Genomic DNA, 56,475 nt, shown 5'->3' on the forward strand with positions numbered 1-56,475 from the left:
GATTGAAGCATTCGATGAAGACACAGTGAATGAACTTCGTTCGCGCGCGCGAGCGGCGCTTCTCACTGAAGCGATTGCTAAAGAAGAAAAAGTTGAAGAAGCGGCAGAAGACCTTCTCACGATGGAAGGCATGGATGACGCTACGGCTAACCTTCTGGCTTCAAAAGGTATTTCGAAAATGGAAGATCTTGCAGATCTTGCTGTAGATGAATTGGTTGAAATGACTTCAATGGATGAAGAGCGTGCGAAACAGTTAATTATGACTGCTAGAGCGCCTTGGTTTGTTTAAAGGTACATTCACCCTACGATGAATATTATGAGGTACTAAATGGGACAATCAACTGTCACTAAATTTGCTGAAGAATTAGGTTTGCCTGTTGATTTATTAATCGAACAGCTTAAAAGTGCTGGCGTCAATAAATCAGTAGCAGAAGACTCATTAAGCGAAATAGATAAATCAGCGCTTCTCGAATATCTTCGTAAAGAGCATGGCCAAACTCAAGTGCCAAAAAATAAAATCACTTTAACGCACAAACAAAATAAAGAGATTAAAAAAACGGATAGCACAGGACGTGCTCGCACCATTCAAGTTGAAGTTCGCAAAAAACGTGTTCTCGTCAGACGAGAAGATGGACAACCTGTCGATACACCAACTATTGTGGAATCTGCACCCGTTGAGACAGTCGCTAAAGCTCCAACAAGAACACACGTGCTTGGTGAGGAACAGTTATCAATTAGAGAAGATGAAGCTAAGCGACATGCAGCACTTGCAGCAGCTCAAGCCGATGATATTAGAAAAAAACAAGAAGCAGTTGCGAAAGCGAATGAAGCCCCGGCAGCTAAATTAAGTGAAGGCACACTTCATCGCCCCGCTTCTAAAGCAGGGGTTAAAGTTGAGACCAAAGAAAAGCAAGTGGATAAGAGTGAAAAAGATTGGTCCGATCGTGAATTTAAAAAACGTACGCTTAAAGGCCGTGGTGACTCCAGCGCTTCCTCAGGATGGCGCTCACCTAAATCAAAATCAAAATCTCGCGAAGAGAATGAAGAATCAACTTTTGTAGCGCCTACTGAACCGATTATTCGAGACATTCATGTGCCGGAAACGATTTCGGTTGCTGACTTAGCACATAAGATGTCAGTGAAAGCCACTGAAGTCATTAAAGTACTTATGAATATGGGCATGATGGTGACCATTAATCAAATTTTAGATCAAGACACTGGAATGATTGTAGTAGGTGAAATGGGACACACTCCCGTTGCAGCCTTAGATAACGATCCTGACGCGCTGATCGAGCAAGATTCAAATATAGAAGCTATATTCGAAACACGTCCGCCAGTGGTCACTGTCATGGGTCACGTGGATCACGGTAAAACATCATTGCTTGATTATATTAGAACGACACGTGTGGCTTCTGGTGAAGCAGGCGGCATTACACAACATATAGGTGCGTACCATGTAGAAACACCCCGCGGTATGGTGACCTTTTTAGATACACCAGGCCATGAGGCTTTCACTGCAATGCGGGCTCGCGGCGCTAAGGCTACCGACATTGTGATTCTAGTGGTAGCAGCAGATGACGGCGTGATGCCACAAACCATTGAAGCAATTCATCATGCAAAAGCAGGTAATGTGCCTCTAGTGGTTGCAATCAATAAAATTGATAAACCTGAAGCTGCGCCTGAGCGCGTAAAAATGGAACTTGTAGCGCAAGAAGTGGTGCCCGAAGATTTTGGTGGTGACACTATGTTTGTGGAAGTTTCAGCAAAATCAGGACAAGGTATCGATAAACTTCTTGAATCAGTGCTTCTTCAAGCTGAAGTGCTTGAATTAAAAGCACCTAAAAATACGCCTGCCAAAGGTATTGTCATTGAAGGCCGTTTAGATAAAGGTCGAGGTCCTGTAGCAACGATTCTTATTCAGTCAGGTACATTAAAACGTGGCGATACATTGTTAGCGGGATCAGCTTTTGGCCGTATTCGTGCGATGCTTGATGAGACGGGTAAAGAAATTAAAGAAGCTGGACCTTCTATCCCTGTTGAAGTATTAGGTTTAGCAGATGTGCCGAATGCAGGTGAAGAAGTCGTTGTGCTAAATGATGAACGCAAAGCCCGTGAAATTGCTCTATTCCGTCAAGGTAAATTTAGAGATGTGAAGTTAGCAAAACAACAAGCTGCAAAACTTGCAAATATATTTGATCAAATGGCTGAGGGTAATGTAAAAGTTTTACCGCTCATTATTAAATCTGATGTTCAAGGTTCTTACGAAGCGTTATCTACATCATTACAAAAATTATCTACTGACGAAGTTAAAGTAAATGTCATTCACATGGGTGTGGGTGCAGTGACTGAATCTGACGTGAACTTAGCGAGTGCATCGAAAGCCATTCTCATTGCATTTAATGTAAGAGCGGAAGCAGGTGCCCGTAAATTAATAGATTCACTTGAAGTCGATGTGCACTATTACAGTATTATTTACGAAGCTGTCGATCAAGTGAAAGCGGCCCTTGGCGGATTGTTATCACCGGAGCAAAAAGAAAGCGTCATCGGCATGGTTGAAATTCGTGAAGTATTTAAAATTTCTAAACTGGGCTCTATTGCCGGTTGTTATGTTCAAGATGGTGTGATTCGAAGAAGCTCAATGGTGCGTGTCTTAAGAGATAATGTCGTGATTCATTCGGGCGAACTTGATTCATTAAAACGCTTCAAAGACGATGTCAAAGAAGTTAAAAATAATTTTGAGTGCGGACTCTCTATTAAAAACTTTAATGAAATTGAAGTGGGCGATATGCTCGAAGTATTTGAAGTTGTTGAGATCGCGCGTAAACTTTAATCATGGTGAATCGCTCTTATGCGAGAAGTGATCGCATTTCAGAACAAATCAAGCGCGAACTCGCAGAGCTTATTCAGTCAGAATTAAAAGATCCTGCAGTGGGAATGTTGACTATTACTGAAGTGCAAGTTACCCCTGATTTACTCCACGCTAAAATATATTTTACTTCCCCTACTAATGATCCTTTAATCATGCAAGGCCTCGATCGCTCGACAGGTTATTTACGTGCGCAATTATCAAAACGGATGGCAACACGCGGCATTCCACAACTTCATTTTGTGTATGATACGTCGATTGATGAGGGGATGAAGATTTCACAGCTCATCAAAGACGCACTGCCTCCTCAGTAATTTATTTCCATGCAAAAGAAGTCCACGAAGCGCGAGATTGATGGCGTTTTTTTACTTAATAAGCCACTTGGATTTTCATCCAATCAAGCCTTAAAAAAAATTCAATGGTTATTGAACGCAAAAAAAGCAGGACACACAGGCACGCTTGATCCTATGGCCTCAGGGCTGCTCCCTATTTGCATAGGTGAGGCCACAAAATTTTCACATCGCCTTCTTAATGCTAATAAAACTTATATCGCAACAGTTCAATTAGGTGTTACAACTACGACAGGCGACCAAGAAGGAGAAGTGATTTCAAAAAAAGAAGCTGTCTTCAATGAAGCTCAATTAAAAGAAACACTGCAAAAATTTATAGGTGATATTACACAAATACCCCCGATGTATTCTGCATTGAAATTCGAAGGCAGACCTCTCTACGAGTATGCAAGGCAAGGTATTGAAATTGAGCGCAAATCTCGACAAATTACCATTTATGACATCGGGCTTATGGAATTTCAAGGCAGCGTCATGACGATTGAGGTTTCTTGCAGCAAGGGCACTTACATTCGAACTTTGGCAGAAGATATAGGGCACGCACTTGGATGTGGTGCCCATTTAAAAGGTTTGGAACGCACCCAAACGGCCAATTTTCAATTGACAGAGGCTCTGACGATTGAAGCACTTGAAGCTATGGACTCGATATCTCGAGAAAAAGTACTTTTGCCCATAGACGCTCTATTAGAAGGCCTACCATCGATTGAACTAACTTCAGCTGAAACAGAATTGATTAAAAAAGGGCAAAGCATTGATTTTATAAGTAAAAATGAAGAAGAGTTACGTTTATACAGCGTTTCAGGCCAGTTTTTAGGAGTGGGCCAGCCCGACCTTCAAGGACGTCTTTTCCCTAAGCGCTTAATCGCAAATATATTATAAAAAACATATTGTTAAATCAAAAGAATACAATTAAAATACGCGGTTCTGAATGAGGAGAGAAGATTAAATGGCATCAACAGCAGCAGAAAGAGCCAAAGTTGTAAGTGAATATCAACAGGCAAAGAACGATACAGGATCCCCAGAAGTGCAAGTTGCACTTATCACAAGTCGTATTGGTTATTTAACAGACCATTTCAAAACCAATGCAAAAGACCATCACTCACGTCGTGGACTTTTAGCGCTTGTAAGTCAACGTAGAAAATTATTAGATTACCTTAAAGGTAAGAGTTTAGGCCGTTATCAATCATTGATTGAACGCCTTGGTTTACGTAAATAATTTTTTAACTATTTAAATTAATTAGTTTAAGAGATTTATTGATTCGTAAGTTTTGAAGCCGATTGCAATCCTTCTTTAAAGGAAGATGCGTCGGCTTTTTTATTGGATGTTAAATGTTAGTTAATGTATTCGTTATTAAGAAGTGAATAGCGGATGAAAAAAGAAAAGGGTAAATTATGTTTAAAGCAATTAAGAAAAGTATTCAATTTGGTGCACACACCTTAACACTGGAAACAGGTGAAATAGCAAGACAAGCTGATGGCGCAGTATTAGTAAGTTATGGCGATACAGCGGTATTAGTGACAGTTGTAGGAAGACACGATGTAAAAGAAGGCCAAGATTTTTTTCCACTTACAGTTGATTATCAAGAAAAAACATATGCTGCAGGTAAAATTCCTGGCGGTTTTTTCAAACGAGAAGCACGCCCAAGCGAAAAAGAGACACTAACCTCACGTCTAATTGATCGTCCATTACGTCCTTTATTTCCAGAAAGTTTTTACAACGAAATTCAAATCGTAGCGATGGTAGTGTCATCTGACAGTGAAATTGATTCTGATATTCCAGCAATTATTGGTGCTTCAGCTGCATTAGCTATTTCCGGCATTCCTTTCTATGGACCTATTGGTGCTGCGCGCGTCGGATATATTAACGAAGAGTATGTGACGAATCCAACAGCATCACAATTAAAAGAAAGTGAGCTCGATCTTGTGGTTGCGGCAACAGATTCGGCTGTATTGATGGTGGAATCAGAAGCAAAGGAATTACCTGAAAGCGTAATGTTAGGCGCTGTGCTTCATGGTCATAAAGAAATGCAAGCTGTGATTAAAATGATTAATGAACTAGCTAAAGAAGTTGGCAAAGAGCCATGGGATTGGGTTGCTCCTGAGCCTGATAAAGCTCTCATTAAAAAGATTCATGATTTAGCGGCAAAGGATGTGCATGCTGCATTTCAAATTAAATCAAAAGGCGAACGCTCAGCTAAGTTAGATGAAATTAAAAATAAAGTATTCGCAAAGCTTATTACTGAAGATACAGATACTGCTGAAACTAATAAAATTAAAAATGAATTTTTTAATTTAGAAGCAAAAACAGTGCGCACACAAATTTTAGATGGAGAGCCACGCATTGATGGACGCGATACTCGCACAGTCAGACCGATTGCAATTAGATCAAGCGTTCTTCCAAGAACTCATGGTTCAGCACTTTTCACGCGTGGTGAAACACAAGCGCTTGTAGTTGCTACATTAGGTACAGGTCGCGATGAGCAAACTATTGATGCACTTCAAGGTGAGTATTCAGATCGCTTCATGCTTCATTACAATATGCCTCCTTACGCAACGGGCGAAACAGGACGTGTAGGCACACCTAAGCGTCGTGAAATTGGTCATGGTCGATTAGCTAAGCGTGCATTGATTGCAGTACTGCCTTCTAAAGAAGATTTTAGTTATACGATGCGTGTCGTTTCTGAAATTACAGAATCAAATGGATCAAGCTCTATGGCATCTGTATGTGGCGGTTGTTTAGCATTGATGGATGCAGGTGTCCCAATCAAAGCCCACGTAGCAGGCATTGCGATGGGTCTTATCAAAGAAGGTAATCGTGTTGCTGTTCTTACAGATATCTTAGGTGACGAAGATCACTTGGGTGATATGGACTTTAAAGTAGCGGGTACTGAAGACGGTATTACAGCTCTTCAAATGGATATTAAAATTACAGGTATCACAACTGAAATTATGCAAGTTGCATTAAGCCAAGCAAAAGAAGGACGTGAGCATATTTTGGCGATCATGAAAAAAGAAATGAAAGGCAGCCGTCAAGAGCTATCTACATTTGCACCAAGAATTATTACTGTGAAAATTCATCCAGATAAAATTCGTGAAGTGATCGGTAAAGGTGGATCAGTGATTAAAGCCTTGACAGAAGAAACAGGTGCTACGATTGATATCGAAGATGATGGCACTATTAAGATTGCTTGTGTGGATGGTCTTCAAGGCGAAGAAGCAAAGCGCCGTATTTTAGAAATCACAGCAGAAATTGAAGTAGGTCAAATCTATGAAGGCACTGTGATTAAGATGTTAGATTTTGGCGCAATTGTATCTCTTCTTCCTGGTAAAGATGGTTTGCTTCACATTTCACAAATTGCACATCAACGTGTGAATGCAGTGACTGACTTCTTGTCTGAAGGACAAAAAGTTAAAGTGCAAGTGATTGAAGTGGATGATAAAGGCCGTGTTCGCGTAAGTGCTAAAGCACTGATTGAGCCGCCGCCTGCTGAAGAAAAAGCAGAAAGTAAGAAAGAAGACTAATTTGTTTTAGATAGATTTAAGACAATAAAAAACCCGGGAATCCCGGGTTTTTTATTTTAACAAATCATTATCCCGCCATTTGTTTTTCGCGGATTTCATCAAGCGTTTTGCAATCAATGCAAAGTGTTGCGGTAGGACGTGCTTCTAAACGTTTTAAACCGATTTCTTCACCACAGCCTGCGCAGTATCCATAATCTTGGCTTTCGATATTTCTTAAAGTCTCATCTATTTTTTTGATAAGTTTGCGTTCACGATCACGATTTCTAAGTTCAAGCGCCATATCAGATTCTTGGCTTGCGCGATCATTAGGATCTGCATGTGAAGTCAGTTCATCTTGCATCGTGTGCACAGTGCGATCGATATCCTGGCTTAATTCCGCTTTCCATTCATTAAGAATCGAGCGGAAATGATTAAGCTGACTTTTACTCATATAGCCTTCACCTTTTTTAGCTTCATAAGATCTAAATTGTTTTAGGCCTTTTTGAGGTGAGCCTTTAACTTTAAGCGGGACAATTTTTGCAGGGATAGGCTTCTTAGCTACAACCATTTTGGGCGCTGGTTTTTTATTCACTACGACTTTTTTAGCTATAACCTTTTTCGGTGCCGGCTTTTTATTAGCAACGACTTTTTTAGGCGCTGGTTTTTTCTTAGCCACTACTTTTTTAATTGGAGCTTTTTTCTTGGCTACAACTTTTTTAGCTATAACCTTTTTCGGTGCCGGCTTTTTCTTAGCAACGACTTTTTTAGGCGCTGGTTTTTTCTTAGCCACTACTTTTTTAATTGGAGCTTTTTTCTTAGCTACAACTTTTTTAGCTACTTTTTTAACTGCCATTTTTTAATCCTAAAGTAAAAACAAATGAAAATAATCGCGAAAGTTTACACTGATCGACTATGAAAGCAAGATGTAATTGACCTATTTTTACGACTATTTATTGGGTAGATAGCTTTTGTGCGAGAAGCGTATTTTCCATTAATGTTGCAACCGTCATAGGACCTACCCCCCCTGGTACAGGGGTGATAAAACCGGCCCTTGTTTTGGCGATATCAAATTCAATGTCACCTACAATCTTTCCACTCTCAAGCCTGTTAATGCCAATATCAATGACAATTGCCCCAGGTTTAATCCAACTTCCCTTAATCATGCCTGGAATACCAACCGCAGCTATAACGATGTCTGCCAATTCAATTTTTTGTTGGAGATGTTGGGTATAGCGATGACATATAGTGACAGTACAGCCTGCTAACAGAAGCTCTAAGCCCATAGGGCGACCTACATGATTGGATGCACCCACGACGATTGCATCAAGTCCTCGGGTTGAAAGCTGGGTGGCTTCAATAAGTTTCATGACACCGTATGGAGTACAAGATCTTAATTGGGGCTGCCTTATTGCTAAAAGACCAATATTCTTAGGATGAAATCCATCGACATCTTTATGTGGTGAAATAGTCTCAAAAATGACGTCATTATTAATATGAGCAGGCAAAGGCGACTGAACTAAGATGCCGTCGATATTGGCGTCATTATTTAATGTTTCAATAAGCGTTATAAGTTCTTTTTCAGATGTTTCATTAGGTAAATCATAAGCAATCGATTTCACACCTATTTTTTCACAGGCCAACCGTTTATTTTTGACATAGATGGACGACGCAGGATCAGAACCTACAAGAATGACCGCTAAGCTCGGATTTCGAATACCTTCTTTTGATCTCACGCCAATTTCTTTTTTGAGATCTTGAAGAAGATTTTCAGCAACCGATTTTCCATCAATTATCTTGGCTGTCATGGATTGATCAATGAATAAAAGACATCATTTTAACATATTGAATTTTTAACTATATCCATACTGGTTGAATCTTTTGTAAGAAGAGGTATCGAAGAGTATGATTAATATAAATTATTTTTTAAAGGAGCTTAAGGCTATGAAGAAAAGTGTCTGGTTAATTTCACTGGGATTAATTTTTGGTTTAAATACACCTATTTTTGCAGCACATGATGGTGCGGGCGAACATTGTAAAATGCATACAAAAAAATCATTTGAAGAAGCGGATATTGATCGTGATGGAACGCTTGATCGTGAAGAAGCAAAGGTTGTTTGCAAAGAAGATTTCGATCTTATGGATAAAGACCGTGATGGCACATTGTCCAAAGAAGAACTTAATGCATGTAAGGGTAAAAAAGGTAAATCAGGCCATAAAAAAGCCGCTAAACCAGCGTAAATAGAAGAAATCATGAGGGCTAAGATGGCCGCTTCATTTGACCTACGCCCTTAATTAGGCTATATTCTCGGCCTCGGGGTGTAGCGTAGCCTGGTAGCGCGCCTGCTTTGGGAGCAGGATGTCGGGAGTTCGAATCTCTCCACCCCGACCAGATTTAGCATCTTACTTTTTATAGAAAAAAAGGATTTTCTGTAACACGCTTTGTGTTGTTAAGCTGCCCGTAGCTCAACTGGATAGAGCACCAACCTTCTAAGTTGGGGGTTACAGGTTCAATTCCTGTCGGGCAGGCCAATTTTTAGTTCATTGGTGGCTGTAGCTCAGTTGGTAGAGTCCAGGATTGTGATTCCTGTTGTCGTGGGTTCGAGCCCCATCAGCCACCCCAGTTTTTTAAATGCATTGAATCAACAGTTAATAGACGATATAGTCATTTCAACTTTAATTAATGTTTAATGCATGCATGGACGATCAGCAACTTCTTCGATATAGCCGTCATATCTTATTGCCTGATATTGAGTATCAGGGGCAAGAAAAACTTCTTCATAGTCATATTCTTATTGTAGGTGCAGGTGGTTTAGGCGCACCTATTGCAATCTATTGCGCAGCTGCTGGCGTTGGAAAAATGACCATATGTGATTTTGACGATGTAGATTTAAGTAACTTACAAAGACAAATCATTCATGACACACAATCAGTCGGTGTGAATAAAGCCTCTTCCGCAAAACAGTTTATTCAATTACTTAATCCAGATGTAGAAGTTATTGCAGTGACAGAAAAACAAACTGAAGCAAGTATGAAAGTCATTGCAAAAGATGTGGATGTCATTATTGATGGCTCAGATAATTTTGCGACAAGGTATGCGCTTAATCGAATTGCAGTGGAGTTAAAAAAGCCTTTAGTTTCCGGTGCTGCTGTAGGATTTGAGGGCCAGATTAGCGTCTTTGATATGAGACATGATAAGAGCCCTTGTTATCACTGTTTATTTCCAGATACAGGCGATCGCAATGAAACACGCTGTGCTGACAATGGTGTTTTTTCGCCTACAGTAGGCATGATTGGAACTGCTCAAGCTGCTGAAGTAATGAAAATTATTTTAGGTATAGGCGAGTCTTTAGAAGGTCGCTTACTATTGCTTGATGTGAAATCCATGCAATGGAAAAATATCCAACTTAAAAAAGACCCATCCTGCACCGTATGTTCTAAGTGATTTTTTATGGCAGACATCTGCCATGAGGCCTGATATCACTTATCCCTATGTTAAAATGAATCTTTAACAAATCCTCTATGTGTTTTATTCATGGAAAATAATCTGTCTAAACCTTTTAGCCCAAAAGATATTGAAAGTCATTGGTATGATTTTTGGGAATCAAAAGGCTTCTATCAAGCAGGCTTAGATACTAAGCAAAAAAATTCATTTTGTATTTTATTGCCGCCACCCAACGTGACAGGAACGTTGCATATGGGGCATGGATTTAATCAAACTCTGATGGATGCATTAACTCGCTATCACCGCATGAAGGGCGAAAATACCTTATGGCAGCCCGGAACTGATCATGCAGGTATTGCGACACAAATTGTGGTTGAAAGACAGCTTGATAAAGAAGGCATTTCAAGACATGACCTTGGACGAGAAAAGTTTCTAGAAAAAGTATGGGAATGGAAAGCATATTCAGGCGGCACCATTACTGAACAGATGCGTCGCTTAGGGACTTCGCCAGATTGGTCACGCGAACGTTTTACAATGGATGAAGGCTTATCAAAAACGGTGACTGAAACATTTGTCAGTTTATATAAAGAGGGACTCATTTATCGCGGTAAACGTTTAGTGAATTGGGACATTCAATTACAGACAGCGGTATCTGATTTAGAAGTCGTTCAAGAAGAAGAAGATGGATTCTTATGGCATATTCAATACCCACTCGCATCTGGTGAAGGCCATTTAACGGTTGCAACTACCAGGCCGGAAACGATGTTGGGGGATGTAGCTATCATGGTTCATCCCGAGGATGCGCGCTATCAAAAGCTTGTTGGGCAGATGGTAAAGCTCCCTTTATGTGATCGTGATATCCCTATCATCTCAGATGATTATGTAGATCAAACCTTCGGGACAGGTGTTGTGAAAGTGACCCCTGCGCACGATTTCAATGACTACGCAGTGGGCATGCGCCATAAATTACCTATGATAAGTGTTTTGACACTTGACGGACATATTAATGAATCAGCACCAAAAGTTTATCAAGGCCTAGAACGTTTTGCTGCACGTAAAAAAATTGTAGAAGATTTAGAGGCTCAAGGTTTTCTTATAAAAACTGAGAAACATAAACTTAAAATTCCACGAGGTGACAGAACAGATGTGGTGATTGAGCCGATGCTTACCGACCAATGGTTTGTAGCGATGACAAAAAAAACGCATGACGGAAAAAGCATTACAGAAAAAGCACTCGATGTTGTAAAGACAGGTGAAATTAAATTCTACCCAGATAACTGGGTGAACACTTATAACCAGTGGTTAAACAATATTCAGGATTGGTGTATTTCAAGGCAGCTATGGTGGGGGCATCAAATTCCAGCTTGGTATGGTGATGAAGGTCAGATATGGGTTGCACATAACGAGGAAGAAGCAAAAGCTTTAGCAGCAAAAGATGGCTATCAGGGAAATTTAAAGCGTGATCCAGATGTCTTGGATACTTGGTACTCATCCGCACTTTGGCCTTTCTCAACGCTTGATTGGACGCCTGACTATCCAAAAGCATCCAACCCAGCGCTCGATCTTTATTTGCCTTCGACAGTATTGGTGACAGGTTTTGACATTATCTTTTTCTGGGTCGCTCGAATGGTCATGATGACTAAACACATTACTGGAAAAATTCCATTTAAGCATGTGTATGTACATGGACTCATTCGTGATGCAGAAGGTCAGAAGATGAGTAAGTCAAAAGGAAATGTTTTGGATCCTATCGATTTGATCGATGGCATTTCTCTTGAAGCGCTTATTGAAAAAAGAACAACTGGGCTTATGAACCCGAAACAAGCCGAATCCATTACTAAAAAAACACGCAAAGAATTTCCAGAAGGTATCGCTGCATTTGGCACAGACGCCTTACGTTTTACTTATGCGAGTTTAGCAAGTCCAGGACGCGACATTAAATTTGATCTTCAGCGTTGTGAAGGCTATCGAAATTTTTGTAATAAATTATGGAATGCGACACGCTTTGTTCTTATGAACTGCGAAGGCAAAGAAAATGGTTTTGGCGAATGCGTCGATGGTTATCTTGAATTTTCAAAAGCCGATCGTTGGATTGTGAGCGAATTGCAGCAGAGAGAAACTGCTATTGAAAAAGCATTTCTAGATTACCGATTTGATTTATTGTCACAAGAGCTTTACCAATTTGTATGGGATGAATTTTGTGATTGGTATCTTGAGGTTGCTAAAGTTCAATTACAAATGGGTAGCGAAGCAGAGCAAAGAGCAACACGACGAACACTTTTACGTGTACTCGAGATTATTCTGCGATTAATACATCCAGTGATGCCTTTTATTACTGAAGAAATTTGGCAAACGATCGGCCCTATGAATGGGAAAAAAGGCCCTTCGATTATGCTAGAACCTTATCCACAAAGTGACAGCAAAAAAATTGATCAAGAAAGTATTCAATGGATGTCGATTTTAAAAGAGATGGTAGATGTATGCCGAAAACTTCGTGGCGAAATGAATATTTCTCCAGCACAAAAAATTCCACTTGTGATTGCAGGTCATAAAAAATCACTTGAGATTTACGCGCGATATCTTAAAGCACTCGCTAAATTAACTGATGTTGAAATTGTGGAAGAACTTCCAGCCATCGATGCTCCAGTGATGTTAGTCAAGGACTTTAAATTAATGCTTAAGGTTGAGGTGAACGCCGCAGAAGAAAAGGAAAGAATTACAAAAGAGCTTAATCGGATTCAAATTGAAATCCAAAAAGCTAAAGGTAAGCTAGAAAATGCCAGCTTTATAGATAAAGCTCCTGAGGCAGTGGTAAGACAAGAAAAAAAACGTTTAGAAGAGTTCGAGGAAAGCTTTGAAAAGTTAAATGGGCAACTAAAAAAGTTAGCTTAAACGACGTTTCTTGATAAAGAAAGTAATAGCACCATCTTCATCTTGAAGAGATAAAAGCTCATGCCCGGTCTGGCGACAGAATGCATCAAAATCTTTTTTACTTCCAGGGTCTGTGGCAATAATTTTTAAGACCTGATCAGATTTAATTTCATTCAAACCTTTTTTGCATCGCAATATGGGAAGAGGACATTTAAGTCCAGTTGCGTCTACTTCATAATCATAATGCATATTATTTAAGTGCTGAGAAAGTGTAGCCGGCATTTGCCCAAGCAATAACACCGCCTGCTAAGTTATACACATCATGATAATCATGTTCAGCTAAATAAGATGCAGCGTGAGCAGAGCGAACGCCACTATGACAATAAAAAACAATACTCGATTTTTTGGAAAGTTTGTCGAAAGCCTGAGGAAGGCTTACAAGTGGAATATGCTGCGCGCCTTGAATAATACCCCTTGCAACTTCATCATCATTTCTTACATCAATTAAAACTAAATTATCTTGCTTGATCATGCCGTGTAAGGTTGCGGCATCAATAGTCATAAAAGAACTCATGAGGATAGAAGTTTAAATATTAAAGAATTATTTGAATGATCAGCGCAATGACATTTGTTGCAGCAAGCGCTTGAAGACCCCAGAGTGTGAATTTCATACCCTTCACTCTAAGATCGATATTGGGTGTTGCTTCCAGAAAAGCTTTTGCATAAAAAAGTCGGCCCGTAGTAAATACACCACCTAAAAGCAAAACAATCGTCCAATGAATATGGTTGGCTTCAAGGCATCCTAAGAGAATGAGACCTAAAGGAACATATTCCGCAAAGTTTCCGTGTGAACGAATCGCTTGCTGTAAGTCTTCTCGACCGCCATCACCCAAAGACACTTCATTTTGACGTCTTAAGTTAATGACGTTTAATGTTAATTTAACGTATACAAAGGTAAGAATAGCGGCGTAAATAGCAGTAAGTTTTAACATGATGTTTAAATTAAATAATCTAAGATGCCTTCATTATAACATCGAGACAAGTGCTGTATAAATGGGCAGTTAGTTAATTTTTAGTGCAATAGCTTCTTGAAGTTTGAGGGACAGATCTTTTCTTGATTGTGAGGGTTTGATGGGATGCCCAATATCTACCACGACCTCGATTCGATTAGATTTAGCAACTCGCTTAAATGATTGGAGCAGACTCGTAGCGCCATGAAAACTCGTACGATTTGTCAGTACGTTATTCTCTTTATACTTGATTGAGAGAGGCAAAAGTAATTTGTCAGCCTCAAAGGCCGATTGAAATAAGCTGCTCTTAAAAGGAAGCACTTGGTATCCGGTTGACGTAACGCCTTCAGGAAAGATACATATCGATTGTTTTTCATTTTTAAAATGGTGGTTCATCGCTTGAATGACTTCAGGCAAATTTGATTTGCGATTGCGGTCAATAAAAATAGCGCCTGAAATTTTAGCGAGCATTCCAATAATAGGCCATGCTTTGACATCGGTTGCTGACACGAATGTGACGGGCTTTAAAGAAAAGATTACAGGAATATCAAGCCATGAAATATGATTTGAAACGATAAGATAGCTATCTTTACCTAAAAACTTTAAGACTTCGCCAGTGAGTGTAATTTTAATCTCTAAAATACGTAACAGACGTTTCGCCCAGAACTGAATAAGAAGATGCGTGATATTTCTTGGCAGAATAATCATGGTGGCACAAAGGATGACCGCCAGCAGCAGATGCAGCGCCATCAAAATAGATTTAAAAATAAAATTCATAGTGGATTATAAGAGTTCGATGCCGTAGGGCTTCACAATTTTTGCAAAAATATAAAATGCAACTAAGGTCATGACAACGGATATCCCAAGTGTTGGCCAAAAACCAAATCGCTTAAGTAAAAAAGGAAATGCTAGGAACATGGGCAAGGTGGGCACGACATACCAAAAAGTATACCAAGCATGATTTGCAATTTTAGATTCCGGTTGTTTTTCTAAATATAGCCAAATTAAAGTCAACACTGTGACAAGAGGAAGTGCTGCAATGAGCCCGCCTAATCGATCACTTTTCTTAGCCACCTCAGAAATAAAAACAACCATACCTGAGGTGATTAAAAGTTTAAATAAAATCCACATTAACTTTTCTCCTCTTTTGATAATCGAATGACAGGCTTTTCTTCTGGATAAGCTTTTAAATAAACTGCCAAGTCCGGATCCAGGGTATCCCAATTGACCAAGCTTGCTACTTTTTTATAAATTTTATGCATAAAACGATTTCGGTGTTTACAGAAATTTGTAAGATGCACGAGTTCATGACCCGTTTCAATTTTAGCAGGATATGCTGTTTGGCCACTTTGAATTGTTTTGGCACCAATCTTATATGCCCAATTAACGGCTTCAATCCATAAACGGAAATAGATAAACCAATCTCTAGGAGCATCGTAATCAATACCAATAAATTTGTTAATCACACGCTCTTTAAGATCAAAACAAAGCATAAAAGCCACAATTTCTTGAGAAGACTGGTGTCTTAAAATAATAAAGTGCGCTTCTTTTTCGCGAGAAATAAATTCAAAGAATTCAGGCGTGAGCTCTTCAAGTTTAGTTTTACCTTTTAAATAAGTTCTTGAGAATAATCGGTAGAGCTGATGAAGAGTTTGATTATCAGGTAAATGAACTATGCTCACATCAAGGGGGGCTGGAAGTGCTTTCCTTAATTTTTTGCGCAATTGGTATCTTTTAGACTCTTTGAGAGAGTTTATATAATCATCAGCATTTTCGCCTTTTAGTTTTAGAAGTGCCGATGGAAAGCTTACAAGAGGAAATAAATTTTTAGATTTGGAAATAGAAGCAAGTGTTTGATGGTACATAATAGGAAAGTCTTTCCAAACCAACATAGCTGCGTTGTATTTTTGTGCTTGCGTCTCAGCAGCTTCCTGAATACAGAGAAAAATATCATCCTGTGTTACCGTCTGAGCTTTTAAAACTATTGGATCAATCCCGATATGCCCCTCATCAGAACAGGCACTCCCTATAAAAAAAGTACGTTGATATAAGAAAGACGGGATAACTTTGCCGATTAACTTTACGATAGGTAAAATAATAGGAGGCATCACAAGTTCGATGGGCACATCCATTATGAATGCAGGCGCGATGGCGATAGGCTCTCCATTTAAAGAAATCAGACCGTAAGTAAAAGTGAATTGCTCTTCAAGGTGAGCGCACTCGAGTGATCTATACCACCACTGACCTTCGTAAGGTGCTGGAAAGCAACTATCCCATAACGCCTGTGGTATTTGCGATTCAGAATTAAGCCATTCAAGAGAGAGCTGTTGTATCATTTATGAGAATTATACTTAAAACATCTTGATTCTCGAATTATGCAGAAATTTTTATTTTTTTTAATTGCACTTTTTTTTAGTGGCTCACTTTTTGCAGTTCACTCAGATTACTGTGCAAGCTGTGAACGGGACAAACGTGGCAACATTAAAAGAAGTCTTGAAGCTAAGAAAGCTTTCAAAAAAATGCAGCCATGTCCCTCGACAGGCAAGCCATTTGGAGCTTGTCCTGGTTATATTATTGATCACATTATGCCCTTAAAGCGAGGCGGTGCTGATGCTCCATCGAATATGCAATGGCAGACTGTTGAAGAGTCAAAGGAAAAAGATAAATGGGAGTAACTTTTTATATGAACCGTAATTTGAAGTAATATAATCTATATCATGAAACGACAAATATTTTATATCGATTATCCGCAAGAGCATCAAGGCGATGCATTACATGCTTATCAATGTAAGTTTTGCAAAATAGATACCGTAAAAATTAATGGATTACTTGAAAATCATTTACCCAATTGTATCTATAGGACTGAAAAAGAAAAAACGATTACTGAGTAAGTCCTCGACCAATTAAAGCAGCACCAATCACACCCGCTGAATCACCCAGCATGTTTTTAACAATCGGCGTTGAAGGCATGTCATTAAAAATGCGCGCATAAACTTCATTAATACCTTCCTTATATAAACTTTTTTCATTGGAAAGTCCGCCGCCCAATACAACAATATCAGGGTCTAAGATATTAATAAGATTAGCTAGGGCTTGACCAAATCGCGCATAGAAATCTTGTTTAATATTTTTTAGAGATTCGTCTTTCAATGGAGTATTAAAAAAATCAATCGCTGAGAGCTTCTTACCTGTTTTATCTTGAATTCTTTTTTCTAAACCACCACCCGATATAAAACTTTCTACACAGCCATTCGCACCGCAGTAACAAGGATAACCTTGAGGGTCGATCACCATATGACCCCATTCACCAGCAATATTTTGTGGTCCCTGTCTAATTTTTCCATCAAATACAATGCCACCACCACAGCCTGTTCCCATAATGACGCCAAATACAGAAGGATATCCTTTACCCGCTCCCATAATTGATTCTGCAAGAGCAAAACAGTTAGCATCATTTTCAATCAGGATGTCATGCACTAATTTGTCTTCAAGAAGGGATTGGAGCGGTAAGCTATTTAAGCAAAGTGTATTAGAGTTTTTAAGGAGATGTGTTTTCTTCGAGATCGAACCAGGGGTTCCCAAACCTAGCGAATGTGTTTTATTTTGTATAGATACGAGGGCTTTTGTATAGAGTGCATGAATTTGGTTAAAGATATGCGCGCTACCCAAATGGGCTTCAGTAAGTAATCGTTCCCGAAAAAGTATTTTGTCCTGACTGTCTAAGACAGCCACTTCAATCTTAGTGCCACCCAAGTCAATACCGATATGATAATGAGATGCCATTTAATTATTCTGAAAATGACGTCTGATATACCAAATGATGAAAATGATTGCACCACCTGCAATGACATAATGAAATTCATGAAAGTAAACTTTTAATGTGTCCCAGTGCTCACCAAATACCATACCTGTGTATGCGAGTGCCCAGCACCAAATAAACGAGCCAACAAATGTGTAGATAATAAACTTAGTCATATTCATACGCGCAATCCCTGCAGGAAGCGCAATAAAAGTTCGAACAGCCGGAAGGAGGCGGCCTATAAAAATAATAATCTCGCCATAATTTTTAAACCAATCATCCGCCATTTTTAAATCTTTTTTAGAGATGAGAACGAAACGACCATATTTTTCTGCAAGCTGTCTGCCACCTGTTTTTCCAACGTAGTAGGCAGGTATAGAACCCAATACACAGCCTAGTGCGCCCATGAAGGCAACCACCCAGAGCACCATTTCACCTTTAAAAACAAGATACCCTGCGAAAGGCATAATAATTTCAGAGGGCAATGGAATACAGGCTGACTCAATTGCCATCAATAATACGATGCCCCCGTATCCCATAGTGGATATCACACTCATAATCCAAACAGCCAATAATCCAATTAATTTTTCTAGCATCACGCTTAACCTAATCTAAGTTGATATCGAATTCTATCTTATGTTTCATAAACCTTTAGTGAATCCGCAATTTTTTACTATAATGAATTACATAATTTTTAAACAAACATATATGAAACAGATAACGCTATTATTTTTATTTGTCATACTCTCAAGCTGCAGCATGATGACCTATACGAATCAGAGTAAACTATCAAATACGAGCAAAACTTATATTATTAACTGTGCTTTTTGGGATGCTTGTTATGCAAAAGCAGAAAAGTTATGCTCAAGCGGGTATAGCCTTGTAGATAAATCAGCAAGCTTGCCTTACAGTCTAGAAGTTTCATGTAAGTAATTTTTGCTATCAAACGATCAAATCCATCATGCATGAAATAAATGCGCAGAAGCCAAATACGGTAGCTTGGCAGTTTAATCATAGCTATACAAAATTACCCAAGGATTTTTTTGTTGAACAGCTCCCAGTAAAAGTATCGAATCCAAAACTTATTTTATTAAACGAGCCCTTATTAAAATCTCTAGGATTAGATAAAGAAGGCTTAAGTCGAGAGGCTTGGGGTAATATTTTTTCTGGGAATGAACTGCCTGAAAAAGCCCACCCTATTGCAGAAGCCTATGCAGGACATCAATTTGGACACTTTGTCATATTAGGTGATGGCCGAGCTGTTCTCTTGGGCGAACACGTCAGTCCGGACGGGGATCATTTTGATATCCAATTTAAAGGAACAGGACAAACACCTTATTCTAGACGTGGCGATGGTCGCGCCGCATTAGGGCCTATGTTAAGAGAGTTCATCATTAGTGAAGCGATGTTCGCACTTAAGATTCCTACCACAAGAAGTTTGGCAGTAGTGACGACAGGAGAGAGTGTGATGCGAGATGAAGTGTTGCCTGGCGCGATACTCACGCGCGTAGCGAAAAGCCATATTCGTGTAGGTACTTTTCAATTTGCTTCCACATTAAATGATATTAATAAATTAAAAGCACTCGCAGATTATACGATTGATCGTCACTATCCTGAGTGCAAAGCAAAGGACAATCCCTACCTCGCATTTTTAAATGCAGTGATTGAAAGACAAGCGTTGCTTCTTAGTCAATGGATGCATGTAGGTTTTATTCATGGCGTTATGAATACAGATAATATGTCCATCAGTGGTGAAACAATTGATTATGGTCCTTGCGCGTTTATGGATCGTTATCATCCTGAAACTGTGTTCAGTTCCATTGATCGTCATGGTCGTTATGCATATGCGAACCAACCCCCCATAGCGCAGTGGAATCTAGCAAGATTTGCAGAGACCTTAATCCCACTTATTGATCACAATACTGATAAATCAATTGAATTGGCTTCTCAGTCTGTTAATAATTTCTCAGATCAGTTTCAAAGAGCTTGGCTAAGAGGTATGCAACAGAAACTAGGTTTATTTAATGAGGGCGCAAGCCATATTGAATTAATCAATGAATTACTAGTGCTTATGCAAAAAAATAGAGCTGACTATACCCTTACATTTAGACATCTTTCGTCGGATGCAATTTTAAAAGATACTATTTTTAAAGATGCATCATTTAAAGTTTGGTATAAAAACTGGATACATTGCATTCAAAAACAAAAAGAAGGTGAAGAGACGTCAAAACTCATGATGTTAAAACATAATCCAGCGGTCATTCCACGGAATTATTTAGTGGAGAAAGCTTTATCACTAGCAGTGGTGGATCAGGACTACCATTTCTTAAATGATTTTATTGCAGCGCTTTTAAAGCCTTACGAAGAATCGAAAGTATTTGGTGAGCCACCCATAGAGGAAGATAAGTCTTATCAAACATTTTGTGGGACTTAAAAAATAAAATCACACATAAGGCCTGTAAGCCTTATGTGTGAAGATTGAAACTATTTCGTTTTTTTAGCTTTAGGTGCTTCTTTTACTTTTGAAGGCTTAACAGATTTTGCGAGTTGCGCTTTAAGATCTTCAAGATCCTTGCTTTGAGCCGTTACTTTTGCTTCTAAGTCAGATACAACAGCTTTCTTTTGAGCGTCAGCTTTTTCATAGTCAGTCACTTTTTGGTTGAGCGTTGCAATTTGACCATTTAGATTTTTAATTTCTGCAGTTTGTAAGCTCAATTGATCTTCAGCGTTATAAGCGCTATAAGAAAAGTAACCCGCTACTGCGATTAGGATTGCAATGATGATGTTTTTAAAAGTGCCAGAGTTTTCCATCTATGATTCCTTCATGATTATGTTAAATTTTAAAGTATGTGTTTATACACATACCCTTTAGGTAGGCATGATATAAGAAAGTTCAGCAATCTCAAAGCAAACGAAGGTTTTTGAGAAAATAAAAAACCCGCCTATAAAGCGGGTTTTCTTTAAAAGAAGCAATCAACTATTTTGAAGCGATCACTTTTGCAGCTTTTGAACAGAGTTCACCGCTTGATTTATTCACCATACCTAAAACATCTTCTGAACGAAGATTAGCTTGGGATAGAGCTTTTTCAGCTTCTGTCTGAGATTTGCAAGCAAGAGCAAAATCGTTATTTTTAATAGCGATAACGCTTAAATTTTGTAAGCGTGCTGCGCGTTCTAATTCGTGAAGTTTTTCATTGCTTTGAATGAATGTGGATGCAGCCACTGTAGTTGAGATTGCTGCAACAGCAGCGACAATAATAAGACTTAAACGTACTGACTTTTTCATTTCTTTATCCTTTTGGGTTGTATTAATTAGGTGCACTTTTGATGCACATGATCATCTTAGTAGATAATTGTTAACAAATTATGACATTGGCATATCTTCTGCTTCAGAAAAATTACTAAGCTATAAATAAAAAAAGCCAGCGAGAGCTGGCTTTTTAATTTGTTCTAAATTATTTAGATTGTGTTTTTAAAGCCTTGTTGCAAAGCTCTTGATTGCTCTTATGAATCATGCCAAATAAGTCTTCAGATTTTGAGTGAACTTTACCTAAATACTCTTCTGCTTCAGTTTGTGATTTGCAAGCAAGAACATAATCTTTATTAACAATAGCAATTAAAGTTAAATTTTGTAAGCGTGAAACAGCCTCTAATTCTTTAATCTTTGTTCTGGCACCAACATATTTAAATGCTACTGCTGCTGTGGCAACCAATCCAATAAGTGCAACTGCTATTGTTACTTTTGTATTTTTTTTCATTACTTTCCTTAGTTAGTGCTTTTTAAAATTTGAATGGTGGCCAGGGGCAGAATCGAACTGCCGACACGCGGATTTTCAATCCGCTGCTCTACCGACTGAGCTACCTGGCCATATAGAACCCCACGACAAAAACCGTGAAGAAGCGGAATTATAGCAAAAATGGTGACTTTTACCGAGTTTTAGCCTTGAAAAGCGGGGTTTTAAGTGTCTTTTAATAAGACGGTGGCGTTCGGAGAAGTCTTTTAAAAGAAAATTCAAGGTTAAGGGTAAGTGTCAAAAGATTTGACGGCGATCTCAATACGATTAAATATTAATAATCCAAAGGAGAATCTTTAAAGACCTTATTAAACACCTTCATTTTCTTAGCAAATTTGGTTAAAACTGTATTGAGTTCTTCCAATTCTTCAATGTTTAGTTTTTTTAATGTTGATGGTATTGCACCTTCTGGCGATTTTGGAGCTTTAGCCATTAATTGCTTACCTTTTGATGTAATAGCTAAAAGAATCTTTCTTTCATCTGTTGCGCTTCGAGTTTTTTCTACAAGACCTTTTTTAATTAGCTTATTTACAAGAATACTGCATGTAGAAACATGAAGTGTGAGGTTCTTTGCTAACTCCGAATTACTTATTCCACTGAAATTATAAATTTGCTGCATGATCCAAAGCTGAGAGCCAGAAAGACCTGTTTTCTTAACGTTATCTTTTAGTTCAGATTTAGCCTGAATATAGATTTCTCTAAAATGTTTTAAGACTTCTTTTTGCAATTTGATTTTCATACCTTTTATTTTAAAGCTTAATACATATTTAATACATACTAAGTATACATACTATTGTTACATACTTTTATAACAAATAGTTTGACATAAAATTAAATATAGATTTTAATTCTATTTTAAAGTAATCGAGCGAATTCAATTTTATGATTAATTCTCAATATCGACTGACGCCGACACCATTATCTGAACCTAGCTGCACTATTTCTATGGCTCGAAGTTTAGATAAGGATCGTTCAGACATGCAGCAGTTCATTTCTCACAATTTTTACCAAGCTTATCAGGCAGAAGTTGACCATTTTGCTGATCTTCTCATTGGGTGCAAAAGTAATGAAGATCATCATTGGATGGCAACTTTTGGCATGTCTAACTTAGCAGATAAAAAAGCTTATTTAGAGCAATATCTTGATCAACCCATAGAAAGTTATATCGCATTTATGACTGGGCAAAAAGTTGAGCGTAGTGAAATATTTGAATTAGGTAATCTTGCAGCCGAATATCCTGGCGCTACAAGAAGATTAATTAAAAAGATGACATCAATGATCTACAATCAAGGAGGAAGGTGGGTAGTATTTACCGCTAATAATTTAGTGCTTAATGCATTTCATAAATTAGATCTCAATCCCCAAGTAATTTCTAAAGCTGATCCTGACCTTTTGCCTAATCACGGCATCAATTGGGGCCTATATTATGAAACAAAACCGCAAGTGATGTTCATCGAAGTCCCTTCTCATATTTAATTTTGACAGCCGAGTTAGATATTAAGCAAGCTAAGATTCATGGCGTTCTATCTTTAGATGAGCTCGTTAATGATTTTTCAATAGCGCTAAAGAATAGAAACTATCCTCAGGCACCTGTAGGTGTCTTAGCTGATAATTCATCTGATTGGATTGCATTAGATCTAGCAACGCAGCTTCTTGGTATTACTTTAATCCCTATCCCACATTTCTTTTCTCACGAGCAAAAAAAACATTTAATTAATACCTCTCATATTTTTACCTTATTTTGCGACCAAGAAAATATATTTGAGTTATACGGTTTTGATAAAAATAGTGGGCAATGTCATAGTTTATTTCTAAGTCACCTAGAAAATTATGCATTACAAGATATCAATAAAGATATTCAAAAGATTACATTTACTTCAGGGACAACATCTAAGCCCAAAGGCGTTTGCTTATCGAGTGAACAGCAATGGTCCGTTGCCAAAAGTTTAGAACATGCATTAGCAAATCTAAAAATCAAAAAACATCTCTGTTTGCTCCCCTTATCTGTTTTATTAGAAAATGTTGCCGGAGTCTATACATCTTTCTTAAGTCATACTGAAGTTTTTGTATTTTCACTTAAAGAAATAGGATTTAAAGATCCATTCAATTTTGATGCTGTTCAATGCTTATCTAAAATTAATGAATATAAGATTGAAAGTGTCATCTTATTACCTCAAATGCTACATAGCATTTTGAATGCCATTCAACCGAATGACCCTCGCATTCAATCATTAAAGTTTGTGGCTCTCGGTGGTGCTAAAACCCCTCGATTGCTAATTCAAAAAGCTAAAAATCTTGGCCTACCTATATATGAAGGCTACGGATTATCTGAATGTAGTTCTGTGGTATCTCTTAATTTACCCCACGCTTATAAAGATGGTTCCGTAGGTAAGCCACTCAGCAATAGAAAAATAAGAACTGCAGAGGATCATGAAATTGAAATATGTATGACAAATAAGGTGAATTACCTAGGTGAAGCATCAGATTCTGATCTATGGTTTAAGACAGGTGATATTGGCCATATTGATGAAGAAGGATTTTTATTTATTGATGGGAGAAAGAAAAATCTCATTATTACAAGCTATGGAAGAAATATTTCACCTGAATGGCCAGAAAGCCTATTAATGGAACAAGGCCTTTATAAACAAGTGATGGTAGTAGGAGATGCTCAGCCTTATTTATCAGCTTTAATTCTTCCTTTAACTGATATAAGTCATGAATCTATTGAGTCATCCATCCGAAGTGTCAATAAAGAATTGCCAAATTATGCATCAATACTTAATTACATTGTTCTAGATCAGCCTTTTAGTTTTGCCAATCGACAACTCACAGAAAATGGAAGATTAAAACGTGACGTGATTGAAAGCTACTACCAAAAAGAAATTAATACTTTATATGAATCATCTAAGGATTTAACTTTACTATGAGTTTTTTTAATCAATTAGAAGCAGAAACCAAACAAGATCGAGAAGCGCTTTTTTCTATTCCCATTATTCAAGATGCACTAAGAGGGGAGATTAAGCTTAACCAATACTTGGCATTTTTAAAAGAAGCTTATCATCACGTCAAATATACAGTTCCTTTATTAACGGCTTGTAAAAACGAAATTTCATGTGACTATCCATGGCTTAAAGAAGCAATGTCCCACTATATAGAAGATGAAATGGGACACGAGGAATGGATTTTAAATGATATTAAGGCAGCAGGTGGAAAGCATGAAGAAATTCGTCATAGTGAACCTAGTATATTTACTGAATTGATGGTGGCTGACGCTTATTATCAAATTTATCAAAAGAATCCTATAGGATTTTTAGGTATGGTGTTTGTGCTCGAAGGAACTAGCATTGCTATCGCAACAAACGCAGCTACTGCCATGCAAAAATCACTTCAATTACCCAATGAAGCATTCACTTATATGACTTCTCACGGCAGCCTCGATTTAACTCACGTTGAATTCTTTAAGTCACTCGTCAATCAATTTACGAAAGAAGAGGATCAGAAAATAGTGATTGATTGCGCAAAGAAATTTTATTTCCTTTATGGAAATATATTTAAACATTTACCAGCTTAACTAGGAGCCTCTTTAAAAATGAGTCAACAATATAAAGTAGTCATTACAGGCGCATCAGGCGGTATCGGAAGAGAGATTGTCAAGCGCTTAGATAAAAAAGCAGAACTGATTATTCTTGTGGGATTAATAAAAGACCCTTTAGAAAACGTAAAAAAAGAATTACAAACAAAACGCATATTTATTGTAGAAGGTGATATCAATAAGTCACATGTTCGAGAGCAAATTAAAATGCTTGCTCAACGTGAGGGTGGTATTAATTTACTCATTAATAATGCAGGGATAGGCGATTACTTTATGTTTGAAGAGCAAGATCCTAATCTTGTGAATGATATTCTTGATGTAAATTTAAAAGCCCCCATGCTTCTTACGCAATCACTTTTACCTTTACTTAAAAATGAACCAAAAGCTGAAATCATTAATACAGGATCAATCTTTGGATATATAGGCTACCCGGCCTTTACCGCTTATTGTGCAAGTAAATTTGGTTTAAGGGGGTTTACTCAAGCCCTGAGACGTGAGTTAAGTGATACAACCGTTAATGTAAGATATTTTGCACCAAGAGCGACTAAAACAACTTTCAATTCAAACAATATTTCAGAGATGAATTTGAAGTTAGGAAATACCATGGATTCGCCAGAAAAAGTTGCAGATAAATTTATGATTTTTCTAACCCATAATAATTATCAAAAGAAAATTGGTTTAAAAGAATCATTCTTTATATTTATCAATAAAATTTTTCCGAAGCTTACAGATATTGCGATTGGTAAGCAATTGCCAATAATTAAAAAATACCTCACTAAATAAGGAGTTTCTCATGAATATAGTTAAAAAAATTGTTACCTCATTATTTGTATCTAGCATGTTTATGCAGGTCGCCATCGCTGGCGTCGATGAAGATGTTTTTCAATTGAAAAAGACATGGGAACAATTAAAATATAAAACACCACTGAACGAACAAGAAAAAGGCTTTGAATTACTTCTTGCCCAATCTGAAAAAGTTTTAGCAAAATATCCAGGTAAAGCTGAGCCACTTGTATGGCAAGGTATCATTGAAGGCACATTTGCAGGTGTCCGAAACGGAATAAGAGGTCAATTGGCAGCCTTATCATTAGTTAAAGACGCAAAACAACATTTTGAACAGGCCATCCAAATAGATTCTCATGGTTCTAATGGAGCTGCCTATACAAGTTTGGGATCGCTTTATTATCAAGTGCCACCCTGGCCTATCGCATATGGTGATAACGACAAAGCTAAAGATATGTTAGTTAAAGGCCTAGAAATTAACCCCGATGGTATAGATGCCAATTATTTTTATGGTGAATTCTTATTTAAAGCTGGAGAATTAAACAAAGCGACCGAATTTTTAAAGAAAGGCTTATTAGCAGATCCTCGTGAAGGAAGAGAAATTGCAGATGAAGGCCGAAAAAAAGAAATTAATGACTTATTGAAGAAAATTTCAGATAAGAAGTAGCGGCCACAAGAGAGTGATTATTTAGCCAATATTAAGTATCTCGAGGTATCGAGTTACACCTTAAACCTGCTATTTTTATTACTTAATTAATAAAAATAGTAATGATGAATATATTTCATTTTAGATATAAAAAAGATTTCATATAAAAAGATTTCAATTCTTAAACTTCAATTAAAAGAGAAAATATTTTGCCCTTAAGAAAACTTCCGTGGTCGAACAGTATTTTTTGGGTCATTATTTCAGCTTTTTTTATAACAATTTTTGCTAACTTCACGATGTTTGCAAAAGCTAATACCTGGTTGATTGGCTCGGGCTCGAACCAATTATTTATTGTGGTGTTAGCCTTATTTCAATTTCTTCTTTTATTGTTCTTTATGGCTTTACTAACAATGCACAAATGGCATCGTCATGTGTTAGCTATTTTTTATTTCGCAGCTGCTTTTTCTGCTTATTTTGCTGATAGTTATGGCGTGATTATAGATAAGGATATGTTAATAAATGCAGCGGAGACTAATCTTGCTGAGGCCTTAGGTTTAATATCCTGGCGCTTAATATTTTATTTTACTTTTTTATTTGCTCTTCCAGTTTTTGTTATCTATAAAGTAAAAATTATTTTACAGTCTGTGAGTAAGCGAATCTTTTATCACTCTGGAGTGGCTTTGCTAGCACTAGTTAGTTTTGCTTTTATACTTCTTGCTAGCAGTAATTTTTCGACTTCATTTTTTCGAGAACAAAAGCAAATACCGTTTTATTCGAATCCACTAAGCGCTCTTTATGCTACTTATGAAATTACTCACAAGACTTTTTTCAGTTCTCATAAATTATTCAAGCATATTGGAGATGATGCGCATATCTCAGGACTTCACACAGATCGTGAACTTATAATTTTAGTGATTGGTGAGACTGCCAGAGCTGATCGTTTTTCACTTAATGGCTACAAAAAAAATACAAATCCTATGCTAAGTAAGCAGAGTGTAGTAAGTTTTAACAATGTTTCTTCATGTGGAACTAGCACTCGTATTTCCGTGCCTTGTATATTTTCAATTGAAGGTAAGGATAAATTTGAACTATCAAAATTTAAAAATGAAGAAAATTTCCTAGATGTAGCCAAGAAATCTGGAGTGAATATTTTGTGGCGTGATAACAATTCGAGCTCTAAGGGTGTGGCTAATCGATTTACATATGAAGATTTCCTAAGCCCTAGAAATAATCCCACTTGTGATCCAGAGTGTCGCGATATTGGTATGCTCTCAGGTTTGGATGAATATATTAATAAGCAAAAAAAAGATGACATCATCATTGTTTTACATCAGATGGGAAGCCATGGTCCTGCTTACTATCAGAGAGTTCCTGAAAGCTATTTAAAATTCAAACCTTTTTGTAAAACTAATCAGTTAGATCAATGTACCGATGAAGAAATCAGCAACGCTTATGACAATACAATTTTATATACAGACTTTTTTTTAAGTGAGGTCATTGATTTTCTTAAAAAGTATGATGATCGATTTGAAACGGCAATGTTTTATGTAAGTGATCATGGCGAGTCTCTGGGAGAGCACAATATCTACCTTCATGGAATGCCCTATTTCATGGCGCCAAAAGGTGTTACAAATGTACCTTTAATTTTATGGTTTGGTAAAAACCTTATTCAGACTGAGAATTTAGATATGGATTTATTAAAGCTTAAAAGTAATAAACCTATATCTCATGACAATGTTTTTCACACACTGCTAGGAATTCTTGAAATTGAGACTGGTATTTATAAGAAGGAAAAAGACCTTAAGTCACTTGCAATTAAGAAATAACTAATAAATGTCATTTAAGAGGCCATTTGAGGCTGGGGTAGAAGTGTCATAATTCCTTGGTTATCATCGTTTATAATTTTGATATGAAATCCTACAATATTCTCTTTCTCTGCACGGGCAATTCTGCCCGTAGCATTTTGGCTGAAGCTTTAATAACTACTTTAAGTAGTGGTAAATTTATTGGTTATTCAGCAGGCTCTAATCCGGCAGGGCGAGTGAATCCTTTTGCTTTGGAGTTAGCTATAGAAATGGGCTATCCAAAAGAGAAGTTACGATCCAAGAATTGGGATGAATATAGTTTGCCCGACGCACCACAAATGGATTTTGTTATTACGGTATGTGATAACGCAGCTAATGAGGTGTGTCCTATTTGGTTAGGCCATCCATCCATAGCGCATTGGGGATTTCCTGATCCTGCGAGTGTTGAAGGAACAGATGTGATTAAACGAGAAGCATTTCAAAAAACATTGTTGGGATTAAAAAAGAATATTGAAGCACTGATTTATCTACCTATCGATCAACTAGATTTATTCTCTTTAAAGAAAGCTATTCAAGATATCCATGATAAATAAAAAATATTTAACAGAATTCCTTGGCACCGGAGCATTATTATCTGTGATTACAGGCTCAGGGCTTATGGGACAAGCGCTTTCATCTGGCAATGATGCTGTGACACTTCTTGGTAATAGTATTGCTACCGGGGCTGGCCTGTATGTATTGATTATGATTTTAGGTCCGATTTCAGGGGCGCACTTTAATCCACTTGTCAGTGTGATGGCATACACCCACAAACAATTAAGACGAAAAGATTTATTGCCTTATATTGCTTCGCAAATTACAGGGGCAATCGCAGGTGTTTGGATGACACATGTGATGTTTAACTTACCTATCATTCAAACATCAACAAAGATAAGATCTGGATTAGGTATTTGGATCAGTGAAGTGATCGCAACACTGATATTACTTACAGTGATTTATCTAGGATTGAAATATGCCAAGAAACATATAGCGATGATTGTAGCCTTGACAGTGACTGCAGGCTATTGGTTTACTTCATCTACCTTCTTTTGTAATCCTGCCGTGACATTTGCCCGAAGTTTAACAGACACATTTGTAGGTATTGCCCCAGAAAATATTTTAGGATTTGTCTTTCCGCAAATCATTGCGCTCATTCTCATACTTCAAATCATTAAAAAATAGTTTTACACACTACTTCCGCATGCAAAATAGATGCGAAGAGCAGTTAGGTGATGAATATTATTTTTTGAAAGAGCATTCTAATACACCTACTACCTCTTCCCCGAGATATACCATCATCGCCCCATTTGCTCTATTAAAAGTATAAGCATATTTATCATTCCAAAAGCGCATACTTTTCTCGTCAATAGATACTTTTGTTTGGGGGATTTTATTGACTAAAACAATTTGCTTCGCTTCATCAAATTGCACTGATAAAGCTCCCCCATCAATTGCATTACAAAAACTAGTCTGCATTTCAGCATATAGATTAGATGCAAAGAGAAGTGATAGAAGTAAAGTTAAAAATTTCATTTCTTATCTGTCATTGTCTAAAGAGCCCCATAACTAGTCAGTTGCCCTATAAAAAAAGCGGAGTCTTTAGAGGCTAATATATCTTTATGAGGATTTAAATTTTTTATAAAAACCTAAAAATTTATTTTTATTAACGAAGAGCGAGATTAACCAGAATATCCCTATATAAGCAAATGAGGATAAGAAATATTGAGGTAAGTATTCCCACCCATGTAATACGCTCTCAAAAAAAGATGGATTTCCAAATCTTCCAGAAAACATATAGTAAGTCTGAGTGGAAATTATAAAAGCTAATATTATTGCAATAGACACTATGGGTATAAAAATTGATAATTTTTGAATTGACTTTTTATGATGTAAAAAGTATCCACTTAGCCAAAGAACACCATACGCAGGAATAAGCCCCCAATAACCATTAGTTAAGCAAAAACCTAATTTTGGATCGAAGGCTGATGCACCAAAATCTATAACTAATCCAAGTAAAAAAAGCGCAAGAAAAAATCTAATATTTTTGAGATAAATTCCTCCAACCAGGAATAAGGCTAAGCTTGCATCAGGAAGACTATAGAAAGTTGTGATGTGGCTTCCTCGAGTTAATATCAAAACTAAAGATAGAATGATTAAGAAAAGCGTCTCATGTGTTTTTAATCTTAAATGTTGGAATGTCATAATTTTCCTTAAATTCAATAAATAAACTTTACTCTAAATTTACTGTGGCTCATATCGCAAGGAGATAAAAAAACTTTGGCTGGGCGTTTGGTAACGAAAACCATCCGTAGTTGGATTTCCTTCATAGGCATAAGTATAGTTTTTACCTAAAACATTATCTACCCTAGCATTCATTGCTAGATTTTTGGTAATTTGATAATCAGCAAATAAATTTGTTTTAATATAACCAGGTATATTGAAAAGATTTTCAGCATCATTATATCTGTTTCCTGACCCGGTAGCTTCAAAACCTAAATTCCAATTTTGAATGAAATAATTTAAACCCACTGTTCCGAAAAAATTACTTCTTCTTGGTAAGTATTTATCAGCACTTTCATTCATTGGAGATTGCACTGTGAAACTACTTTTGACCTGAAAATGATTGATAAAATGGCTACTTGATACTGTTGCACCATAGATTTCAGCGGTATTGATATTGTAAGGTCGATAACCAGTTGTGCCATTAGAAATTATAAAGTCTGTTATTTTATTTTTAAATGTCACAAAAGAAAAAAATTCTGCATCAGATTGGTATTTAAGTTGCGCTTCAATGTTTTTAGATTTTTCTGGTTGTAAATCTGGATTTGCATTACTACCAGCATAAAGATAATTAAATGTTGGTGATCTAAAGGCAGTGCCAAACGAAGAAGCGATGGACCAATTAGAGTCTATTGCATAAGAATATCCAATATTTCCGGTTGTAGCATCTCGGTAGACACTATTAAAGTCTTTTCTAACGTTAGCTTGAAAATTATGATTCGCTTGATTCAGATTATAACCAATCATATATGCATCATTTTGACGATCTTTTTTTGAGTAGCTTGTATCTGTCACATTAATTTTCTGATCAAGTTTATCGTACAACAAAACTAGCGATCCAAGAGGCAAAATCAAATCATTTTGCCAAGTGATTTGATTTTGAATCGTTTTATAAACGTTATCAACTTCTCTTGTAGCGCCAGAAATATATCTTTGTTTTTCGACATAATCATCTATCCCCAGTCCTACTCTTAAACTAGATTTCCAATAATTAGTGAGCTGGCTATTAACGGTACCACTCAAGCTTTCTTGGTCTTGAGTATTTTTCCAATCAATACTTGGATCCCAATTTGCATAACGATTATCGTATTTATTTTTACCTTGGCTTAAAAAGTATTGAAAGCTTATATCGAGCTTTTCATTAATTTTATGACTTAGAGAGGCAGAAACACTTTTATTTCTGTAGCCATCCTTATCTAAATTAAAGATATTCGCTGTTGCCGCCGGATTTGTATTTGGCTCGAAAGCAGAAAATCCTGTCGAGTTTTGACTTGATAAGTTAATAGCATAAGAGGTTGTGTCATCGCCTCCTCTTATCCCCCCTTGCGCAATTGAGGTATTGTATTTACCGTACCCGAAGGAAATATAGGGTTTAAAACCATTTAAACCTTTTTTTGTAAAGATTTGAATGACACCACCAATAGCATCTTGACCATATAGGCTCGAGGCTGGCCCTCTAACAATTTCAATTTTTTCAATTTGTGATAAGGGAATATTTTCTATAGCAGTCAGACCTGCTGTAGCAGAATCAATTCTAATGCCATCTAATAAAATTACTGAATGTGTTGAGCTAGCCCCTCTCAGAAAAAGTGTAGAAACTTTTCCTTGTCCTCCATTATTTGATATTTCTATTCCAGGCTGTCTTTGGAGAAGCTCAGGTAGGGAAGAGTATCCTGCGAGTTTGATTTCTTCCTCAGAAATTAAAGTTATATCAGCAATGACATTTTTTTTGGGGATACGAGTTCGAGTGGCTGTTACAAAGACATCAGAAGTTTTAAGTTCGTTATCTGCAAAAACATTTGTTGTAAAAAGTTGAGCCATTAATAGACTCGATAGAATAATTTTCTTCATAGCATTTCTAAATAATCATGCAACCCCGCATGAGATTAATGAATAGAAATACTTTAGGAGAAAAAAATGTGAAAAAGTACTCACAAATCAAATACCACTCCCCGTAGTATTTCTGTGTGAGTTACTAGGCCGGTCTCCGGACTCGTAAGATTTGATTCACGGCCTTCCCGAAATAAATTCAGTGGCATGTCTTATGAATCCACGCTTACTTACCGTTGCGGGGGCAGTATAGGAATTGTTGTTACACTCACCTATTTCCCAGTTTCAATGTTTTCCTAAATGAAGATAAACCTTAAGAAGACATCACCTAACAACTTGAAAACATCGTAGCACATCTTTGCTATACTCAAACTTAACGATTTATAAATTTATTTATTGCAATGCAAAGGATATTTAGTTATGGCAAGAACAGTTAAATGTGTGAAGTTAGGTAAAGAATTAGACGGTTTAGATTTTCCCCCTTACCCAGGGCCTTTAGGTAAACGTATTTTTGAGAGTGTATCTAAGGAAGCTTGGACTGGTTGGCTTAAGCACCAAACCATGTTAGTGAACGAGAACCGATTAAGTTTTGTGGATCCTGCGGCGCGTAAATATTTAACCGAACAAACGGAAGCTTATTTTTTTGGTGATGGCGCGGATAACGCATCGGGATATGTCCCACCTAAAAGCTAATTAAAAACGAAGACGTAAAAAAACACTTCCGAGGAAGTGTTTTTTATTGTGCAAATTGATTATTCAGCAATCGTCTTTTTAATTTCTTTGATTGTTGAGTGTCTAATGTCAGCACCCTTCACGGCATAAACGATATGTTCTGAAATATTTTTGCAATGATCACCAATGCGTTCGAGCGCTTTGACTACAACAAGTAACTCTAAAGACACTGAGATAGCTTTTGAATCTTCAAGCATATAGGTGAGAAGCTCTCTAATGGTTGCGCGATACTGATCGTCTACTGCTTCATCTTTCTTTGCGATCTCAATTGTTTTACTAATATCTAGTCGCGCGAATGAATCTAATACGGTTTTAAGCATCGAATGAACAGCTTCTACCATCAGTTTAATTTCACCGATTTTAATTTTTTTAATATTTGGATTTTCGTTAACACGAATAGCTGTACGTGCAATCTTTGTTGCCTCATCACCAATGCGCTCCAAGTCTGTGATGGCTTTAAGAATTGTGATGATCATACGAAGGTCGCCTGCTGCAGGCTGCCTTTTCGCAATAATACGAGATGCATCTTCGTCAATTTCCATTTCAAGGCCGTTGACTTTCTCGTCGATTTTAATCACTTTATTCGCTAGTTCGACATCGTCCTTTTTAAGAGACTCAATAGCAGAAAGAATATTCTCTTCGACTAAACCGCCCATTTTTAAGACCTTCGCTCTTACCGCTTCTAATTCTAGGTCGTACTCTTTATAACTATGTTCTGAAGCCATTTTTAGTAATCCTTTTAAACTCTTACAATTTCACACCTTATATAATATTACTTATATATGACATTTTTAAGACTTAATAAGCTTATTTTTTGATAGTTTTAACTCCGTCTTTTGTGGCCAATAATAATATATTGGCTGGACGAGCCGCAAATAAACCGTTAGTAACGACTCCTACCATTTGATTGATAGTCGCTTCCATTTCGACAGGGTCTTTAATGACAAGACCATGAACGTCCAAGATGACGTTCCCATTATCGGTTGTAAAATTTCGTAACTGAGGCTGTCCGCCTAATTTGGTAAGTTCTCGAGCCACATAGCTTTTAGCCATTGGGAGAACTTCGACAGGTAAAGGGAATTTGCCTAAGACAGGCACATATTTTGTTTCATCACAAATACAAATAAAGGTTTTAGCAACTGCCGCCACAATTTTTTCTCGAGTTAGAGCCCCACCACCACCTTTGAGCATATGCATATGCTCAGTGATTTCATCGGCACCATCGACATAAATATCCATACTATTGACACTATTTAAGTCAAAAACCTCTATGCCATGTTTACGTAAACGATCTGCTGATGCTTCACTACTAGCCACTGCGCCGTCAATTTTATGTTTTACTTTTGCCAACTCATCGATGAAGTAATTAGCAGTAGAGCCAGTACCTACACCAATAATGCCAGACTTCACATATTCGATCGCAGCTTTTGCAACCTGTTGTTTTAATTCGTCTTGCGTGAATGCCATTTTTACTTAAACCCTTATATTTTATTTATAATGATGCTTTAACATCTATCATACACGCCAAGGCGACTCTTGAAAATTAGCATATGAAGAATGACTACGTAAAACGTATTAATGAGGCGCGTGTATATGACGTGGCAAAGAAAACACCACTCGAATTTCAGACATATCTTTCAAGCCGTTTTCATAATCAGATTTTTTTAAAGCGGGAAGATTTACAACCTGTCTTTTCATTTAAATTACGCGGCGCCTATAACAAGATGGCGGGCTTATCTAAACCGCAGCTAGATAAGGGCGTCATCACCGCTTCTGCGGGAAATCATGCGCAAGGCGTTGCGTTAAGCGCACAAAAACTAGGATGTCGCGCTGTAATCGTCATGCCTACTACAACCCCCCTTATTAAAATTGATGCTGTAAAACATCGAGGTGCTGAAGTGGTGCTATGGGGTGATTCTTATTCTGATGCTTATCAACACGCGCTCGAGATTGAAAAAAAAGAGGGCCTCACTTTTGTGCATCCTTACGATGATCCCGACGTCATCGCGGGGCAGGGAACGATTGCTAAAGAAATTTTAGATGAATATAAAAAACCTATTCATGCCATCTTTTGTTGTGTTGGCGGAGGCGGACTTCTTGCAGGCATGGCAACTTATATCAAAGCGATGCGACCTGAAATTAAAGTGATCGGCGTTGAGGCCAAAGACGCAGAAGCTATGAGCTTATCTTTAAAAACAGGCAAGCGTGTGGTGTTGGATCAGGTAGGGCTCTTTGCTGATGGCGCAGCCGTGAAAGAAGTAGGCCAGGTGACCTTTCCACTCTGTCAGGCTTACGTCGATGAAATGATTGTGGTGGATAACGATGCCATTTGTGCCGCCATTAAAGACGTTTTTGAGGATACGCGCTCTATTCTAGAGCCGGCAGGAGCTTTATCAGTTGCAGGCATGAAAGCTTATATCAAGAAACATAATTTAAAAGATGAGACTTTGGTAGGCATTGCATCGGGCGCTAATATGAATTTTGATCGTTTACGTTTTGTAGCGGAGCGAGCTGAAATTGGTGAAAAAAGAGAAGCTGTGCTTGCAGTCACCATACCTGAAACTCCAGGAGCCTTTAAAAACTTTTGTAGGTTATTAGGCCAGAGGAATATTACTGAATTTAATTATCGTTTTTCAGATCCTAAAAAAGCGCATATTTATGTGGGTCTTGCAATCAATGATAAGGACGAGCCATCACAGATTAAAGCCATGCTTGATAAGGAGGGCTTGCCTACCATTGATCTTACAAATAATGAGGTTGCAAAACTTCACTTAAGACACCTGGTCGGTGGACACTCACCTCAAGCTAAGAATGAAATGGTTTTTAGATTTGAGTTTCCAGAAAAGCCGGGCGCCCTCATGAAATTTTTAGAGACCATGGGACACAATTGGAACATCAGTTTATTTCATTACCGAAATCATGGCGCTGACTTTGGTCGTGTTTTAGTTGGTATGCAAGTCCCACCCGAAGATGAAATTAATTTTGAAGTCTTTTTGAATCAACTAGGCTACCCCTTCTGGGATGAAACAGATAATCCAGCCTATAAACTTTTCTTAGGTTAGTGCTTCCTTATTTTCATGAGGCGTTAAAGGGATAAATCCCCTGGAAGATTGTGAATAAATATTTAATAATTAAAAGCACGATATTTTAGGAGAATCAAATGCAGGTTATAAAACCAGTTGTCATATTAGGATTACTTATTTCATCCTTATTAGCAAATGCTGAAGATCGAGGTAGGGCTTATGTATCTAATCAAGAAGGTGGTGTCAGTATTATTAATTTAAATACCATGGAAACAGAAGGCACAATTGATATTCAAGCAAAAAATCCCCGCGGTATTGGCATCACAGAAGATGGCCAGTATTTAATTACTGCTAATAAAGATGACGAGAATTTGTCCGTGATTGATTTAAAAACGAATCAATTTGTGAAACATATTTCAGTAGGTAAAAATCCAGAATTTGTTCGCGTATTTAGAGGACAAGTCTTTGTATCAACTGAGCCAGCCTCGACCGGTAAACCACCTGTGGCCGGCAAAGAAGATGATGATAAAGATGAACCAAAAATCCCTGCACGTATTGCAGTGGTTGATTTAGCCAAGGGCAAAAAGACTCGAGATATTGTCGGTGGCCCAGAAACAGAAGGTATTGAATTTAGTAAAAGTGGTAAAGAAATTATTGTGACGAATGAAGCTGATAACACAATCACAGTCCACAACTTTAGTAATGGTAAATTATTAAAAACGATTTCAACTAAAAAATACGGAGATCGTCCACGTGGCATCAAAGTAGCGCCCAATGGAAAGTATTACGTCTCCACTCTGGAGTATGGAAATAATTTTATTGTCTTAGATAGTCAATTTAAACATCTTAAAACTGTGCCGACAGGTGAATCGCCTTATGGCATTAGTTTTGATCGAGAAGGCAAACGATTATTTGTCGCATCTTCGAAAGCAAAAACATTAGAAGTATTCGACACCACTAACTTTGAGAAAATTAAAGAAATTCCAACAGGTCGACGTTGTTGGCATTTTAGTTTTTCACCAGATGAAAAAGACATTTTACTAGCTTGTGGAAAATCTGATGAAGTGCTTGTCATTGATGCAGAAAAATTAGAAGTGACTAAGCGAATTCCTAATAAAGAAATTCCATGGGGTATCGTTGTTTATCCTAAAGCTATGGGCAGTTTAGATAGCGTTAAATAAAAAATAGGTGTTTATTTTAAAAGCCCAATATTTATTGGGCTTTTTTTATTTCAAATATTTCTCAATAAATTTCCACTCATCTTCTGTCACTGGAGTAATGGAGAGACGATTTCCTTTTTGAAGTATGCGCATATTTTCTAGTGCTTTAAACTCTCTTAGTTCTTTTAGACTTAATAAATTTGTTTTTTTAACAAGGGTCACATCTACATTGAGCCAGCGTGGATTTTCAGGTGTTGATTTAGGGTCAAAATACTTATGACCTTTTTGAAATTGAAAACGATCCGGATAAGCAAGCTTAGTTATCTCTACAACACCGGCAATCCCAGGTACATCACAATTGGAGTGATAAAAAAATGCAAGGTCGCCCACCTTCATTAAATCTCGCATAAAGTTTCTTGCTTGATAATTTCTAACACCATACCAATCAATGGTTTGTTTGGGGAGCTTTGCCAAATCATCGATTGACACATCGGATGGTTCGGATTTCATGAGCCAATAATGCATAGTTTTAAATAAAATAAAAGGTGGATAAAAGAGCTATGTTGATTTTCTTAAGTGTTGCCTAGACCAGCATCCTGAACCAAAGGTTCAAGGGGTAAAAGCCTAAGGTGCATTAGGTGCAATCGCCAAGGGTGTCTTAAAAGAGCACCCAATTTAGATCGCTCACACCGCAACCTGATGAGCTAAAACCGATGCTATAGACTAGTTCAAGGAATTATTAGCCTAAGCAACACTTAAAAAAACAAACGTGCTCATCGCAATCTTTAGTAAAGAATAGGCAGATCTTTAGTTTTGTGCAAGCACTTCGTCGATTTGATGTTCAATCGATGAAATTTTATGGCGGAATTGAGATAAGCCTTCACCGTCGGAAGTGTTTGAATTGATAAGTTCATTGGTGATATTAAGCGCTGCCATGATGATGATGCGATCAATTCCTACAATAGAGCCTTGAGATTGAATGAGATCAATTTTCTGATTTAAATATTGGACAGAATCTAACAGACTTTTTTCTTGGCCTTCAGGACATGCAACGATGAATTCGCGTGCCATGATAGTGACAGTAATATTTTTTGAGCTCATCGATTTTCTTCAGGAAGTTGTTTCATCATTTTTTCAAGACGAAGACTTGCTTCTTTCATATTGGACTGAAGTTTTATAAGTGTTGCTTCAGTCGATGCGAGTCGAGTCTCGAGTCCCTTATTTTTTCCCTGAGCAGATTCAATTAAGCTGATGAGCTGCTTAATTTTTTTCTCTAGTGCGATGAGTTGTGCTTCCATACCTTCACTATAGTTTAAAGAATTGAAGTGCGTCAATAGCGACTAAATAAATTAAATGCATCATGATTTCTTTTTAGCTCTTGGATGTGCTTTATCGTAAATATTTGCAAGATGCTGAAAGTCCAGATGGGTATAAACTTGCGTGGTGCTGATATTGGCATGACCTAACATTTCTTGCACTGCTCTTAAATCTTGACTTGATTGCAAAACGTGTGAGGCAAAGCTATGTCTTAATAAATGAGGGTGAACCGTACTATCAATACCTTGCTTGATAGCCCACATTTGAATGCGATACTGAATAGCGCGAGCTGTCATGCGCTTACCACGCTCTGTAATAAATAAGGCATCCATTGATTTGTCATCTGTTTTGATCGTTGCACGTTTTTCAATCCAAGATTGAATGGCATGCATTGCTTTTTGGCCTATAGGGACCATACGCATTTTATTGCCTTTGCCGGTGACAGTGATAACACCTTCTTGAAGATCGAGATCGTTGATATTGACATTTACTACTTCACTTAAACGTAGTCCAGATGAATAAAATAATTCTAAAAAGGCTTTATCTCTTAACCCTAGTAATGTGGTGTCATCAATAGATACGAGTTTAACCATCTGCTCAATTGATAAAGTTTGCGGTAATGTCTTGGCACTCTTGGGTGCGTGGACATCTTTGACAGGATTTTCTTTAAACTGGTGGCGCTCAATCAGGTAATTAAAAAATCCTCGCCATGCAGACAACATACGTGCGATAGATTTGCCATGGAGTCCTTGGCTATTAAGTTTAGCACTTGCTCGTCTGATGTCTTGGATAGAAAAGGATTCAAAACGATCATGCTCGACAAGAACTACAAGCTGGGCAAGATCATGGGCATAACTTTTAATTGAGTTGCTGCTAAGACCTTTTTCAAAGGTGAGGTAATCGATATAGCTTTTTTGGAAGTGATTATGTTCCATAAGTTTTAAGTGATCTCAATATCTCCCTCATAGAGAGTGACAGCCGGGCCTTTCATCATTACAGGATATGAAGATCCTTTCCAATCGATAGATAATGATCCTCCTGGCATATCAACTTTCACAGGTGATATAAGTAAATGACGTTTGATTCCTGATACTACCGCAGCGCATGCCCCTGTTCCACAAGCAAGTGTTTCGCCTGCGCCTCTTTCAAAGACACGCAAACGAATATGATGAGACGATACAATTTCCATAAACCCAACATTGACGCGCTTTGGAAAAAGCTCATGTGATTCCAAATAAGCACCTAATATTTCAACATGAGCTTGTTGAGTATCTTTGACTGTGATCACTGCGTGAGGGTTGCCCATGGATAAAACTGCCATATTGATTGTTTCTTTTTGATGCGGTAAATCTATTGAAATAGGGTATTCATTTTTTTCGACATCTGAAATAAATGGAATAAGTTTAGGATTAAAAATAGGCTCACCCATATTCACTTCAATCAGATGCTCAGCGTCTTCAGTGAGCTCAATAACACCTGATTTTGTTTCCACGCGAATGGATTGTTTATCAGTTAAGTGCTTATCTTTTACAAATCGGTAAAAACAACGCGCACCATTGCCACATTGCTCAACCTCACCACCATCTTGATTAAAAATACGATATTTGAAATCAACGTTTTCAAGGGCTGTATGCTCAACAACGAGAAGCTGATCAAATCCGATCCCGAGTTGTCTGTGAGATAAAGATTGAATCGTATCTTTAGATAACTGGAAAGGAGACTTAGTATGATCGAGCACTATAAAGTCATTACCAATCCCATGCATTTTTGTAAAATGAAGTTTCATAAAATGATTGTCTCTTATTTCTTTGGCTTTTTAAATCGTTGATAATTCCAAAGATACTGTGTTGGATATTTTCGAATGAGCATCTCAAGTCGATTATTAATACCTTGGGGGGAGTGATCTTGACCCAAAGGTTCAATATAGACTTCGTATCCCTGGCCTCCAGAAAGTCTATGACCAAAACCAATCAGGACAGCGGCATTCGAAGATTCTGCAAGCTTAGAAACAAGAGTCATAGTATAGGCGGGTGTATTAAAAAATTGAGCCCATACGCCCTGACCTTCATTGGGCACTTGATCAGGCAAGACACCAATCGCTTCACCCTTTTTTAACGCTTGCATTAATTGCTTAACGCCATGGAGGTTTGCTTCAGCAAGATGAATTTGGGAGTGACGCCTTCCAGATAAAACAATATTTGCAAGCCAGTTATGTTTTGGACGTTTGAATAGAACTGTGATGGGTTGATAGTGTGCGTAGTACTGCGCGGTAATTTCAAAACAGCCTAAATGAGGAGTTAAAAAAATAATACCCTTTTTCTTTTTGAGGGCAGCTTCAACATGCTGCCATCCGTAACATTGTTTGACCCAGCGAAAATTTTTTTGAGGTGAGTTAAACCAAATCGCAGGGGCTTCCATAAGACACTTTCCAATTTCGCGGATCGATAATTGTGTAAGTTTTTTTAAATCGTTTTCATCGGATGAAATAGAAGCACGTTTTAAATTAGCATCTATACGCTCTTTAAATCGACGATCAAATTGATAAGCGACTCGACCTAAAAATCCCCCTAATCCATGCAAGATAAAGAGAGGTAATTGAAAGAATATGGTAATGAAAAATAAGGATAGTCTTGATAGCATAATTGTATTTAAACCTGATATTTTGCTATTCTAAACGCTTTACGTAATTTAGAACTTGGAAAAAACCATGAGCGAGCACTTATTTACTTCGGAATCTGTTTCCGAGGGCCATCCAGATAAAGTAGCTGATCAGATATCAGATGCGATCCTTGATGCTATCTTAGAACAAGACCCTACGGCTCGTGTTGCAGCTGAAACATTAACAAACACAGGGCTTGTTGTATTAGCAGGAGAGATCACCACGACAGCTAATGTGGATTATATTAAAGTTGCTCGCGATACGATTCGTTACATTGGCTATGACAATACTGATTACGGCATTGATTATAAAGGCTGTGCTGTCCTTGTCGCCTATGACAAGCAGTCGCCTGATATTGCGCAGGGTGTGGATGGTGCTTTAGATGACCCACTAGACCAAGGTGCAGGTGATCAAGGTTTAATGTTTGGTTATGCCTGTGATGAAACAGCGCAGTTGATGCCTATGCCTATTTGGCTATCTCACCGTTTAATGGAAAGGCAATCTTATTTAAGAAAAGATGGCAGGCTTCCATGGTTGCGTCCGGATGCTAAGGCACAAGTCACTTTAAAGTATAAAGATCATAAGCCGCATTCGATTGACACAGTTGTGCTCTCAACTCAGCATGATCCAGAGGTATCTCTCGAAACCATTCGCGAATCAGTGATTGAGGAAATTATTAAACCTATTTTGCCTAAAGAGCTTATTAAAGGGGACATCAAGTACCTTGTAAATCCTACAGGTCGATTTGTCATTGGCGGGCCTCAGGGCGATTGTGGACTCACTGGGCGTAAAATTATTGTAGACACCTACGGCGGTTCAGCGCCTCATGGTGGTGGGGCTTTTTCAGGAAAAGATCCAAGTAAAGTCGATCGTTCAGCGGCCTATGCTGCTCGCTATGTCGCTAAAAATATTGTGGCAGCAGGCTTGGCTTCTCGTTGTTTAGTGCAAATTTCATATGCGATTGGTGTTGCAAGACCGACCTCGGTGATGCTGGAAACTTACGGCACAGGTAAGATTGCAGACGACAAATTGACCGCATTAGTTCTTGAGCATTTTGATTTAAGACCTAAAGGCATTGTGAAAATGCTTGATTTATTGCGTCCCATTTATAAGAAAACGGCGGCTTATGGACATTTTGGACGTGACGAGCCAGAATTCTCATGGGAATCAGCAGATAAAGCTCAAATCCTTAAATCAGCAAGTTAAATATTTGAACTTTAGTAAGTATTTGAGTCCTAATTACTTTTAATTTATAATGCAACTCTTCTGAGGAACGCTGCGAGATTTTTTCATAAAATCCCAGGCTCAGATTACAAGTTTACTTGTAAACGGCGTTCACCAATTTATAACCGTGCCAGTCACGGGATGTTGGTGGATACCGAAACATCCCAGCTGGTCACTTAGCATTCAAAAGGAATTTAAAATGAATACAGTGACTAACCAAAATTTAAATACACAAGACTATCTTATTGCCGATATTAATCAGGCTGACTTTGGCCGCAAAGAAATCACCATTGCAGAAACTGAAATGCCAGGTCTCATGGCTATTCGTGAAGAATATTCAAAAACAAAACCATTAAAAGGTGCCCGCATTAGCGGCTCACTTCATATGACGATTCAAACAGCAGTGCTCATTGAGACACTTAAAGATTTGGGAGCTGAGGTGAGATGGGCATCTTGCAATATCTACTCAACACAAGATCATGCAGCAGCAGCTATAGCTAAAAGCGGCACACCTGTCTTTGCTTTTAAAGGTGAAACGCTTGATCAGTATTGGGAATACACGCATCGTATTTTTGAATGGAGCGATGGCGGCTATACCAACATGATTCTTGATGATGGTGGTGATGCAACTTTACTTCTTCACTTAGGTACGCGCGCTGAAAAAGATGCCGCATTGATTTCGAAGCCTTCAAGCGAAGAAGAGATTTCACTTTTTAATTCAATCAAGCAAAAGTTAGCAACAGATCCTCATTGGTATTCTGAAAGGCTTAAACACGTTAAAGGGGTAACCGAAGAAACGACTACAGGTGTTCATCGTTTATATCAAATGCATAAAGAGGGTAAATTAGCTTTCCCTGCAATTAATGTTAATGATTCAGTGACGAAATCTAAATTTGATAACCTTTATGGCTGTCGTGAGTCTTTAGTAGACGCTATTAAGCGTGCAACGGACGTAATGATTGCAGGTAAGGTAGCTGTTGTGGCTGGTTATGGAGATGTAGGCAAGGGCTCAGCACAAGCGCTCCGCGCTTTATCGGCACAAGTATGGGTCACTGAAATCGATCCTATTTGTGCACTTCAAGCTGCAATGGAAGGTTACCGAGTCGTGACTATGGATTATGCCGCTGAACATGCTGATATTTTTGTAACAGCTACAGGTAATTATCATGTCATTACTCATGACCATATGTCGCGTATGAAACATCAAGCAATCGTTTGTAATATTGGCCACTTCGACAATGAAATTGATGTGGCATCTTTAAGTGATTGCAAATGGGAAGAAATTAAACCGCAAGTGGACCACGTGATTTTTAAAGACGGTAAACGAATCATCTTGCTTGCAAAAGGTAGGCTCGTGAATTTAGGATGCGGCACAGGGCATCCAAGTTATGTAATGAGCTCTTCATTCGCAAATCAAACGATTGCTCAGATTGAATTATTTGCGCACTCTGAGAAATATCCGGTTGGCGTATATACATTGCCGAAACATTTAGACGAGAAAGTTGCTCGCTTACAATTGAAAAAATTAAATGCGGAACTTACGACTTTGTCTGAAGTGCAGGCTAATTATATTGGCGTTAAAGAAGAAGGACCTTATAAGCCTGAGCAGTATCGTTATTAATCATGGCTAAGAAAATTTCTTACAGTTTCGAGTTTTTTCCTCCCAATACACCGGAAGGTATTAAGAACTTAAAAGATACTCGTCAGCAACTCTCTGCATTTAAGCCCGAATTTTATTCGGTGACATTTGGTGCAGGGGGCTCTACGAGAGATCGGACGCTTGAAACAGTATTAGAAATAAAACAAGAAGGCTTTAATGCAGTACCTCATATTTCAGGTATTTCATCGACAAAAGCAGAAATTAAAACTTTACTTGATCTCTACCAGCAAAATAATATTAAGCATCTTGTAGCGTTGAGAGGTGATGTGCCGCAAGGCGCATTACCAAGTGGAGAGTTTAAACATGCTAATGAATTAGTAAGTTTTATTCGACAAGAAACTAATGATTACTTTCATATTGAAGTAGCAGCCTATCCTGAATATCATCCTGAAGCGCCCTCAGCACAAATAGACATTCAAAACTTTAAAAATAAAGTGGATGCTGGGGCCAATTCGGCTATTACACAATTCTTTTTTAATGCCGATGCATATTTTAGATTTATGGATGAATGCTTAATTGCAGATATTGATGTGCCGATTATTCCAGGTGTTATGCCAATTTATAACATTAATCAATTAGCTCGCTTCGCATCTAATTGCGGCGCAGAAATTCCTCGCTGGCTCAGAATTAAATTAGAGAGCTATGGGGACGACTTACCCTCATTAAGATCATACGGTGTAGATGTGATATCTGAACTTTGTGAAACGTTGATTGGATGGGACGTACCGAGCTTACATTTTTATACGTTAAACCAAGCAGGCATTATTTCCCGCATCATTCAAAATATAGAAAGTACTTAGTGTAAAACTAAGTTGTGATCTTGGTAGATTGCATCTTCGATAAATAAAAAGTCTTTTTCACGACCTTCATTCCAAAGCGCCATCATCACAATCCAACGCATTTCCTCGATATTAATATGCTCTTGTTTCAGTGCCATAGCTCGATCCAGGATAATTTCTCGTTCATTTGTGTCAAGCACCTTGGCTTGTTCTAGGAATAATACAAAACCTAAGCTTTCAGCACTTATCTTTTTTTGTTCATTCTCGGAGTACATGCGATAGCCCAAGGAAGAACATGCGTTATTTTTTACAGGGATGGCATTAGTCATTGCTTTTAGCTGATTAAACCAAGTAAAGGCATTTTCAATATCTTGATTATCAAATCCGGCAGCTTCAAGTTCTGCAGTAATGCTTTTGAAGTCAGGCAAATTTTGCGTACTCAGATAATTTTCAAACATATAGATCAGCAGTTCTAGCATAAAGATTCCTTTACGATAGTGAATGAAAAATTACTTAGAAGTAAGTGAAGGCTAAATGAATTTGAGTCAGGTAATTGAGCTATTAGCAAAGTATAATATTCTTAATATGTCTAATAAATTTAAGGTGTTTAGACCTTGTAGATAAGTTATCAGCAATAAATAAAATAATCAACATTTATGGCAATTTTAAATATATTAAATTATCCTGACCCAAAACTGCATACTATTGCAAAACCAATTGAGGTTGTGGATAACTCAATTAGGAAGCTTATCGATGATATGGCGGAAACGATGTATTCTGCGCCAGGCATAGGATTGGCTGCAACTCAAGTTGATCGTCATCTTCAATTAATTCTGGTGGATATTTCTGAAACAAAAGACAATTTAAAGGTTTTTATTAATCCTAAAATTATTGAATCATCAGGGCAGCAAGTATATGAAGAGGGCTGTTTATCAGTGCCTGATGTTTTTGAATCAGTGAAACGTGCCGAACATATAAGAGTTCAAGCTCTTGATCGAGAAGGAAAATCTTTTGAGCTTGAAGCAGAGGGTTTATTGGCTGTTTGTATTCAGCATGAAATGGACCATCTTCTAGGTAAAGTATTTGTAGAATACTTATCATCATTGAAACGGAATCGCATCAAAATAAAAATGAAAAAACGCGCCAAAGAGCATTTGGTTAATGCTTAATTTAGCGACATCTATATAGTGAATCCCTTAAAAATTATTTTTGCCGGCACTCCTGACTTTGCTGTCCCAGCTTTGCAGGCTCTTTATGATAAAAATTATAAGGTAGTTGGTGTTTTAACTCAGCCTGATAGGCCATCAGGCCGCGGTTTGAAGCTTCATCCGAGCCCCGTAAAGCTTAAAGCAAATGAATTAAGTATCCCTGTTTATCAGCCTTCAGAATTAAAAAGCCAACAATCATACGAGACTTTGGCGGCAATCGATTTCAATGTGATGATAGTGGCAGCCTATGGACTGATTATTCCCCAAGCCATTCTAGACCTTCCTTCTTTGGGTTGTTTTAATATACATGCGTCTCTATTGCCGAGGTGGCGAGGTGCTGCTCCAATTCATCGTGCTATCTTGATAGGTGATAAGACAACCGGAGTCACTATTATGCGCGTAGTTCAAAAATTGGATGCGGGCGACATGGTTAAAAAAGCTGAAATTCAAATCAGCGAAAAGGATACAACTGAGCAGTTAACAAAAACACTTTCAATATTGGGCGCCAATTTAATGACAGAAGTCATGGATGAATTAGCCAAGAAAGGTGAGCTTCAATCTTCGCCTCAAAATGAAGCGAATGTAACTTATGCCGAAAAAGTAACTAAAGAAGAGTCAAAAATTAATTGGCATGATCCCGCCTTAGTAATTGCAAGAAAAGTCAGAGCATTTAATTCATTTCCAGTTGCACAAACTGAATATCGTGAAGCTATATGTAAAATTTGGCAGGCTGAGGTTGCTATAGACGCTAATGAAGATGCCAATATAGGCGAAATTATAAAGCTTGACGAATTTATTCATGTGAAATGTGGTGAAGGTATCTTATCAATTAAAGAGCTTCAAATGCCCGGGGGAAAAAGACTTAAAGCCAAAGAATTCATTCTGGGGCATCGACCTATATTGGGAGACGTCTTTAAGTCGTAACTATTTTGCATCAATCTCAACTTATTGCAGCAGATTGTGTGTCCGAAGTTATAAAAGGACATAACTTAAATCAAGTTTTTGAAAGGCGTTTCGAACATCATCAGAATATTACGCCACAACAAAAATCGGTTGCAATTTTTTTGGCATATGGGGCCATTCGATTTTTAGGTGAAAATCAATTTTTTATTCAGCAACTCATTGATAAAAAAATAACAAATAAAAAAATCGAAGCTTTACTTTGTGTTGCCTTATTTCAATTGAATCATGACCAATCCACTGATTTTACAGTAGTGAATGAAGCTGTAGAGGCAGCTAAATTGATCAATAAATCCTGGGCAGGTTCTTTTGTAAATGGAGTATTAAGAAATTTTATTCGTCAAAAAGAAAATTTACAAACAGAATTAAAAAATAACGAAGAGGCTTTTTATTCATACCCCGTATGGTGGATTAATCTTATTAAGCAAAATTATCCCAAGAACTGGGAAAGTATATTATTGAATGGAAATAAGCACCCGCCCCTGACGTTGAGAATTAATGAAAGAAAAACTAATCTTAAGCAATATGAAGAAAAACTTAAATCAGAAGCGATTTCTTATCGAGTTTTAGGAAATACTGCATTAGAGCTGGCCCAGCCTACTCCTGTAGAAAAAATACCTGGATTTATGGATGGCGAAGTTTCTATCCAAGACTTTGGCGCTCAGCTTGCTGCAAAACTTTTAGATTTGCAAGATGGCCAGATTTGTCTTGATGCCTGCAGTGCGCCTGGCGGAAAAACTGGGCATATGCTAGAAATTGCCGATATTGAGTTAGTGTCTATTGACCAGCAAAAAGACCGTCTATATAAAGTAAAGGAAAATTTAGAGAGATTGCACCTTCACGCCTATTTGAAATGTGCAGATTTAACAGCAGTGAATACATGGTGGAATGAAAAATTATTTGACCGTATCCTACTAGACGCACCATGTTCAGCATCGGGGGTCGTTAGGCGTCACGTAGATATAAAATGGTTGAGAAGGCCGCGTGATATTGAAATGTTTGCTAAACAACAAGAGGCTATGCTTGAAGCTATGTGGCAGCTATTAAAAAAGGGTGGTAAATTACTTTACGCGACATGCTCTATATTTCATGATGAGAATCAGAAGGTTATTAATCATTTTATTAAAGAGCATACGGACGCAAAAGAAGTAAAATGGTCTGTTGATTCAGAATATAGTAAATATGAAAATCAACTAATACCAAGCGAAAATCATGACGGATTCTTTTATGCATTGCTTGAAAAAAATTAAATTAAGTATTTTCTTTAGCCTTTGGATGGCCTTGTTTTTCCCTTCATCTATTGTTGCGGCCGACAATAGCTTAATTATCAAAACTGCTGAAATTAATAGTCAATTCGAAGCCTATTTTTTAAATGCTGATTTTGACTTATCTTTTAATGATGATTTAGATGAAGCAATTAGAAAAGGTATTCCTATTAATTTTGTTATTGAATTTGAGCTAAAAAAACCCAGAAAATATTGGTTTGATGAAGAGGTTGCTAAAAAAACAAAAGAGATTCTATTAAGTTACCATGCTCTATCAAAACAATTTATTCTCGCTGAGTCTGAAAATCGTCTTATTGCTTTTGATAATTTAACTCAAGCAAAAAATGAACTTAAAAGAATAAAAAATTGGCGTATTTTTGATAAATCACAGATTGATGATACTGAAAAGTACTCGGCTTATCTTCTAGTTAAATTAGATCAGACTAAATTACCAAAACAGCTTCAAGCAGATATAACAAGTAATCAAGAATGGCAATTAGCTTCTAAACAATTCCAATGGACATTCGTAAATAAAAAATGAGATATCTTATTGCCATTGCTGCTTTAGTTGGTGCATTGCTTTTATTTCTTTTGTCGAAAGCAAGTTCAAGTTCTGAATTTATTTCAGGTAGCTCTTACACAATCGTTCTAATATTAAGCGGCTTTTTTATTTTGAGTCTGATTGCAATCATTGCAAATCAGATTAAGAAACTATTTAGAAATATTAAAAAAGATGTGATGGGAAGTCGATTATCCATGCGTCTTGTTATTTCCTTTACGCTTATGGCAGTTATACCAGGCTTAATTGTTTATTTAGTTTCTGTTAATTTCTTAACGCGTTCAATTGAGTCATGGTTTAATGTCAAAGTCGAATCAGCCCTAGATGGTGGCTTAAAACTGGGGCAAAAAGCATTAGATATCATGTTAACTGACCTGGAGTTAAAAGCGGAGCGTATGGCACTCTCGCTTTCCTCATTGCCTGCGACATCCCAATATGCTGCACTTAGTGATCTTCGCGAAAAAACAGGTGTTCAAGATGCCACAATCATTTCTGACCAAGGAAAAATTATAGCTGTATCAAGCAATGATGCAGAATCATTTTTACCTGCATTGCCGACATTAATACAATTGAAGCAGGCAGAAAATAATATCTACGGGAAAATTGAGCCGATAACAAATAAAGGCCTTTATTTGAGAGTATTGGCACCAATTAATGGGACTTCAGTCTCGAACGAAAGATTAATTTTACAAATTTTACAACCAGTACCAAACTCCCTGTCGACATTGGCTGAGTCAGTGCAGGACGTATTCCAAGACTACCAAAAGCTTTCCTATAGCAGGGATTCATTAAAATTAATTTTTTCAATTACATTAACCCTTGTCCTTATGCTTGCCATCTTGACTGCTGTCGCCATCGGATTTCTACTTAGTAGAAAATTATCAGAGCCATTAGCACTTCTAGCTGAAGGTACCAAAAAGATTGCAAAAGGAAATTTTAAGACAATGCTTCCCGAAAAAGGCAAAGATGAGCTAGGCGTGCTCGTGAGATCTTTTAATAGCATGACTAGACAATTAGACCAGGCTACCCAAACATCAGAAAATAATCAGATAAGACTTGAGTCTGCTCGATCATATCTTGAAACTGTATTAGCCCATTTGTCTTCAGGAGTGATCGTTATTAACGATGCAATGGAAATTAAATCATTTAATATTGCCGCTTCTAAGATTTTACAGGTTGATTTGTCAAAAAATAAAGACCAATTGCTAACTTCAATCTCAAATAAAAATAAGTTATTAAAAGATTTTATTGTGAGCATTCAAGAAGAAATCAAGACATCAAATAGGAAGATGCAACCAGAAATCATAAAACAATTTGAAATTAGATATGAAAAAAATAATCAAGTGCTTTCCCTACAAATCACAACTCTCCCGCAAAATAAAGTTAACAACTATGTCTTAATGATCGATGATATTACTATGATGATTCAAGCTCAAAGAAATGCTGCTTGGTCTGAGGTTGCGAGAAGGCTTGCGCACGAAATTAAAAACCCACTTACACCAATTCAACTTTCAGCTGAAAGAATTAAACATAAATTAGGATCTAAATTAAATAAAGACGATACAGAGATTCTAGATAAGGCTGTCTCAACAATTGTGAATCAAGTTGATGCAATGAAAACTATGGTAAATGAGTTTAGTGAATATGCCCGCGCACCTAAATTAAATCTAGAATCAACAGATATTAACGAAACTATCATAGAAATTTCTCATTTATTTGAAAATTCAGGAATTAAGATAACAACTAATTTATTAAAAGGGTTGCCTAAAATAAAAGTGGACGCGAATATGATGAGACAAGTACTAATAAATCTTATTCAAAATGCGCAAGACGCTATGGTTAGCAATACAAAAAAACCGAGCATTAAAATTAATACTAATAAGTATAAAAATTATCTCGTCTTATCCATTGAAGATAATGGCCCAGGTTTTTCAGAAGACATACTTAAAAAAGCATTTGAACCATATGTCACAACTAAATCGCATGGCACTGGTCTTGGCTTAGCTATTGTAAAAAAAATAATTGAAGAGCATGAAGGAATCATTGTTGTAGAAAATATAAAAAGTGGCGGCGCCCATATTAATATTCAACTGCCAATAGCTAAAAGTAAATAATTATGAGCATAAAAAAAATACTAGTAGTAGATGATGAGTTAGGGATAAGAGAATTGCTAAGAGATATTCTTATTGATGAGGGTTTTGAAATTTTTGTGGCTGAAAATGCCACAGAAGCCCGCGAGCTTAAAAAAAATAAAATGCCTGATTTGATCTTATTGGATATATGGATGCCTGATTGTGACGGCATTACTCTTCTTAAAGAGTGGGTAAATGAAAAATTTATGACTAGTCCAGTGGTAATGATGTCAGGGCATGGAACAATCGACACAGCCTTGGAAGCAACTAAAATCGGAGCTTTTGATTTCCTCGAAAAGCCCATTACGCTGCAAAAGCTTTTAAAGACAGTAAACGAAGCCTTAAAGCATGCAAATAATTTGCCAAAAATAGAAATAAATTTACTTAACATTGGCAAGAGCGAGGTAATACAAGATCTTAAAAAGAGACTCGATAAACTCATTTCATTAAAAACACCCCTTCTTCTTGTGGGTCCCCAAGGTGGCTGTGCCAAGATTTGTGCACAATACTTACATCCCAAAAATCAACCTTGGATTGATGTAAAAGATTTTGAGGTTGTTTCAAATGCACCAGCTGATCTTCTCGATCAACATAGAGGCGGCTCAATCTTCTTAAATGAAATTTCTCATTTAACTAAATCTCAGCAAAAAGGCTTAAATTTACTAATTAGTAAAGCGGCTAATTATGATGTAAGAATTATTTGCGCTACTTCAAAATCACTTACTCAGGAGAATGATGTTGATTTTGATGAGCGTATTTTGAATGAGCTATTGCCTGGATCATTATTGCTTCCTTCAATCAATGAGCATAAAGAAGATATTCCAGAATTAGCATCATCCATTTTGACAATGCATCTTACAAAATCTGATAAATCAGAGTATAAAGTTTTTGATGTTGCTGCCTTAAACATGATGCGCGGCATGAATTGGCTGGGTGATATTGAGGAGTTAGAAAGTTTCGTATTTAATTTAATGCAAACGAGCTTGCTTGAAAAAATTACGGCAGATGATGTTAAGCGCGTTTCAAATCAATTTAATTTGTTACATGATAAAAGTAAAACTTCAAAAAGAAGTAAAGGCAATAAAGATGAAGGTTTGGGGGATATTTTTAGTAAATCATTAAGAGATGCGCGTGATGAGTTTGAAAGAATGTATTTTAAGCATCACTTAAATCAAGATGATCAGAGCATGTCTAAACTTTCGGAAGTGTCTGGCGTTGAAAGAACGCACCTTTACAGAAAGTTGAAGCAACTTGGAATCAAAGTAAAGTAAAGTAAATCAGAATTCTATGACGACAGGTGTATGGTCTGATGGGCGTTCGGACTTTCTTGGCTCTTTGTCAATGACGGAATTTGTAGTTTTGTCTGTTATATTTTTATTTGTGAGTATGTGATCAATGCGCATACCAAGATTTCGCCTGAATCCAGCCATTCGGTAATCCCACCAGCTATATTGAATTTCAGAAGGATTAATGACTCTAAAATTATCTGACAATCCTAGGTCAATAATTTTTTGAAATGCTTCCCTTTCTTTTGGACTGACAAGAATATTATTCTTCCAGGCCTCTGGATCGTGACAATCAATATCTTGAGGGGCAATATTAAAGTCGCCTGCAATAATAATGTCTGGGAAAGATACCATTTCATTTTTAAGCCATAGGGTGAAATGTTTTAACCAATCGAGCTTGTAGTGATATTTTTCTGAATCTACAGACTGCCCATTAGGAACATAGACACAAACTATTCTTATTTTTCCATAGTCCGTATTTATAGTTGCAGCAATTAATCTCTTTTGCTCATCCTCGAAATCAGGGATATTATTTTGAATATCAAAAAGCTCATATCTACTTATAATCGCAACCCCATTGTAGGTTTTTTGTCCATTATGGATAGCGTGATAACCAAGAGCACTTATGGCTTCATGAGGGAATTTAATATTCTCTTGTTTTGTTTCCTGAAGCAAAAGCAGGTCAGGCTGCGATTTTTTAATCCAATCTTCAACCTGGCCTATTCTTACTGTAAGAGAATTCACATTCCACGTTGCGAGCTTCATAACATTTAAGCCATGCCGCTATGTCTGAGCAAAGCATCAACAGAGGGTGCACGACCACGAAAAGCAATAAAAGATTCCATAGCGGGTCTAGAGCCGCCCTTTGATAAAAACTCATCTTGAAACTTTTGGCCAGCATTGCTCGACAAGACACCTTCTTCTTCGAATAAACTAAAAGCATCAGAAGCTAAGACTTCTGCCCATTTATAACTGTAATATCCTGCTGCATAACCGCCAGCGAAAATATGAGAAAAGCTATTAGGAAATCGATTCCAGGTTGGAGGCCTTACAACGGCCACTTCGTCCCGAATATTTTCGAGCAGTTTTAAGGGGTTAATTTTATTCTGATCGTTATATTGAGTGTGCAATCTTATGTCGAATAAAGAAAACTCAATTTGTCTTAAAGTTTGCATGCCTGATTGAAAATTTTTTGCTTCAATCATTTTATTAAACAAAGCTTCAGGTAAGGGGTTCTTATTATCAACATGCTCGGTCATGTGCTTTACTACATCCCATTCCCAGCAAAAGTTCTCCATAAATTGGCTGGGCAATTCAACAGCATCCCATTCAACACCCTTAATTCCTGAAATACTATACTCATCCACTTTGGTTAGCATATGATGAAGGCCATGACCGAATTCATGGAAAAGAGTAATGACATCATCATGAGAAAATAAAGCCGGTTTATTTTCAGAAGGGGATGAAAAATTACATGTTAAGAAAGCGACTGGAAGTGATGACTCGAGTGTGTTTTTATATCGCGATATAGCTTCATCCATCCACGCTCCGCCTCGTTTATGGTTCCGTGCATATAAATCAAAATAAAATTGGCCAATTAATTCATTATCTTCATTTTTGATCGAATAAAAGCTTACATCTTTATGCCAAGTAGGCGTTTCTGTTTTAATAATTTTCAATTTAAAGATCGTTTCAACGACTTTAAATAAACCTTTTAAAACGCGATGCTCAGGAAAGTATTGTTTCACTTCATTTTCTGAAAAGCTATATTTGGCTTGGCGAAGCTTTTCAGATAGATAAGCAACGTCCCAGGCTTCCATTTTTTCTATATTTAACTTTTTGGAAAAAGCATTAAGCTCTTCCATGTCCTTAAGAGCAAAAGGTTTTGCTTTATGAGCTAAATCCATGAGAAAACTTTCAATCTCTTCATGTGATTTCGCCATTTTCGTGACAAGTGACATTTCCGTAAAATGCTTGAACCCAAGTAATTTTGCTGATTCATAACGAAGCGCTAATATTTCTTCGATGAGCATTGTATTATCAAACTTAGAAGATGAAAGCTCAGATGCACGAGTAGCATAGCCGCGATAAAGCTTCTCTCGCAAATTTCTATCCTCCGCATATTGCATCACTGGTAAATAAGATGGGAAGTGGAGCGTAAATTTATAACCTTCTTTTTTGTCTTCAATAGCTTCACTTCGAGCTTTTTTAACATTTTCTTCAGGAATACCTTGAAGATCATCAGCATCAATCACAAAAATAGAAAATTCATTGGTTGCATCCAAAATGTTTTCTTCAAACTGAGTTGAGAGTTTTGCAAGTTTTTCTTGAATAACCTTAAATCGCGCTTTCTCTAATTCATTAAGTTCTGCACCACCTAATTTAAATTCGCGTAAAACGTTATCAATAATGCGCTTTTGTGATGATGTAAGTGATTTAAATACTTCACCCGCCTTAAGCGACTGATATTTTTTATAAAGCGTTTCATCTTGAGAAAGATTTGTATAGAACTCAGTAAGCTTTGTAAGATTATCGTTGTAAGCTTTTCTTAAGTCATCTGAATTAACAACTGCATTAAGATGCTCAATTTGACCCCATGCTCTTGAAATTTTTTCACTGATCATTTCAATAGGCTCTACAAAATTCTCCCATGAAATAGACCCGCTCATTTCTTTGAGCGAAATAATTAAGCTATTCGCTTCCTTGAGGATATTCTCAATAGCTGGTGAAACATGTTCAGGCTTAATTTGATTGAAGAGAGGGAGGCTTTGGCGGTATAAGATAGGATTAGTCATCATTTTTTAAAAAAAGTTATTTATTAGGATTGATTAATCTTCTTGAGTAAAGTTTCAATTTTATCGACTTCGTTTAAGTTAAGCAGTCTTAGAACAGAAGATTTAATGTTTTTGATCGAGCTATTTAAAACCTTTTCTTTCACGCTGAGGATATGAGAGGGATGCATTGAGAGTTGCTCAACACCCATACCGATCAATAATTTGGTCAGTTTGGGTTCTCCTGCCATTTCGCCACAAACAGCGATAGATTTTTTATATTTATGTGCAGACTTTATAGTAAGTGCAATCAATTTTAGTACAGCAGGATGAAGAGGGTTGTATAGATGCGAAACTGCATCATCTGTCCGATCAATCGCAAGTGCATATTGAATTAAGTCATTTGTCCCAATAGATAAAAAATCCAGTTCTTGAGCAAAAATATCTGCACTAATTGCGGCTGCTGGTATTTCAATCATGCCTCCAATAAGAATCTTTTCATTAAACTTTACTTTATCTTTTCTTAAGCTAGCTTTTGCCCTTTCTAAAAGAAGTTTGGTTTGGCGAAGCTCACTGATACTACTTAACATAGGGAAAAGAATTTTAATATTTCCAAATTGAGAGGCTCTTAAAATGGCGCGAAGTTGGGTCATGAAAATTTTGGGTTCGGACAAGCACAATCGAATAGCCCTCAATCCCAATGCCGGATTAGGGCTAATTTTTTTATTATTTAATGCTGTTTGTTTGTCAGCACCCGAATCTAAAGTGCGAATAGTGACAGGCCTTTTACCCATTGCTTCAGCTACTTTTTTGTAGGCCTGGAATTGCTCTTCTTCATCTGGCATATCTTGTCTATTCATAAATAAGAACTCTGTTCTAAATAGACCGACTCCAGTAGCTCCTGAAGCATTCACTGAGATAATGTCGTTTGGAACTTCAATATTTGCAAAGAGATGAATTAAGGCCCCATCTTTTGTAATTGATTTTTTCGTCTTAATACGCTGAAGCTTTTCTTGTTCGTCACTCCATGAATCTTGGAGTGATTTATAGTACTTTTGAATTTCTAGTGTTGGATTAACAATCACCACACCTTGAGAGCCATCAACGATGATTAAATCATTATCACGTATTAAAG

Annotated in this window: 62 protein-coding genes, 4 tRNA genes and 2 riboswitches (2 of these 68 running past the window's edge); of the genes, 36 read left to right on the top strand and 30 right to left on the bottom strand. The window is 37.3% G+C overall.

Features of this window, described 5'->3' with window-relative positions:
- From nusA to pnp, 6 genes are all read left to right on the top strand, one after another.
- Positions 1–289, top strand: partial view of a transcription termination factor NusA gene (nusA, locus tag FIT70_RS00295; protein ID WP_139866625.1) — the 3' end only. The gene continues 1,178 nt to the left of window position 1, outside the view; the window shows 289 of its 1,467 coding nt (coding positions 1,179–1,467); its start codon lies beyond the left edge, outside the window; its stop codon occupies positions 287–289.
- A 39-nt stretch (positions 290–328) separates the two neighbouring features.
- Positions 329–2,830 (top strand): translation initiation factor IF-2, encoded by a 2,502-nt coding sequence (infB, locus tag FIT70_RS00300; protein WP_139866627.1) that lies wholly within the window; start codon positions 329–331, stop codon positions 2,828–2,830.
- 2 nt (positions 2,831–2,832) lie between these two features.
- A complete protein-coding gene (rbfA, locus tag FIT70_RS00305; protein WP_317615392.1) occupies positions 2,833–3,180 on the top strand; it encodes a 30S ribosome-binding factor RbfA in 348 nt (115 codons plus the stop codon).
- A 9-nt stretch (positions 3,181–3,189) separates the two neighbouring features.
- Positions 3,190–4,092 carry a tRNA pseudouridine(55) synthase TruB gene (truB, locus tag FIT70_RS00310; RefSeq protein WP_139930263.1) on the top strand — a complete coding sequence of 301 codons (903 nt, stop codon included), beginning with the start codon at positions 3,190–3,192 and terminating at the stop codon, positions 4,090–4,092.
- A 67-nt stretch (positions 4,093–4,159) separates the two neighbouring features.
- Positions 4,160–4,429, top strand: a complete 270-nt coding sequence (gene rpsO / locus FIT70_RS00315) for a 30S ribosomal protein S15 (RefSeq protein ID WP_046486665.1) — start codon at positions 4,160–4,162, stop codon at positions 4,427–4,429.
- Between the two features lie 176 nt (positions 4,430–4,605).
- Positions 4,606–6,735: a polyribonucleotide nucleotidyltransferase gene (gene pnp / locus FIT70_RS00320; protein WP_028818164.1), complete on the top strand. Its 2,130-nt coding sequence runs from the start codon at positions 4,606–4,608 to the stop codon at positions 6,733–6,735.
- Positions 6,736–6,802: 67 nt separating this feature from the next.
- On the opposite strand, the gene dksA is transcribed toward pnp, so the two are convergent.
- Together dksA and folD are read right to left on the bottom strand one after the other, a co-directional pair.
- Positions 6,803–7,165, bottom strand: coding sequence for an RNA polymerase-binding protein DksA (gene dksA / locus FIT70_RS00325; protein WP_049814329.1), 363 nt, complete (start codon positions 7,163–7,165; stop codon positions 6,803–6,805).
- 499 nt (positions 7,166–7,664) lie between these two features.
- The gene (folD, locus tag FIT70_RS00330) at positions 7,665–8,519 is read right to left on the bottom strand and encodes a bifunctional methylenetetrahydrofolate dehydrogenase/methenyltetrahydrofolate cyclohydrolase FolD (protein ID WP_139930265.1); all 855 of its coding nucleotides are present in this window, start codon (positions 8,517–8,519) and stop codon (positions 7,665–7,667) included.
- A gap of 136 nt (positions 8,520–8,655) precedes the next feature.
- Between folD and FIT70_RS00335 the strand changes: the two genes are divergently transcribed.
- The 6 genes from FIT70_RS00335 (at position 8,656) to FIT70_RS00360 (ending at position 13,048) form a co-directional block, all read left to right on the top strand.
- Positions 8,656–8,952, top strand: coding sequence for an EF-hand domain-containing protein (locus tag FIT70_RS00335; RefSeq protein WP_189340241.1), 297 nt, complete (start codon positions 8,656–8,658; stop codon positions 8,950–8,952).
- A 74-nt stretch (positions 8,953–9,026) separates the two neighbouring features.
- Positions 9,027–9,103, top strand: a tRNA-Pro gene (locus FIT70_RS00340).
- Between the two features lie 63 nt (positions 9,104–9,166).
- A tRNA-Arg gene (locus FIT70_RS00345) sits at positions 9,167–9,243 on the top strand.
- 15 nt (positions 9,244–9,258) lie between these two features.
- Positions 9,259–9,334, top strand: a tRNA-His gene (locus tag FIT70_RS00350).
- Positions 9,335–9,409: 75 nt separating this feature from the next.
- A complete protein-coding gene (locus FIT70_RS00355; protein WP_139872306.1) occupies positions 9,410–10,156 on the top strand; it encodes a HesA/MoeB/ThiF family protein in 747 nt (248 codons plus the stop codon).
- 90 nt (positions 10,157–10,246) lie between these two features.
- Positions 10,247–13,048, top strand: a complete 2,802-nt coding sequence (locus FIT70_RS00360; protein ID WP_139930267.1) for a valine--tRNA ligase — start codon at positions 10,247–10,249, stop codon at positions 13,046–13,048.
- Here FIT70_RS00360 and FIT70_RS00365 read toward each other — a convergent pair.
- The 6 genes from FIT70_RS00365 to FIT70_RS00390 form a co-directional block, all read right to left on the bottom strand.
- Positions 13,040–13,276 (bottom strand): sulfurtransferase TusA family protein, encoded by a 237-nt coding sequence (locus FIT70_RS00365; RefSeq protein ID WP_028818118.1) that lies wholly within the window; start codon positions 13,274–13,276, stop codon positions 13,040–13,042. The genes FIT70_RS00360 and FIT70_RS00365 overlap by 9 nt on opposite strands.
- A 1-nt stretch (position 13,277) precedes the next feature.
- On the bottom strand, positions 13,278–13,601 hold the full coding sequence (locus FIT70_RS00370; protein WP_139866640.1) for a rhodanese-like domain-containing protein: 324 nt from the start codon (positions 13,599–13,601) through the stop codon (positions 13,278–13,280).
- Between the two features lie 19 nt (positions 13,602–13,620).
- Complete coding sequence (locus tag FIT70_RS00375; protein WP_139930269.1) at positions 13,621–14,019, bottom strand: MAPEG family protein; 399 nt, start codon at positions 14,017–14,019, stop codon at positions 13,621–13,623.
- A gap of 69 nt (positions 14,020–14,088) precedes the next feature.
- Positions 14,089–14,814, bottom strand: coding sequence for a lysophospholipid acyltransferase family protein (locus FIT70_RS00380; RefSeq protein WP_139930271.1), 726 nt, complete (start codon positions 14,812–14,814; stop codon positions 14,089–14,091).
- 6 nt (positions 14,815–14,820) lie between these two features.
- Positions 14,821–15,168, bottom strand: a complete 348-nt coding sequence (locus FIT70_RS00385) for a DUF3147 family protein (RefSeq protein ID WP_139866646.1) — start codon at positions 15,166–15,168, stop codon at positions 14,821–14,823.
- Entirely contained in the window at positions 15,168–16,373 is a 1,206-nt protein-coding gene (locus FIT70_RS00390) for a GNAT family N-acetyltransferase (RefSeq protein ID WP_139869918.1), read from the bottom strand. Before FIT70_RS00390 ends, FIT70_RS00385 begins: the two co-directional genes overlap by 1 nt.
- 39 nt (positions 16,374–16,412) lie before the next feature.
- On the opposite strand from FIT70_RS00390, the gene FIT70_RS06930 reads away from it, so the two are divergent.
- Positions 16,413–16,712 (top strand): HNH endonuclease signature motif containing protein, encoded by a 300-nt coding sequence (locus FIT70_RS06930; RefSeq protein WP_223257736.1) that lies wholly within the window; start codon positions 16,413–16,415, stop codon positions 16,710–16,712.
- 42 nt (positions 16,713–16,754) lie between these two features.
- Entirely contained in the window at positions 16,755–16,928 is a 174-nt protein-coding gene (locus FIT70_RS06875; RefSeq protein ID WP_189340854.1) for a hypothetical protein, read from the top strand.
- On the opposite strand, the gene FIT70_RS00400 is transcribed toward FIT70_RS06875, so the two are convergent.
- On the bottom strand, positions 16,918–17,820 hold the full coding sequence (locus tag FIT70_RS00400; protein WP_139869919.1) for an ROK family protein: 903 nt from the start codon (positions 17,818–17,820) through the stop codon (positions 16,918–16,920). The genes FIT70_RS06875 and FIT70_RS00400 overlap by 11 nt on opposite strands.
- Positions 17,821–18,432, bottom strand: a complete 612-nt coding sequence (locus FIT70_RS00405; protein ID WP_028818125.1) for a DedA family protein — start codon at positions 18,430–18,432, stop codon at positions 17,821–17,823.
- 112 nt (positions 18,433–18,544) lie between these two features.
- Here FIT70_RS00405 and FIT70_RS00410 point away from each other — a divergent pair, with 112 nt between their 5' ends.
- Together FIT70_RS00410 and FIT70_RS00415 are read left to right on the top strand one after the other, a co-directional pair.
- Positions 18,545–18,769: a hypothetical protein gene (locus FIT70_RS00410; RefSeq protein ID WP_139869920.1), complete on the top strand. Its 225-nt coding sequence runs from the start codon at positions 18,545–18,547 to the stop codon at positions 18,767–18,769.
- A 28-nt stretch (positions 18,770–18,797) separates the two neighbouring features.
- Entirely contained in the window at positions 18,798–20,270 is a 1,473-nt protein-coding gene (locus FIT70_RS00415; RefSeq protein ID WP_139930273.1) for a protein adenylyltransferase SelO, read from the top strand.
- Positions 20,271–20,320: 50 nt separating this feature from the next.
- Here FIT70_RS00415 and FIT70_RS00420 read toward each other — a convergent pair whose 3' ends face one another.
- The 5 genes from FIT70_RS00420 to FIT70_RS00440 all read right to left on the bottom strand — a co-directional run bounded on the left by FIT70_RS00420 (position 20,321) and on the right by FIT70_RS00440 (position 22,369).
- Positions 20,321–20,647 (bottom strand): hypothetical protein, encoded by a 327-nt coding sequence (locus FIT70_RS00420; RefSeq protein WP_139930274.1) that lies wholly within the window; start codon positions 20,645–20,647, stop codon positions 20,321–20,323.
- Positions 20,648–20,813: 166 nt separating this feature from the next.
- A complete protein-coding gene (locus FIT70_RS00425) occupies positions 20,814–21,122 on the bottom strand; it encodes a hypothetical protein (RefSeq protein ID WP_049814323.1) in 309 nt (102 codons plus the stop codon).
- 169 nt (positions 21,123–21,291) lie between these two features.
- Positions 21,292–21,594, bottom strand: a complete 303-nt coding sequence (locus tag FIT70_RS00430; protein WP_139869923.1) for a hypothetical protein — start codon at positions 21,592–21,594, stop codon at positions 21,292–21,294.
- Positions 21,595–21,628: 34 nt separating this feature from the next.
- A tRNA-Phe gene (locus FIT70_RS00435) sits at positions 21,629–21,704 on the bottom strand.
- Between the two features lie 200 nt (positions 21,705–21,904).
- Positions 21,905–22,369: a MarR family winged helix-turn-helix transcriptional regulator gene (locus FIT70_RS00440; RefSeq protein ID WP_139930276.1), complete on the bottom strand. Its 465-nt coding sequence runs from the start codon at positions 22,367–22,369 to the stop codon at positions 21,905–21,907.
- A gap of 143 nt (positions 22,370–22,512) precedes the next feature.
- Here FIT70_RS00440 and FIT70_RS00445 point away from each other — a divergent pair, with 143 nt between their 5' ends.
- The 8 genes from FIT70_RS00445 to FIT70_RS00480 all read left to right on the top strand — a co-directional run bounded on the left by FIT70_RS00445 (position 22,513) and on the right by FIT70_RS00480 (position 29,677).
- Positions 22,513–23,106 carry a thermostable hemolysin gene (locus tag FIT70_RS00445; protein ID WP_139884158.1) on the top strand — a complete coding sequence of 198 codons (594 nt, stop codon included), beginning with the start codon at positions 22,513–22,515 and terminating at the stop codon, positions 23,104–23,106.
- Between the two features lie 2 nt (positions 23,107–23,108).
- Positions 23,109–24,557, top strand: a complete 1,449-nt coding sequence (locus tag FIT70_RS00450; protein ID WP_189340855.1) for an AMP-binding protein — start codon at positions 23,109–23,111, stop codon at positions 24,555–24,557.
- Positions 24,554–25,201 (top strand): iron-containing redox enzyme family protein, encoded by a 648-nt coding sequence (locus FIT70_RS00455; RefSeq protein ID WP_139870930.1) that lies wholly within the window; start codon positions 24,554–24,556, stop codon positions 25,199–25,201. The genes FIT70_RS00450 and FIT70_RS00455 overlap by 4 nt, the downstream gene beginning before the upstream one ends.
- An 18-nt stretch (positions 25,202–25,219) precedes the next feature.
- Complete coding sequence (locus FIT70_RS00460) at positions 25,220–26,005, top strand: SDR family oxidoreductase (protein WP_139930279.1); 786 nt, start codon at positions 25,220–25,222, stop codon at positions 26,003–26,005.
- A 10-nt stretch (positions 26,006–26,015) separates the two neighbouring features.
- Positions 26,016–26,672, top strand: coding sequence for a tetratricopeptide repeat protein (locus FIT70_RS00465; RefSeq protein WP_139930281.1), 657 nt, complete (start codon positions 26,016–26,018; stop codon positions 26,670–26,672).
- Between the two features lie 188 nt (positions 26,673–26,860).
- The gene (locus FIT70_RS00470; RefSeq protein WP_189340856.1) at positions 26,861–28,477 is read left to right on the top strand and encodes a phosphoethanolamine transferase; all 1,617 of its coding nucleotides are present in this window, start codon (positions 26,861–26,863) and stop codon (positions 28,475–28,477) included.
- 83 nt (positions 28,478–28,560) lie between these two features.
- Positions 28,561–29,049 (top strand): arsenate reductase ArsC, encoded by a 489-nt coding sequence (locus tag FIT70_RS00475; protein WP_139930284.1) that lies wholly within the window; start codon positions 28,561–28,563, stop codon positions 29,047–29,049.
- Positions 29,039–29,677 carry an aquaporin gene (locus FIT70_RS00480; protein WP_139930286.1) on the top strand — a complete coding sequence of 213 codons (639 nt, stop codon included), beginning with the start codon at positions 29,039–29,041 and terminating at the stop codon, positions 29,675–29,677. The genes FIT70_RS00475 and FIT70_RS00480 overlap by 11 nt, the downstream gene beginning before the upstream one ends.
- Positions 29,678–29,734: 57 nt before the next feature.
- On the opposite strand, the gene FIT70_RS00485 is transcribed toward FIT70_RS00480, so the two are convergent.
- From FIT70_RS00485 to FIT70_RS00495, 3 genes are all read right to left on the bottom strand, one after another.
- On the bottom strand, positions 29,735–30,028 hold the full coding sequence (locus FIT70_RS00485) for a hypothetical protein (protein ID WP_139874135.1): 294 nt from the start codon (positions 30,026–30,028) through the stop codon (positions 29,735–29,737).
- Between the two features lie 84 nt (positions 30,029–30,112).
- A complete protein-coding gene (locus FIT70_RS00490) occupies positions 30,113–30,697 on the bottom strand; it encodes a hypothetical protein (RefSeq protein WP_139874136.1) in 585 nt (194 codons plus the stop codon).
- A gap of 39 nt (positions 30,698–30,736) precedes the next feature.
- A complete protein-coding gene (locus FIT70_RS00495) occupies positions 30,737–32,626 on the bottom strand; it encodes a TonB-dependent receptor domain-containing protein (protein WP_139930288.1) in 1,890 nt (629 codons plus the stop codon).
- A 110-nt stretch (positions 32,627–32,736) separates the two neighbouring features.
- Positions 32,737–32,947, bottom strand: a riboswitch (cobalamin riboswitch).
- A 78-nt stretch (positions 32,948–33,025) separates the two neighbouring features.
- On the opposite strand from FIT70_RS00495, the gene FIT70_RS00500 reads away from it, so the two are divergent.
- Positions 33,026–33,298, top strand: a complete 273-nt coding sequence (locus FIT70_RS00500; protein WP_139930290.1) for an oxidative damage protection protein — start codon at positions 33,026–33,028, stop codon at positions 33,296–33,298.
- Positions 33,299–33,357: 59 nt separating this feature from the next.
- Here the strand turns inward: FIT70_RS00500 and phoU are convergent, their stop codons facing one another.
- Both phoU and rpiA read right to left on the bottom strand, forming a co-directional pair.
- On the bottom strand, positions 33,358–34,062 hold the full coding sequence (gene phoU / locus FIT70_RS00505) for a phosphate signaling complex protein PhoU (RefSeq protein ID WP_139866673.1): 705 nt from the start codon (positions 34,060–34,062) through the stop codon (positions 33,358–33,360).
- Between the two features lie 82 nt (positions 34,063–34,144).
- On the bottom strand, positions 34,145–34,804 hold the full coding sequence (gene rpiA / locus FIT70_RS00510) for a ribose-5-phosphate isomerase RpiA (RefSeq protein WP_139866675.1): 660 nt from the start codon (positions 34,802–34,804) through the stop codon (positions 34,145–34,147).
- Positions 34,805–34,887: 83 nt separating this feature from the next.
- On the opposite strand from rpiA, the gene ilvA reads away from it, so the two are divergent.
- Both ilvA and FIT70_RS00520 read left to right on the top strand, forming a co-directional pair.
- A complete protein-coding gene (gene ilvA / locus FIT70_RS00515; RefSeq protein WP_139930292.1) occupies positions 34,888–36,399 on the top strand; it encodes a threonine ammonia-lyase, biosynthetic in 1,512 nt (503 codons plus the stop codon).
- 98 nt (positions 36,400–36,497) lie between these two features.
- Positions 36,498–37,541 carry a beta-propeller fold lactonase family protein gene (locus tag FIT70_RS00520; RefSeq protein WP_139870938.1) on the top strand — a complete coding sequence of 348 codons (1,044 nt, stop codon included), beginning with the start codon at positions 36,498–36,500 and terminating at the stop codon, positions 37,539–37,541.
- Between the two features lie 45 nt (positions 37,542–37,586).
- Here the strand turns inward: FIT70_RS00520 and FIT70_RS00525 are convergent, their stop codons facing one another.
- From FIT70_RS00525 to FIT70_RS00550, 6 genes are all read right to left on the bottom strand, one after another.
- Positions 37,587–38,045, bottom strand: coding sequence for an EVE domain-containing protein (locus tag FIT70_RS00525; protein ID WP_139930293.1), 459 nt, complete (start codon positions 38,043–38,045; stop codon positions 37,587–37,589).
- Between the two features lie 282 nt (positions 38,046–38,327).
- Positions 38,328–38,621, bottom strand: a complete 294-nt coding sequence (locus tag FIT70_RS00530; RefSeq protein WP_028818142.1) for a cell division protein ZapA — start codon at positions 38,619–38,621, stop codon at positions 38,328–38,330.
- Positions 38,618–38,854 carry a hypothetical protein gene (locus FIT70_RS00535; protein ID WP_049814324.1) on the bottom strand — a complete coding sequence of 79 codons (237 nt, stop codon included), beginning with the start codon at positions 38,852–38,854 and terminating at the stop codon, positions 38,618–38,620. Before FIT70_RS00535 ends, FIT70_RS00530 begins: the two co-directional genes overlap by 4 nt.
- Before the next feature lie 24 nt (positions 38,855–38,878).
- Positions 38,879–39,772 (bottom strand): tyrosine recombinase XerC, encoded by an 894-nt coding sequence (gene xerC / locus FIT70_RS00540; RefSeq protein WP_139866685.1) that lies wholly within the window; start codon positions 39,770–39,772, stop codon positions 38,879–38,881.
- Between the two features lie 5 nt (positions 39,773–39,777).
- Entirely contained in the window at positions 39,778–40,623 is an 846-nt protein-coding gene (gene dapF / locus FIT70_RS00545) for a diaminopimelate epimerase (protein ID WP_139870941.1), read from the bottom strand.
- Positions 40,624–40,637: 14 nt separating this feature from the next.
- The gene (locus tag FIT70_RS00550) at positions 40,638–41,477 is read right to left on the bottom strand and encodes a lysophospholipid acyltransferase family protein (RefSeq protein ID WP_139930296.1); all 840 of its coding nucleotides are present in this window, start codon (positions 41,475–41,477) and stop codon (positions 40,638–40,640) included.
- Between the two features lie 67 nt (positions 41,478–41,544).
- Here FIT70_RS00550 and metK point away from each other — a divergent pair, with 67 nt between their 5' ends.
- The 3 genes from metK (at position 41,545) to metF (ending at position 45,180) form a co-directional block, all read left to right on the top strand.
- Positions 41,545–42,702, top strand: a complete 1,158-nt coding sequence (gene metK, locus FIT70_RS00555) for a methionine adenosyltransferase (protein WP_139866691.1) — start codon at positions 41,545–41,547, stop codon at positions 42,700–42,702.
- A 56-nt stretch (positions 42,703–42,758) separates the two neighbouring features.
- Positions 42,759–42,840: riboswitch (S-adenosyl-L-homocysteine riboswitch) on the top strand.
- A 79-nt stretch (positions 42,841–42,919) separates the two neighbouring features.
- Complete coding sequence (gene ahcY / locus FIT70_RS00560; RefSeq protein ID WP_028818148.1) at positions 42,920–44,341, top strand: adenosylhomocysteinase; 1,422 nt, start codon at positions 42,920–42,922, stop codon at positions 44,339–44,341.
- Positions 44,342–44,343: 2 nt separating this feature from the next.
- Positions 44,344–45,180: a methylenetetrahydrofolate reductase [NAD(P)H] gene (gene metF / locus FIT70_RS00565; protein ID WP_139869941.1), complete on the top strand. Its 837-nt coding sequence runs from the start codon at positions 44,344–44,346 to the stop codon at positions 45,178–45,180.
- Here metF and FIT70_RS00570 read toward each other — a convergent pair.
- The gene (locus FIT70_RS00570) at positions 45,177–45,638 is read right to left on the bottom strand and encodes a Smg family protein (protein ID WP_139875301.1); all 462 of its coding nucleotides are present in this window, start codon (positions 45,636–45,638) and stop codon (positions 45,177–45,179) included. The two genes, metF and FIT70_RS00570, sit on opposite strands and share 4 nt — an antisense overlap.
- A gap of 177 nt (positions 45,639–45,815) precedes the next feature.
- Between FIT70_RS00570 and def the strand changes: the two genes are divergently transcribed.
- The 6 genes from def to FIT70_RS00600 are packed head-to-tail and all read left to right on the top strand — an operon-like array spanning position 45,816 to position 52,554.
- Entirely contained in the window at positions 45,816–46,328 is a 513-nt protein-coding gene (gene def / locus FIT70_RS00575; protein ID WP_139875302.1) for a peptide deformylase, read from the top strand.
- Positions 46,329–46,346: 18 nt separating this feature from the next.
- A complete protein-coding gene (gene fmt / locus FIT70_RS00580) occupies positions 46,347–47,291 on the top strand; it encodes a methionyl-tRNA formyltransferase (protein WP_139930298.1) in 945 nt (314 codons plus the stop codon).
- 5 nt (positions 47,292–47,296) lie between these two features.
- A complete protein-coding gene (rsmB, locus tag FIT70_RS00585) occupies positions 47,297–48,577 on the top strand; it encodes a 16S rRNA (cytosine(967)-C(5))-methyltransferase RsmB (RefSeq protein WP_139930300.1) in 1,281 nt (426 codons plus the stop codon).
- Positions 48,555–49,133: a DUF4390 domain-containing protein gene (locus FIT70_RS00590; RefSeq protein ID WP_189340857.1), complete on the top strand. Its 579-nt coding sequence runs from the start codon at positions 48,555–48,557 to the stop codon at positions 49,131–49,133. The genes rsmB and FIT70_RS00590 overlap by 23 nt, the downstream gene beginning before the upstream one ends.
- Positions 49,130–51,265: a sensor histidine kinase gene (locus FIT70_RS00595; protein WP_139930302.1), complete on the top strand. Its 2,136-nt coding sequence runs from the start codon at positions 49,130–49,132 to the stop codon at positions 51,263–51,265. The genes FIT70_RS00590 and FIT70_RS00595 overlap by 4 nt, the downstream gene beginning before the upstream one ends.
- A 2-nt stretch (positions 51,266–51,267) precedes the next feature.
- Complete coding sequence (locus FIT70_RS00600) at positions 51,268–52,554, top strand: sigma-54-dependent transcriptional regulator (protein ID WP_139930304.1); 1,287 nt, start codon at positions 51,268–51,270, stop codon at positions 52,552–52,554.
- A 6-nt stretch (positions 52,555–52,560) separates the two neighbouring features.
- Here the strand turns inward: FIT70_RS00600 and xth are convergent, their stop codons facing one another.
- The 3 genes in view from xth to ptsP are tightly spaced (at most 23 nt apart) and all read right to left on the bottom strand, a layout consistent with a single transcriptional unit that may run on beyond the window.
- Complete coding sequence (gene xth, locus FIT70_RS00605; protein WP_028818157.1) at positions 52,561–53,334, bottom strand: exodeoxyribonuclease III; 774 nt, start codon at positions 53,332–53,334, stop codon at positions 52,561–52,563.
- Positions 53,335–53,339: 5 nt separating this feature from the next.
- Positions 53,340–55,364 (bottom strand): M3 family metallopeptidase, encoded by a 2,025-nt coding sequence (locus tag FIT70_RS00610; protein WP_189340879.1) that lies wholly within the window; start codon positions 55,362–55,364, stop codon positions 53,340–53,342.
- A 23-nt stretch (positions 55,365–55,387) separates the two neighbouring features.
- Positions 55,388–56,475, bottom strand: the 3' portion of a protein-coding gene (gene ptsP, locus FIT70_RS00615) for a phosphoenolpyruvate--protein phosphotransferase (RefSeq protein WP_139884170.1). The gene runs 643 nt beyond the window's last position; the window shows 1,088 of its 1,731 coding nt (coding positions 644–1,731); its start codon lies beyond the right edge, outside the window; it ends in the stop codon at positions 55,388–55,390.

The organism is Candidatus Methylopumilus universalis (genome assembly GCF_006364435.1).
Lineage (GTDB): Bacteria > Pseudomonadota > Gammaproteobacteria > Burkholderiales > Methylophilaceae > Methylopumilus > Methylopumilus universalis.

Excerpts from the sequence above, each read along its gene's own strand:
- FIT70_RS00460 (WP_139930279.1), top strand. The coding sequence starts at position 25,220 with ATGAGTCAACAATATAAAGTAGTCATTACAGGCGCATCAGGCGGTATC.
- FIT70_RS06930 (WP_223257736.1), top strand. The coding sequence starts at position 16,413 with ATGCAGAAATTTTTATTTTTTTTAATTGCACTTTTTTTTAGTGGCTCA.
- FIT70_RS00465 (WP_139930281.1), top strand. The coding sequence starts at position 26,016 with ATGAATATAGTTAAAAAAATTGTTACCTCATTATTTGTATCTAGCATG.
- rpiA (WP_139866675.1), bottom strand. The coding sequence starts at position 34,804 with ATGGCATTCACGCAAGACGAATTAAAACAACAGGTTGCAAAAGCTGCG.
- metK (WP_139866691.1), top strand. The coding sequence starts at position 41,545 with ATGAGCGAGCACTTATTTACTTCGGAATCTGTTTCCGAGGGCCATCCA.
- FIT70_RS00365 (WP_028818118.1), bottom strand. The coding sequence starts at position 13,276 with ATGCATTATGATTATGAAGTAGACGCAACTGGACTTAAATGTCCTCTT.
- metF (WP_139869941.1), top strand. The coding sequence starts at position 44,344 with ATGGCTAAGAAAATTTCTTACAGTTTCGAGTTTTTTCCTCCCAATACA.
- pnp (WP_028818164.1), top strand. The coding sequence starts at position 4,606 with ATGTTTAAAGCAATTAAGAAAAGTATTCAATTTGGTGCACACACCTTA.
- FIT70_RS00335 (WP_189340241.1), top strand. The coding sequence starts at position 8,656 with ATGAAGAAAAGTGTCTGGTTAATTTCACTGGGATTAATTTTTGGTTTA.
- FIT70_RS00455 (WP_139870930.1), top strand. The coding sequence starts at position 24,554 with ATGAGTTTTTTTAATCAATTAGAAGCAGAAACCAAACAAGATCGAGAA.
- xth (WP_028818157.1), bottom strand. The coding sequence starts at position 53,334 with ATGAAGCTCGCAACGTGGAATGTGAATTCTCTTACAGTAAGAATAGGC.
- FIT70_RS00485 (WP_139874135.1), bottom strand. The coding sequence starts at position 30,028 with ATGAAATTTTTAACTTTACTTCTATCACTTCTCTTTGCATCTAATCTA.
- FIT70_RS00595 (WP_139930302.1), top strand. The coding sequence starts at position 49,130 with ATGAGATATCTTATTGCCATTGCTGCTTTAGTTGGTGCATTGCTTTTA.
- dapF (WP_139870941.1), bottom strand. The coding sequence starts at position 40,623 with ATGAAACTTCATTTTACAAAAATGCATGGGATTGGTAATGACTTTATA.
- ahcY (WP_028818148.1), top strand. The coding sequence starts at position 42,920 with ATGAATACAGTGACTAACCAAAATTTAAATACACAAGACTATCTTATT.
- FIT70_RS00385 (WP_139866646.1), bottom strand. The coding sequence starts at position 15,168 with ATGTGGATTTTATTTAAACTTTTAATCACCTCAGGTATGGTTGTTTTT.
- FIT70_RS00375 (WP_139930269.1), bottom strand. The coding sequence starts at position 14,019 with ATGTTAAAACTTACTGCTATTTACGCCGCTATTCTTACCTTTGTATAC.
- FIT70_RS00500 (WP_139930290.1), top strand. The coding sequence starts at position 33,026 with ATGGCAAGAACAGTTAAATGTGTGAAGTTAGGTAAAGAATTAGACGGT.
- FIT70_RS00530 (WP_028818142.1), bottom strand. The coding sequence starts at position 38,621 with ATGAGCTCAAAAAATATTACTGTCACTATCATGGCACGCGAATTCATC.
- FIT70_RS00440 (WP_139930276.1), bottom strand. The coding sequence starts at position 22,369 with ATGAAAATCAAATTGCAAAAAGAAGTCTTAAAACATTTTAGAGAAATC.
- FIT70_RS00480 (WP_139930286.1), top strand. The coding sequence starts at position 29,039 with ATGATAAATAAAAAATATTTAACAGAATTCCTTGGCACCGGAGCATTA.
- phoU (WP_139866673.1), bottom strand. The coding sequence starts at position 34,062 with ATGGCTTCAGAACATAGTTATAAAGAGTACGACCTAGAATTAGAAGCG.
- FIT70_RS00420 (WP_139930274.1), bottom strand. The coding sequence starts at position 20,647 with ATGGAAAACTCTGGCACTTTTAAAAACATCATCATTGCAATCCTAATC.
- FIT70_RS00430 (WP_139869923.1), bottom strand. The coding sequence starts at position 21,594 with ATGAAAAAAAATACAAAAGTAACAATAGCAGTTGCACTTATTGGATTG.
- FIT70_RS00425 (WP_049814323.1), bottom strand. The coding sequence starts at position 21,122 with ATGAAAAAGTCAGTACGTTTAAGTCTTATTATTGTCGCTGCTGTTGCA.
- FIT70_RS00390 (WP_139869918.1), bottom strand. The coding sequence starts at position 16,373 with ATGATACAACAGCTCTCTCTTGAATGGCTTAATTCTGAATCGCAAATA.
- FIT70_RS00415 (WP_139930273.1), top strand. The coding sequence starts at position 18,798 with ATGCATGAAATAAATGCGCAGAAGCCAAATACGGTAGCTTGGCAGTTT.
- infB (WP_139866627.1), top strand. The coding sequence starts at position 329 with ATGGGACAATCAACTGTCACTAAATTTGCTGAAGAATTAGGTTTGCCT.
- dksA (WP_049814329.1), bottom strand. The coding sequence starts at position 7,165 with ATGAGTAAAAGTCAGCTTAATCATTTCCGCTCGATTCTTAATGAATGG.
- ilvA (WP_139930292.1), top strand. The coding sequence starts at position 34,888 with ATGAAGAATGACTACGTAAAACGTATTAATGAGGCGCGTGTATATGAC.
- FIT70_RS06875 (WP_189340854.1), top strand. The coding sequence starts at position 16,755 with ATGAAACGACAAATATTTTATATCGATTATCCGCAAGAGCATCAAGGC.
- FIT70_RS00490 (WP_139874136.1), bottom strand. The coding sequence starts at position 30,697 with ATGACATTCCAACATTTAAGATTAAAAACACATGAGACGCTTTTCTTA.
- FIT70_RS00590 (WP_189340857.1), top strand. The coding sequence starts at position 48,555 with ATGCATTGCTTGAAAAAAATTAAATTAAGTATTTTCTTTAGCCTTTGG.
- FIT70_RS00400 (WP_139869919.1), bottom strand. The coding sequence starts at position 17,820 with ATGGCATCTCATTATCATATCGGTATTGACTTGGGTGGCACTAAGATT.
- FIT70_RS00355 (WP_139872306.1), top strand. The coding sequence starts at position 9,410 with ATGGACGATCAGCAACTTCTTCGATATAGCCGTCATATCTTATTGCCT.
- FIT70_RS00600 (WP_139930304.1), top strand. The coding sequence starts at position 51,268 with ATGAGCATAAAAAAAATACTAGTAGTAGATGATGAGTTAGGGATAAGA.
- FIT70_RS00610 (WP_189340879.1), bottom strand. The coding sequence starts at position 55,364 with ATGACTAATCCTATCTTATACCGCCAAAGCCTCCCTCTCTTCAATCAA.
- FIT70_RS00550 (WP_139930296.1), bottom strand. The coding sequence starts at position 41,477 with ATGCTATCAAGACTATCCTTATTTTTCATTACCATATTCTTTCAATTA.
- FIT70_RS00405 (WP_028818125.1), bottom strand. The coding sequence starts at position 18,432 with ATGCTAGAAAAATTAATTGGATTATTGGCTGTTTGGATTATGAGTGTG.
- FIT70_RS00360 (WP_139930267.1), top strand. The coding sequence starts at position 10,247 with ATGGAAAATAATCTGTCTAAACCTTTTAGCCCAAAAGATATTGAAAGT.
- FIT70_RS00475 (WP_139930284.1), top strand. The coding sequence starts at position 28,561 with ATGAAATCCTACAATATTCTCTTTCTCTGCACGGGCAATTCTGCCCGT.
- truB (WP_139930263.1), top strand. The coding sequence starts at position 3,190 with ATGCAAAAGAAGTCCACGAAGCGCGAGATTGATGGCGTTTTTTTACTT.
- FIT70_RS00380 (WP_139930271.1), bottom strand. The coding sequence starts at position 14,814 with ATGAATTTTATTTTTAAATCTATTTTGATGGCGCTGCATCTGCTGCTG.
- FIT70_RS00445 (WP_139884158.1), top strand. The coding sequence starts at position 22,513 with ATGATTAATTCTCAATATCGACTGACGCCGACACCATTATCTGAACCT.
- folD (WP_139930265.1), bottom strand. The coding sequence starts at position 8,519 with ATGACAGCCAAGATAATTGATGGAAAATCGGTTGCTGAAAATCTTCTT.
- FIT70_RS00410 (WP_139869920.1), top strand. The coding sequence starts at position 18,545 with ATGAAACAGATAACGCTATTATTTTTATTTGTCATACTCTCAAGCTGC.
- FIT70_RS00520 (WP_139870938.1), top strand. The coding sequence starts at position 36,498 with ATGCAGGTTATAAAACCAGTTGTCATATTAGGATTACTTATTTCATCC.
- FIT70_RS00570 (WP_139875301.1), bottom strand. The coding sequence starts at position 45,638 with ATGCTAGAACTGCTGATCTATATGTTTGAAAATTATCTGAGTACGCAA.
- def (WP_139875302.1), top strand. The coding sequence starts at position 45,816 with ATGGCAATTTTAAATATATTAAATTATCCTGACCCAAAACTGCATACT.
- rbfA (WP_317615392.1), top strand. The coding sequence starts at position 2,833 with ATGGTGAATCGCTCTTATGCGAGAAGTGATCGCATTTCAGAACAAATC.
- xerC (WP_139866685.1), bottom strand. The coding sequence starts at position 39,772 with ATGGAACATAATCACTTCCAAAAAAGCTATATCGATTACCTCACCTTT.
- FIT70_RS00370 (WP_139866640.1), bottom strand. The coding sequence starts at position 13,601 with ATGAGTTCTTTTATGACTATTGATGCCGCAACCTTACACGGCATGATC.
- rpsO (WP_046486665.1), top strand. The coding sequence starts at position 4,160 with ATGGCATCAACAGCAGCAGAAAGAGCCAAAGTTGTAAGTGAATATCAA.
- FIT70_RS00525 (WP_139930293.1), bottom strand. The coding sequence starts at position 38,045 with ATGCATTATTGGCTCATGAAATCCGAACCATCCGATGTGTCAATCGAT.
- FIT70_RS00495 (WP_139930288.1), bottom strand. The coding sequence starts at position 32,626 with ATGAAGAAAATTATTCTATCGAGTCTATTAATGGCTCAACTTTTTACA.